Here is a 56234-nt window from a genome sequence, read left to right as displayed (position 1 = left end):
CCTGCCGAAGACATCGGACGGCGGCCGGACCGTGACCCTCACGGTGCGCCACGGCCTGACCTTCAGCGACGGCACGCACCTCGACGCGGCTGCCGTCGCCCGCTCCCTCGAACGCCACCGCACCCTGCCCGGCTCCGCCCGCGCCACCGAACTCGGCCCGCTGGTCAAGGCCGAGGCGGCCGGCCCGTACACCGTCCGCATCCGCCTCAAGGAGCCGTACGTCCCGCTCACCGGCGTGCTCGCGGACCGCGCGGGGATGGTCATGTCCCCGAAGGCGCTGAAGAAGTACGGCAAGAACTTCACCAACCACCCGTCCTGCGTCGGCCCGTTCAAGTACGTCGAACGCGTCGCGGGTGACCGCATCGTCCTCGCCAAGGACCCGCGCTACTACGACGCGGACAAGGTCCGACTGGACCGCGTCGTCTACAAGACGATCACCGACGGCAACGTCCGGCTGGCCAACCTCCGCTCCGGTGACGTCCAGGTCGGCGACCAGATGGGCCCGGTGGAGGTGCGCAGCTCGCTCACCGAGTCCAAGCTCCAGCTCTTCAACTCGCCCTCGCTCGGCTACCAGGGCCTCGGCTTCAACACCGGCAACGTGCACGGCACAGGGCAGAAGCCCGGCAGGCTGAACACCGTGATCGCCCGCGAACCCCGCGTCCGCGAGGCCTTCGCGCTCTCCCTGGACCGCGAAGTGATCAACAAGGTCGTCTTCCAGGGCATGTACGACCCGGCCTGCGGCCCCGTCTCGCCCGAGTCGGCCATCGCGCCGGGCAGGGCCGACTGCCCGCCGCGCGATCTGCCGCGCGCCAAGCGGCTGTTGAAGAAGGCCGGCGTCAAGCTCCCCGTCCCGCTCGAACTGAAGGTCTCCACCTCGCCCGAGGACAGCCGGCTCGGCCAGGTGATCCAGGCGATGGCCCGCGAGGCCGGCTTCGACGTACGGCTGCGGCCCGTGGAGTACGCCACGCTCCTGGAGGAGACCGACGCCGGGAACTTCGAGGCGTACGTCAGCGGCTGGTCCGGGCGGCTCGACCCGGACGGCAACATCGCCTCCTTCGTCGGCACCGCCGGCGCCATGAACACCTACGGCATCTCCGACCCGGCCCTCGACCGGCTGATCGCCGAGGGCCGCACCACCCAGGACACGGCGGACCGCGCCCGCATCTACGGGCAGCTCACCGACCGCATCCGGGACCAGCACGCCCTGATCTACCTCTACCGGCAGAAGAACTACGTCGTGGCACGGAAGGACGTGGCCGGCGTGCGCGTCTACGGCGACGGCCTGGTGCGCGTCAAGGATGCGGGGTACGTCCGATGAACTGCTCCACGGCTGCGGGGTGCGCCCGATGAGCCGCTACCTCCTCACCCGGCTGCGCCAGTCCCTGATCACCCTCTTCCTCGTCAGCGTCGTCGTCTTCGCCGGCATCCGTGCCCTGCCCGGCGACCCGGCCCTCGCGCTGGCCGGCGAGGAGCGCAGCCCGCAGGCGCTCGCCGCGATCCGCGAGGCGTACGGCCTCAACGACAACATCGTGGTCCAGTACGGCCGGTTCGTCGGGCACGCCCTCACCGGCGACCTCGGTACCTCGGCCCGCACCGGCCTGCCCGTCCTGGACTCCATCCTCAGCGCTCTCCCGGTCACGCTCGAACTGGCCGCGCTCTCCCTCCTCCTGGCCGTCGTCCTCGGTATCGGCGCGGGCGTGCTCGCGGCCGTCCGGCGCGGCAGTACGACCGAGTGGCTGGCCAACGCCGTCGCCCTGCTGGGGCTCTCCGTCCCCACCTTCTGGCTCGGCATCGTCCTCGTGCTGGCCTTCGCCATCGCCGTACCGGTCTTCGCGGCCTCCGGCTACGTGCCCTTCGGCACCGACCCGCTGGACAACCTGCGGCGCATGGTCCTGCCCGCCGTCGTCCTCGGCTCCGGGCTCGCGGCCGTCGTGATGCGGCAGACCCGCGGCGCGATGCTCGACAACCTCTCGGCGGACTACGTGCGCACAGCGCGCGCCAAGGGCCTCTCGCGCCGCCAGGTCGTCGGCGGGCACGCGCTGCGCAACAGCCTGGTGACGGTGGTGACCGTGCTCGGTCTCCAGCTCGGCCACCTGATCTCCGGCGCCGTCGTCACCGAGCAGATCTTCGTCCTGCCCGGCTTCGGCAAGCTCACCATCGACGCGGTCTTCACCCGCGACTACACGATGCTCCAGGGCGTGGTGCTGTGCACCTCCGCCGCCTACATCCTCGTCAACCTCGCGGTCGATGTGCTCTATTCGGTCATCGACCCGCGGATCCGGCTCGGAGGCGCACGATGACAGCCACCCCGGACACCACCACCGCCTCCGGCGCCACGGACACCCCGGCCGCTCCGGACGGGCCCGCCGCCGCGCCCCGCCCCGGCACCCTGCGCACCCGGCTGCGCGCCCTGCGCAGGAACCGGCTCGCGCTCACCGGTGCCGTGATCGCCGCTGTCTTCGTGCTGGCCGCGCTCTGCGCCCCGCTGATCGCCCCCTACGACCCCGCGCAGCCCGACTTCGGCTCGGCCCTCGCGCCGCCCTCCTGGGCGCACTGGCTCGGCACCGACGACCTCGGCCGCGACCAGCTCTCCCGGGTGGTCCACGGCGCCCGCGCGTCCATGCAGGTGGGCCTGCTCGCGGTACTGCTCGCCTTCCTCGTCGGCGTACCACTGGGCCTGGCCGCGGGGTTCTACGGCAAGTACGCCGACTCGGCCGTCTCCCGGCTCACCGACACCCTGCTCGCCTTTCCCTTCCTCGTCCTGGCCGTCGGCCTCGCGGCGATCCTCGGTCCTTCCCTGCTCAACGCCACCATCGCCATCGGCATCTCGCAGGTGCCGGCGGTGATCCGTATCGCCCGCGCCGAGACGCTGCGCCTGAAACACCTGGACTACGTGGGCGCCGCGCTGGTCAACGGCGGCGGTGACGGCACCGTCCTCTTCCGGCACATCCTGCCCAACGCCACCTCCGCGCTGATCGTCCAGGCCACGGTCGGCATCCCCGCCGCGATCATCAGCGAGGCGCTGCTGAGCTTTCTCGGCCTCGGCGTCCAGCCCCCGGCTCCCTCGCTCGGTGTGATGCTCTCCGGCGCCCAGCCCTTCCTCGGCCCCGCGCCCTGGCTGGCGGTCTTCCCCGGCCTCGCCATCGTCGCCGCGACGCTGGCCTTCAACCTGCTCGGCGACGGCCTGCGGGACGTCCTCGACCCCCGTGGAGCCACCCGATGAGCACCGCGCATCCCATGGACCTCGCGCCTCGCACGCCCGAAACGCCCGTACTGAGCGTCCGCGACCTGTCCGTCTCCTTCCGCTCCGACACCCGTACCGTGCACGCCGTCGACTCCCTGTCGTACGAGGTGGCGGCCGGTGAGGTGCTCGCGATCGTCGGCGAGTCCGGCTGCGGCAAGTCGGTCACCTCCATGGCCGTCATGGGCCTGCTGCCGTCCAGTGCGACCGTCACCGGGTCCGTACGGCTCGGCGGCCGGGAACTGGCCGGGGCGGGGGAGAAGGAGCTGGCGGCGGTCCGTGGCAAGGACCTCGCCATGATCTTCCAGGAGCCGATGACCTCGCTGAACCCGGTCCTCACCATCGGCCGGCAGATCGGTGAGGTGCTCCGCCGCCACCAGGGCCTCAGCCGCAAGGAGGCCGGGGAGAGGGCCGTCGAGCTGCTCGCGCTGGTCGGCATCCCCGCGCCGGAACGCCGGGTGGCGGAGTACCCGCACCAGCTCAGCGGCGGCATGCGCCAGCGCGTGATGATCGCCATCGCGGTGGCCTGCGACCCGGCCGTCCTCATCGCCGACGAACCGACCACCGCGCTGGACGTCACCGTCCAGGCCGGCATCCTCGAAGTCCTCCAGTCGCTGCGCGAACGTCTCGGTACCGCCATCGTCCTGATCACCCACGACCTGGGCGTCGTCGCCGACGCCGCGGACCGGGTGCTGGTGATGTACGCGGGCCGGGCCGTCGAACAGGCCCCGGTGGACGAGCTGTTCACCGCGCCCCGGCACCCGTACACCCGCGGCCTGCTCGGCGCCGTACTCCGGCCCGGCCAGGAGGGGAAGCGCCGGCTGCCGGAGATCCCGGGGCTGGTCCCGAGCCTGACCGTCCAGCCGGACGCCTGCACCTTCGCCGAGCGCTGCGCGCACGCGGACGAACGGTGCGGCACCGCGCGGCCCGTGCTGACGCCCGAGGCGGGTCACCGGGTCGCGTGCTGGCACCCCGACCCCGCCCCCGCACCCGAGGAGGCCGCCCGATGAGCGCCGTACAGGAGACCCCGGCACCGCGCGAGGAAGGGCCGGGCACCTCCGTACACGAAGCGGGCGCCGCGCCCGTCCTCGAAGTGCGCGACATGGAGCGCCACTTCACCACCCCCGGCGGCACCGTACGGGCCGTGGACGGCGTCAGCCTCACCATCGGGCGCGGCGAAGTCCTCGGCCTGGTGGGGGAGTCCGGCAGCGGCAAGTCCACCGTCGGCCGCTGCGTGGTCCGCCTGGACGAGCCGACCGGCGGCCGTATCGCCCTCAAGGGCACCGACATCACCCACCTGTCGCGCCGCGCCCTGCGCCCGCTCCGCACCGACATGCACCTGGTCTTCCAGGACCCGTCCTCCTCGCTCGACCCGCGCATGACCATCGGGCAGATCGTGGCCGAGCCGCTGCGGCTGCACCGCCTCGTCCCGCGCTCCGGCCTGCGGGCCCGGGTCGAGGAGCTGCTCGGCCAGGTCGGGCTGCGCCCCGAACACGCCGACCGGCACCCGCACGAGCTGTCCGGAGGCCAGCGCCAGCGCATCTCGCTCGCCCGCGCGCTCTCCGTCGGCCCGGACCTGCTGATCGCCGACGAGCCGACCTCCGCGCTGGACGTCTCCGTCCAGGCCTCGGTCCTCAACCTCCTCGCCGACCTCCAGCGGGACCGCGGCTTCGGCTGCCTGTTCATCACCCACGACCTGGCCGCCGTGGAGTTCCTGGCGGACCGCATCGCCGTGATGTACCTGGGCCGCATCGTCGAGGAGGCCCCCACGGCCGGGCTGTTCGCCGAGCCCCTGCACCCGTACACGCAGGCGCTCCTCTCCGCGGCCCCGGTACCGGACCCCGCCCTCCAGCGCACCCGCGAACGCATCGTCCTCAGCGGCGACCTCCCGAGCCCCCTCACCCCGCCCCCGGGCTGCCACTTCCACACCCGCTGCCCGGTGGCGGTGGACCGCTGCCGGACGGATTCGCCCGAACTGCGGGAGCTGCCCGGCAGCCGCAGGGTGGCCTGCCACCTGGCAAATTGAGCCCGCCCGGGGGCACCTCCCAGCGTTGGCCGGGGGAGATTGAGGACGAGCCCGCAGCGCGATCCCGGCGAGCCACAGCATCACCCGCACCGAGCCACCGACAGGAGCAAGCTTGTTCACCACTCGCCCCACCCTCAACGGAACATTCGGGATGGCCTCCTCCACCCACTGGCTGGCGTCCCAGTCCGCCATGGCGGTCCTGGAGGGCGGCGGCAACGCCTACGACGCCGCGGTCGCCGCCGGCTTCGTGCTGCACGTCGTCGAGCCCCACCTGAACGGCCCGGCCGGCGAGGTCCCGATCATCCTGGCCCCGGCCGACGGCCCCGTACGGGTGCTGTGCGGCCAGGGCCCGGCCCCGGCCGGCGCCACCGTCGCGCATTACACCTCCCTCGGCCTCGACCTCGTCCCCGGTACGGGCCCGCTCGCCGCCGCCGTGCCGGGCGCGTTCGACGCCTGGATGGTGCTGCTCCGCGACCACGGCACGAAGACGCTCGCCGAGGTCCTGTCGTACGCCATCGGGTACGCGCGTCACGGTCACCCCGCCGTCGAACGCGTCGGCGAGACCGTGGAGACCGTCCGCGAGCTCTTCGAGAACGAGTGGACGACCTCGGCCGAGGTGTACCTGCCCGGCGGCCGTTCCGTGGCCCCCGGCGGGCTGCTGCGGAACGAGCCGCTCGCCGACACCTGGGAGCGGCTGATCCGCGAGGCCGGGGCCGCCGGCACCGGGCGCGAGGCGCAGATCGACGCGGCCCGCCGGATCTGGCGCGAGGGCTTCATCGGCGAGGCGATGGCGGCCTTCGCCGCGCGCCCGGCCATGGACACCTCCGGCGAGCGGCACGCGGGCACCCTGACCGGCGACGACCTGGCCGCCTTCCGGGCCACGTACGAGGCGCCGGTGACGTACGACCGGAACGGCTGGACCGTCGCCAAGGCCGGCGCCTGGTCCCAGGGCCCGGCCTTCCTCCAGCAGCTCGCGCTGCTCCCCGAAGAGCTGCCCGCCCACGGAAGCCCCGACTACGTCCACACCCTCATCGAGGGCACCAAGCTGGCCATGGCCGACCGCGAGGCCTGGTACGGCGACGCGGACGGCGCCGACGAGGTACCGGTGGAGACGCTGCTCTCCCCGGAGTACAACGCCGAGCGCCGGGCGCTGATCGACGGCACCGCCTCTTACGAGCTGCGTCCCGGCCGCCCCGAGGGCCGAGTCCCGCGCCTCAGCAAGCACGCGGCGGCGGTGGCCTCGGGGGCGGCCGGCTTCGATGCGCTCGGCGTGTCCGGGAGCGGCGCGGGCGAGCCCACCGTGGCGAAGGGGACGGGAGCCGGCGCCGCGGCACGGGAGGCGGGGGCCCCGCCCGCCGTCGCCCCCGAGGTGGACCGCAGCGGGGCCACCCGAGGCGACACCTGCCACATCGACGTCGTCGACCGCTGGGGCAACATGGTCTCGGCGACGCCCTCCGGCGGCTGGCTCCAGTCCAACCCGGTGATCCCCGGCCTCGGGTTCCCGCTCGGCACGCGCCTGCAGATGGCCTGGCTGGAGGAGGGACTGCCGAACTCCCTCACCCCGGGCCGCCGCCCCCGCACCACCCTGACGCCGTCCCTCGCGCTGCGCGACGGGGTGCCGGTGATGGCCTTCGGTACGCCCGGTGGCGACCAGCAGGACCAGTGGCAGCTGCACTTCTTCCTGGCCGTGGCGGAGCGGGCCCCCGTACGCGGCGGGCTGGACCTCCAGGGGGCCATCGACGCGCCGAACTGGCACACCGACTCCTTCCCGGGGTCGTTCTTCCCGCGTGCCATGCGGCCCGGCAGCGTGACCGTGGAGTCCCGGATCGGCGGCGAGGTCGTCGAGGGACTGCGGGCACGTGGTCACGACGTGACCGTGGGTGACGCCTGGTCCGAGGGGCGCCTCTGCGCGGTCGCCCGCGACCCGGAGACCGGCGTGCTCTCCGCGGGCGCGAACCCGCGCGGCATGCAGGGGTACGCCGTCGGGCGCTGAGCCCCCGGGACGGCCCGCCGCCGGCATCTCCGTGCCGCGGCGGGCCGTCGCTCATGTGTGCCGCGGCGCGGTGGCCGCCCGCCCGAGCCGCTTCACCCGCGGTTCACCTGCATTCCAGATGTCGTGTCAGTGGCCCGTGTTTCCATGGAGACATGATCGAAGCAATTCCTGCGATTCCTGCAAACAACGACGACAGGACGGACAGGGCGGACAGCACGGACATGACGGCGGCCGGGACGGCCGGCGCGACCGCCATGACGACGGCCGACGCGGTGCTCGCCGCGGTCGACCCGGACGGCGTCGAGAAGGCCGTCCGTGAGGCAGCGGCGGCGGAGATCCTGCCCCGCTTCCGGCAGCTCGCCGCCCACGAGGTGGTCGAGAAGAACGGCCCGCACGACCTGGTCACCATCGCCGACCGGCGGGCCGAGGAACACCTCACTGCCGCTCTGAAGGCGCTGCTCCCCGGCTCGGCCGTGGTGGGCGAGGAAGCGGTGCACGCCGACCCCGCGGTCCTGGAGGCGCTGCGCGGCGACGCGCCCGTGTGGATCGTCGACCCGGTCGACGGCACCCGGCAGTTCGTGCACGGCGACCCCGGCTTCGCGACCCTGGTCGCGCTCGCGTACCGCGGCGAGCTGCTGGCCTCCTGGACGTACGCGCCCGCGCTGGACGAGATGGCCGTCGCGGTCCGCGGTGCCGGCGCCCGGCTGAACGGCCGCCGGCTGCGCTCCGGTTCGCCGCACGAGGGCAAGACCCTCGAAGTCGCCATGTCGCACCACGACTTCACCACCGTCGCGGAGAAGAAGGCACTGTCCGGGCTGGCCTGCGAGGGCATCGCGCCGCGCCCCTGCGGCTCGGCGGGCCTGGAGTACCTCGCCATCGCCCGCGGCACCCTGGAGGCCATCGCCTTCACGTGGGAGAACCCCTGGGACCACGCTGCGGGCCTGCTGCTCGTCCACGAAGCGGGCGGCAGCAGCGCGACTCTCTCCGGCGCGCCGTTCCGGATATCCGGCGGTAACACCCTGCCGTTCACCGCGGCGCGGGACGCGGCCACCGCCCGGCGTATCCTCGACCTGCTGGCGGCCGCCGGCTGATCCTCGACGGCGAGGGTCGACACGAGGGGAGTGGCGCAGGTGCCGACGATGCTCGATGCCGTGGTGATCGGGGCCGGACCGAACGGCCTGACCGCGGCGGTCGAACTGGCCCGCCGGGGCATGTCCGTCGAGGTCTTCGAGGCCCGGGACACCATCGGAGGCGGCGCCCGTACGGAGGAGCTGACCCTGCCGGGCTTCCGGCACGACCCGTGCTCGGCCGTCCACCCGACCGGGATCGGCTCGCCCGCCTTCCGCGCCCTCCCCCTGGAGCGCTATGGCCTGGAGTGGCTGCACCCCGAACTCCCCATGGCCCACCCCTTCCCGGACGGCAGCGCCGCGGTGCTTGCCCGCTCCGTGGGCGAGACCGCGAGGTCCCTCGGCGTCCGCGACGCCGGCGCGTACCGCCGTCTGGTCGAACCCTTCCGCGGCAAGTGGGACACGCTCGCGCGGGACATGATGCGCGGCGTCCTGGAGGGGTTCCCCCGCGACCCGGTGACGCTGGCCCGCTTCGGCCTGGCCGGCGTCCCCCCGGTGACCGTGCTCAACAGCCGCTTCCGCGACGAGAAAGCACGCGCTGTGCTCGCCGGCTGCGCGGCCCACGTCATCCACCCCCTCTCCGGGATCGCCACCGGCGCCATCGCCCTGACCTTCGTGCTGGCCGCGCACGCCTACGGCTGGCCCATCGCGCGCGGCGGTTCGCAGGCCATCCCCGACGCGCTGGCCGGGTACCTGCGCGACCAGGGCGGCGAGATCCACACGGACTACGAGGTCAAGCGGCTGGACGACCTGCCGCCCGCCCGCGCGTACATCTTCGACACCTCGCCGACGGCGCTGGCCCGCATCGCGGGGCTCGGCAACGCCTTCAGCAGGTACCGCTACGGCCCCTCCGCCTTCAAGATCGACTACGCCCTCTCCGGCCCCGTCCCCTGGACCTCGAAGGAAGCCCGCCGGGCGGGCACGGTCCATGTGGGCCCGACCGCCGGCGACATCGGCCAGGCGCTCCGCGACGTCCACCAGGGCCGCGCCCCCGAACGCCCCTTCCTCATCACCTCGCAGCCGACCCTGACCGACCCGAGCCGCGCCCCCGAGGGCAAGCACACCTTCTGGGCGTACGGCCACGCCCCGAACGGCTGGACGGGCAACCTCACCGACGCCGTCGAGGCCCAGCTGGAACGCTTCGCCCCCGGCTTCCGCGACCTCGTCCTGGCCCGCGCGACCGCCGGCCCGCCCGAACTGGCCGCGCGCAACGCCAACTACGTCGGCGGCGACATCGGCGTCGGCTCCTTCTCCGGCCTCCAGACCCTGTTCCGCCCCAAGCCCCGCCGCATCCCGTACGCCACCTCCCACCCCGCCGTCTTCCTCTGCTCCTCCGCCACCCCACCGGGCGGCGGCGTCCACGGCATGTGCGGCCACAACGCGGCCCGGGCGGCGTGGCGCCGCATCAGGGAGACACGGCGGTAACGGGAACCCCGCAGCCTGCGGCGGGCACGTCCGCTGCGCCATGATGCCCCTATGAGTAAGACCGAAGGCACGTACGACGAGGGCGGGCGGTTGTCGCTCGTTCTGGGGGACATCACCGAGCAGAATGTGGACGTGGTGGTGAATGCCGCCAACTCCTCGCTGCTGGGCGGTGGGGGAGTGGACGGGGCGATTCACCGGAAGGGTGGGCCGCGGATCCTGGAGGAGTGCCGGGCGCTGCGGGCTTCCCGGTACGGGCGTGGGCTGCCGACCGGGCAGGCCGTCGCTACCACCGCGGGGGAGCTGCCGGCGCGGTGGGTGGTGCACACGGTGGGGCCCGTGTACTCGCGGGAGGAGGACCGGTCGGCGGTGCTCGCCTCCTGCTACCGGGAGTCGTTGGGGGTGGCGGCGGGGCTGGGTGCGCGGACGGTGGCGTTCCCCGCGATCTCGACGGGGGTGTACGGCTGGCCGCTCGACGACGGGGCACGGATTGCGGTCCGGACCGTGCGGGAAGTGCTCGCCGCCGGGGCCGCCGATGAGGGCGGGCAGGGGTTCGAGGAGGTGCGGTTCGTGGCGTTCGACGAGCGGACCAGGGAGGCGTTCGCGGCGGCGCTGGCGGGGTGACGGCACGCCGGGAGCGCCGGGGACGGTGGCGCTGGAGGGGGGACGGTACGCCGGGCGCCGCCGGGGGCGGCGGCGTCGGAAGGGCGGCACGGTGCGGCGCCGGGCGCTCACGTCCATGTCGGATTTTCGCCAGCCACCCGTCGCCGCCTGCGGAATCCTTGAGGTATGCACACCGACACCGAGCGGTGCGTACGCGCCGTGCAGTCCAAGGACGCCCGTTTCGACGGGTGGTTCTTCACCGCCGTCACCACGACGAAGATCTACTGCCGGCCCAGCTGCCCGGTGGTCCCGCCCAAGCCGGCGAACATGCGCTTCTACCCGAGCGCAGCGGCCGCGCAGCAGGCCGGGTTCCGGGCGTGCAAGCGGTGCCGGCCGGACGCGGCGCCCGGCTCACCGCAGTGGGACGAGCGCGCCGACCTGGTCGCGCGGGCGATGCGGCTGATCGGCGACGGGGTCGTGGACCGGGACGGGGTACCGGGCCTGGCCGCGCGCCTCGGGTACAGCCCGCGGCAGGTCGAGCGTCAGCTGCTGGCCGAGCTGGGCGCCGGGCCGCTCGCCCTCGCGCGGGCCCAGCGCGCCCAGACCGCGCGGCTGCTCATCGAGACCACCGCGCTGCCGATGGCGGAGATCGCGTTCGCCGCGGGGTTCGCCAGCATCCGTACCTTCAACGACACCGTGCGGGAGGTCTTCGCGCTGTCGCCGAGCGAGCTGCGGCAGCGGGTACGGCCCGCGCGCCCGGCCGCCGTGCAGGGCCCGCAGCCCGGGGCGGCGGACTCCCCGGCCCCGACCACGCTCACCCTCCGCCTCCCCTTCCGTAAGCCGCTGTGCCCGGACAACCTCTTCGGGCACCTCGCCGCCACGGCCGTACCCGGTGTGGAGGAGTGGCGGGACGGCGCCTACCGCCGCACACTGCGCCTCCCGTACGGGCACGGCATCGTGGCGCTCACCCCGCGCCCCGACCACATCGACTGCCGGCTGTCCCTGACCGACCTGCGGGACCTCGCGGGCGCCATCGCGCGCTGCCGGCGGATGCTCGACCTGGACGCCGACCCCGAAGCGGTGGACGGGCTGCTGGCGGTGGACCCGGTGCTGGCGCCGCTCGTCGCGAAGGCGCCCGGGCGGCGGGTGCCGCGCACCGTGGACGCCGACGAGTTCGCCGTACGCGCGGTGATCGGGCAGCAGGTCTCGACGGCCGCGGCCCGTACGCACGCGGGACGGCTGACCGCCGCCCACGGGGAGCGGATCGACGACCCCGAAGGCGGGCTCACCCATCTCTTTCCGAGCCCCGCAGCGCTGGCCGGGCTCGACCCGGAGACGCTCGCGATGCCCCGTACCCGGCGGGCCACGCTCACCGGCCTGATCGCCGCGCTGGCCGCCGGAGAGCTGCAACTCGGGCCCGGCGGCGACCGCGAGCAGGCCCGAGCCGCGCTCGCCGCGCTGCCCGGCTTCGGCCCCTGGACCGTCGAGTGCATCGCGATGCGGGCGCTCGGCGACCCCGACGCGTTCACCGCCACCGACCTCGGCGTGCGCCGCGCGGCGCAGGGCCTGGGGCTGCCCGGCACGCCGGCCGCCCTGCTCGCCCGGGCCGCCGCCTGGCGCCCGTGGCGCGCCTACGCGGTCCAGTACCTCTGGGCCACCGACGACCACCCGATCAACCACCTCCCCGCCGACTGAGGGAAGCACCATGTCTGTCCGCAGCACAGCCATCAGCACCACGTCCGTGACCACGCACACCGTCATGGCCGGCACGCCGGTCGGGCCGCTCACCCTGGTCGCCCGGGACGGCGCGCTCACCGGCCTGTACATGACCGACCAGCGGCACCGGCCGCCGCAGGAGTCCTTCGGGCACCCGGAGGAGCCCGGTGCCGAGCCCTTCGCCACCACGATCGCGCAGCTCCGCGCCTACTTCGCCGGTGAACTGACCGTCTTCGACCTGCCGCTCCGCCTCGACGGCACGCCGTTCCAGCAGCGCGTGTGGGCGGCGCTGTGCGAGATCCCGTACGGCGCGACCGTCTCGTACGGCGCGCTGGCCGACCGGCTCGGCAAGCCGTCGGCGGCCCGCGCCGTGGGGCTGGCCAATGGCAAGAACCCGATCGGGATCATCGTCCCCTGCCACCGCGTCGTCGGCACGGGCGGCGGCCTGACCGGCTACGGCGGCGGCCTGGAACGCAAGCGCCACCTGCTGGACTTCGAGCGGGGCGGGACCCTGGTCTGAAGTGGCGCGGGACGCCCGCCCGAAGTGGCGCGGGGCCCCCGGTCCGAAGCGGCGCGGCCGCCGTCCGGCGGCGGGCCGTCGGCCCAGGTCCCCGCGCGGCCGCACGGCCTACGCCGAGCGCTGCGGCGGTACGCCGTCCTCCAGTTCGGCCGGGCCGCGGCCGTCCGCGAGGGCCCGCAGCGCGGCGCCGAGCCGCAGCGCCATCCGTGCGTCCACGTACGAGTCCAGCTCCTCCGGGGCCACCAGGCGCCAGGAGAGCAGCTCCTCCTCCTGGAGGCGGATCGCGGCGAACTGCTCCTCGTCCAGCACTCCGCCGTCGAAGAGGTACGACACCAGCGGCGGACGCTGCGGCCCGCGCACCCAGTCGACGACCAGCAGTTGGCCGGGTTCCAGGTCCAGGCCGATCTCCTCGGCGGTCTCCCGGCGGGCCGCCTGCCGCGGCGACTCGTCCTGGTCGGACTCCACCGTCCCGCCGGGCAGGACCCAGGTGTCGCGGTAGTTGGGCTCGACGAGGAGGACGCGCCCGTCCGCGGCACGGAAGACGGTGCCCGCGCCGGCGAGGACCCGGGGCAGGCTGGCGATGTATGCGGCGTAATCCAAGGTCACTCCGCGAGCCTAACGCCACGACCGGGCGCGCCGTGGGCACCATGGGTCCCACCCGTACCAACGGACGGAGCACCCATGAGACGCCCGGCGTATGCGGCTTTCGGCCTGGCGGCGGCGTTCGCCGTGACGGGCGGTGCCGTGCCGCACGTCGTCAACGGCCCGAGCACCGGGCCGTTGGTCAGCACCGGCGACGTGGATCTGCTGGAGGACGTGCTGGAGCACATCAGCACCACCTCGGACGGCCGCACCGCCCACCAGACGTATCACCGGACCGAACCGGCGAGTTGAGGGGCGGGCAGGTCACTCCGCCGCCCCGCCGGCGGCCGCCAGCCGGTACGTCCGTGCCGCGAGTTCGCTGATCCGCGCGCCGTCGAAGCCGAAGACGGCGGTGCGCACACGGTCGTGGAGCGGTTCGGTCCACCGGTGCGGGATCGCGGCGGCGCCGCACAGCACGCCCGCCACCGAGCCGGCCGTCGCGCCGTTGGAGTCGGTGTCCAGGCCGCCGCGTACGGTCAGCGCGATCGTCGAGGTGAAGTCGCCCTCGCCGTGGAGCAGTCCGGCGGTGAGCACGGCGGCGTTCGGTACGACATGGATCCAGTGCAGATGGCCGACCTCGTGTGCCATCTCGGTGAGCGTGTCGGCCCAGCCGACTCCCGCGTCGTACAGCGCCACGGTGTGCCGGACCGTACGGGCCAGCCGGCTGCTCGCCGGGATGCGGGCCAGCGCCGCCTCGACGGCCTCGCGCGGGCCGCTCGCCTCGAACGCCGCGGCGATCAGCGCGGCCGCCCACATCGCGCCGTACACGCCGTTGCCGGTGTGCGAGAGGACCGCGTCCCTGCGGGCCAGCGCGGCGGCCCGGCGCGGCTGCCCCGGTGACACCCAGCCGTACACGTCCGCCCTGATCAGCGCGCCGATCCACTCCTGGTACGGATTGTCGGTGGTGGCGGCCAGCGGTGGCTGGACGCCGGCGGCGAGATTGCGGTACGTGGCGCGCTCGGCGGTGAAGGTCTGCAGGTACGGGAGCCGGCGCAGCCAGAGGGAGCCGAGCTGTTCGGTGGTGAAGTCCGTGCCGTGGGTCTCCAGCAGCTCCAGGACCAGGATCGAGTAGTCGATGTCGTCGTCCCGGCAGCTGCCGTCGATCCGGCCGCGTACGCACTGGCGCCACTCCGGGCGCAGGTCCCCGGCGTCCTCGGTGTCCGGCGGCGGGGGCAGGTAGTCGGTGAGGGGCAGCGCGTCGGCGCGGCGCAGGTAGTGGTCGATGCGCTCGCGGGTCCAGCGGTCGCCCTGCTCGACGGGCTTGCCGAGCATGTTCCCGGCGATCCGGCCGAGCCAGCCGCCGTGGATCCGGTCGGCGAGGCCGGGCCGCCGGGCGGTGGGAGGGGCACTGCTGTGCGACGGCGTCATGCCTTCAGTCATGCCTTCAGGTGTACCGAAGTCCGCGGGGGTGCGCCCGGACCCGAACGCGCCGAACCGGGACGCCGGGGGCACGCGCGGGGTACCGTACATCCGTACTGGAAGTGGAAAATAAAATCCGCTTCGTGGAAAACTCGCTCGGCGTCTCTGTTCTCCCCGTCCACCGCCGGATAGGGTCACAGCGGCGCGACGGCAGTTCGACGGCAAGGGGAGTCAGGGTGGCGGACGTGGACGCAGCAACGACAGGGACGCCGGCAGCACACGTGCTGATCGCCGCGGACAAGTTCAAGGGCTCGCTGACGGCCGTCCAGGTCGCCGAGCACGTCACGGCCGGTCTGCGGCGTGTCGTACCGGGGCTGTCCGTGGCGGCGGTCCCGGTCGCCGACGGCGGCGACGGCACGGTCGCGGCGGCGCTCGCGGCCGGCTTCACCCGGCACGAGGCGCGGGTCACCGGGCCGGTCGGGGAGCCGGTCACGGCCACGTTCGCGCTGGCCGCCGACGGCACGGCCGTGGTGGAGATGGCCGAGGCGTCCGGCCTTCAGCACCTCCCGGACGGCGTCTTCGCGCCGCTCACGGCCACCACGTACGGCACCGGAGAGCTGCTGCTCGCCGCGCTGGACGCGGGCGCGCGCGGTGTCGTCCTCGGCGTCGGCGGCAGCGCGACGAACGACGGTGGCGCCGGCATGCTCGCCGCGCTCGGCGCGCGCTTCCTGGACCGCTCGGGGGAGCCGGTCGCACCGGGCGGCGGCCCCCTCGCGGGCCTGGCCACCGCCGACCTCAGCGGGCTCGACCCGCGGCTGGCCACCACCAGGATCGTGCTGGCCAGCGATGTGGACAACCCGCTGACCGGCCCGAAGGGCGCGCCCGCCGTCTACGGCCCGCAGAAGGGCGCGAGCGAGGCGGACGTCGCCACGCTGGACGCGGCGCTGGCGCACTACGCGAAGGTGCTGGAGGCGGCGGTGGGGCCGAAGGCCGCCGAGTACGCGGTGGCGCCCGGTGCGGGGGCCGCGGGCGGTATCGGGTACGGCGCGCTGGTGGGGCTGGGGGCGGAGTTCCGGCCCGGCATCGACGTCATGCTCGACGTGCTCGGCTTCGACCCGGCGCTGGAGCGGGCCACGTTCGTCATCACCGGCGAGGGCTCGCTGGACGAGCAGACGCTGCACGGGAAGGCGCCTGCGGGCGTGGCCGCCGCGGCGCGCGCCCGCGGGCTCACGGTCGTCGCGGTCTGCGGCCGCCTCCTCCTTCCGCCGTCCGCGCTGCTCCAGGCCGGCATCGAGCGGGCGTACCCGCTGACTGCCCTTGAGCCGGACCCGGCGCGGTGCATGGCCCAGGCCGGGCCTCTTCTGGAGCAGGCGGCGGAGTCCCTCGCGCGGGACTTCCTGGCTTGAGCCCGCTGGGGGCGGGCCTGGGGAAGCAGGCCCCGGACCCACCCCTTCCCGAAACCGGGGCTGTGCCCCTGGCCCCCCGGAGTCGCCCTCCGGGCTCGTCCTATCGCCGGACGGACTTCATTTGCCGGCCCAGGAGCCCCGTCAGGGGCGCGGGGAACCGCGCGAGCAAGCACAGCGGCGCCGCAGCGGGCCGCAGGCGGGATCAGCCCGGCGAGGCCGGTGGCCCCGTGCGGGAGCGAGTGGGCTGGGCGCGCAGTTCCCCGCGCCCCTGGGCGCCGCTCCGCGGCCGCCCCCCGACGCCGGGGGGGGGGGGGGGGCCCCCCCGGGGGGGGGGGGCGCCCCGGGGGGGGGCCCCCCCCGGGCCCCCCCCCCCCGCCCCCCCCCCCCCCCCCCCCCCCCCCCCCCCCCCCCCCCAACCCCCCCCCCCCCCCCCCCCCCCCCCCGGCGTCGGTCATCCCGCGGCGCAGCCGCCTACGGCAGCTGTGCTGCTCGCGCCTCGCGGCGGTTGTCGCGGAAGGTGTTCACGCGGCGGGCGGTCGCGAAGAGCGGAATCATCGCGGCCGTCACGACCTGCAGCGCGCAGCCCGTCTGGAGCAGCAGCTGGCCGGCCGGCGCGTCCAGCGCCCACGCCGCGAGCATGGCCATGCTCGCCACGATCCAGGAGAGCATCGCGACCGCGAGGCGCCCCCGCGGCTTCGGGTACTCCACCCGGCTGACCATCAGCCACGCCACGCCGATGATGGCGAGGAGCGTGGGCAGGAAGGGCAGCTCCAGCAGGACGATCGCCACGACCGTCAGCGCGCCGAACGGGCTCGGCATGCCCTGGAACATGCCGTTCGGCACCGTCACGCACGAGAAGCGGGCGAGGCGGAGGATCACCGCCAGCAGCACCACCACGGCCGCGACCACCGAGACCCGCTGGTTCGCGTCCTGGGCGACCATGCCCCAGGTCACGACGAAGTACGCGGGTGCCAGGCCGAAGCTGATCAGGTCGGAGAGGTTGTCGAGCTCGGCCCCCATCGCCGAGGCCCGCAGCTTGCGTGCGACCAGTCCGTCGAACAGGTCGAAGACCGAGGCGAGCAGCATCAGGATCACGACCATGGCGGCGCTGTGCCGCGCCATGCCGCCGTCGTCCGTGCCCGTGAGGTGCGGGATGAGGACGCCGGTGGTCGTGAAGTAGACGGCCATGAAGCCGCAGATCGCGTTGCCGAGGGTGAGCGTGTCCGCTATCGACAGCCGCGTCGAAAGCGGCATGTCGTCGTCCTCCTCTTCCTCGGCCACCCAGCCCGCCTGGGTATCGGGATCAATCACGGTCAAGACGAGTCACCCCCGCTGTGGTGGCCTGGCCGACCTCGACCGCGGCCTCGACGCCCTCGGGCAGGTACACGTCCACGCGCGAGCCGAAGCGGATCAGACCGATGCGCTCACCCTGCTCGACCTTGGTGCCCTGCGGGACGTAAGGAACGATGCGGCGGGCCACCGCACCGGCGATCTGCACCATCTCCACGTCGCCGAGCTCGGTGTCGAAGTGCCAGACGACGCGCTCGTTGTTCTCGCTCTCCTTGTTGAACGCGGGAACGAAGCCGCCGGGGATGTGCTCGACGGACGTGACCGTGCCGGCCAGCGGGGCGCGGTTCACGTGGACGTTCAGCGGGCTCATGAAGATCGCGACTCGGGTGCGCCCGTCCTTCCACGGCATGATGCTCTGCACCACGCCGTCGGCCGGGGAGATGACGCGGCCCTGAGCGATGTCGCGCTCGGGGTCGCGGAAGAACCACAGCATGCCCGCCGCCAGAGCGGTGGTGGGCACGGCGACGGCGGCCCAGCGTCCCGAGCGCCGGGAGCGGGCCAGGCTGACCGCTGCCGTTGCGACGGTCGGCAGGAGCCACGGCGACGCTCCGCGCGCGAGGCGGACGCGACCGCGGTGAGCAGAGGATTGGCTGTGGGGCATGGATGACCTTCGTAGCGGAGGATGCCGCGTAGGAATGGGGGACGCGCGGCTTTCCGGGGATGCTATCGGTTGCGAGCGGCAACTGGCCAAGAGCCAACGCCAATCCGTGGCCGAAGTCCCGTGACGGGGTGTGATCTTCTTCTCGAAGAAAACACCCCGAAACGGACATTCAGCCCTGGATTCGGTACTCCTCCAGTAGCCGGCGCCCGATGATCATTTTCTGGATCTCAGCGGTACCTTCACCGATGAGCAGCATGGGCGCCTCGCGGTACAGGCGTTCGATTTCATATTCCTTGGAGAAGCCGTATCCGCCGTGGATGCGGAAGGCGTCCTCCACGACCTCCTTGCAGTACTCGGAGGCGAGGTACTTCGCCATGCCCGCTTCCAGGTCGTTCCGCTGACCCGAGTCCTTCTTGCGGGCGGCGTTGACCATCATCGCATGGGCGGCCTCGACCTTTGTGGCCATTTCGGCCAATTTGAACTGGATGGCCTGATGCTTTGCGATCGGCTTACCAAAGGTGTGCCGCTGCTGCGCGTAATCCACCCCCAGTTCGAATGCACGCTGCGCGACGCCACAGCCACGTGCCGCGACATTCACCCGGCCGACCTCGACGCCGTCCATCATGTGATAGAAACCACGTCCGGTTTCGCCGCCGAGCACGCGATTCGCGGGGATCCGGAGGTCCTGCATGATGAGCTCGGTCGTGTCGACGCCCTTGTAGCCCATCTTCTCGATCTTGCCCGGGATGGTCAGTCCGGGGCGCACCTCGCCGAAGCCGGGCTCCTTCTCCACGAGGAAGGTCGTCATCGACTTGTGCGGCGCGGTGCCCTCGGGATGCCCCTCGTCCGTCTTGCAGAGCACGGCCGCCAGCGTCGACGAGCCGCCGTTCGTCAGCCACATCTTCTGGCCGTTGAGGACGTACTCCTCGCCGTCCCGCACCCCCTTGGAGGAGATGGCGGAGACGTCCGAGCCGAGCGCCGGCTCCGACATGGAGAAGGCGCCCCGTATCTCGCCGGCCGCCATCCGGGGGAGGAAGTAGTCCTTCTGCTCCTGCGTGCCGTGCTGCTTGAGCATGTAGGCGACAATGAAATGGGTGTTGATGATGCCGGAGACGCTCATCCAGCCGCGCGCGATCTCCTCGACCGTCAGCGCGTAGGTGAGCAGCGACTCGCCGAGGCCGCCGTACTCCTCGGGGATCATCAGCCCGAAGACGCCCAGTTCCTTGAGCCCCTCGACGATCTGCGTCGGGTACTCGTCCTTGTGCTCCAGCTCGGTGGCGACCGGAATGATCTCCTTGTCCACGAAATCGCGGACGGTGGAGAGGATTTCCCGCTGGATGTCCGTCAGACCCTCGGTCTGTGCCAGGCGCGCCATGGCTACTTCTCCTTCGCCGCGGGGGTCTTCAGCTCCGGACGGCCGGGCTGCTCGCCGCCGCGCTCCTTGATGTACGTGGCCGTCGGCACCATCACCTTGCGCCGGAAGACGCAGACCAGCGTGCCGTCCTGCTTGTAGCCCCTGGTCTCGACGTGCACGATGCCGCGGTCGTTCTTCGACTTCGACGGCGTCTTGTCCAGCACGGTCGTCTCGCCGTAGATCGTGTCGCCGTGGAAGGTCGGCGCCACGTGCTTCAGCGACTCGATCTCCAGGTTGGCGATGGCCTTGCCGGAGACGTCCGGCACGGACATGCCGAGCAGCAGCGAGTAGATGTAGTTCCCGACCACCACGTTCTTGCCGAAGTCGGTCGTGGACTCGGCGTAGTTGCTGTCCATGTGCAGCGGGTGGTGGTTCATGGTGAGCAGGCAGAAGAGGTGGTCGTCGTACTCGGTGACCGTCTTGCCGGGCCAGTGCTTGTACACGTCGCCGACGGTGAACTCTTCGTAGGTACGGCCGAACTGCATGTCGTCACGCCTCCGGGGCTTCGAACTTGCTGGTGCGCTGCATGCCGGCGGCCCGGCCCTTGCCGGAGATGACCAGGGCCATCTTGCGGCTGGCCTCGTCGATCATCTCGTCGCCGAGCATCGCCGAGCCCTTCTTGCCGCCCGCCTCGGAGGTGCAGTACTCGTACGCGTCGAGGATCAGCTCGGCGTGGTCGTAGTCCTCCTGCGAGGGCGAGAAGACCTCGTTGGCCGCCTCGACCTGGCCGGGGTGCAGCACCCACTTGCCGTCGAAGCCCAGCGCGGCGGCGCGCCCGGCGACCTCGCGGAAGCCGTCCACGTTCTTGATCTGGAGGTAGGGGCCGTCGATCGCCTGGAGGTCGTTGGCGCGCGCGGCCATCAGGATCTTCATCAGGATGTAGTGGTAGGCGTCGGCGCCGTAGCCGGGCGGCTGCTCGCCGACGACCAGCGACTTCATGTTGATCGACGCCATGAAGTCGGCCGGGCCGAAGATGATCGTCTCGATGCGCGGGGACGCCTGCGCGATCTCGTTGACGTTGTTCAGGCCCTGCGCGTTCTCGATCTGCGCCTCGATGCCGATCCGGCCGATCTCGAAGCCCATCGTCTTCTCGATCTGCGTGAGCAGGAGGTCGAGGGCGACGACCTGGTCGGCGGTCTGCACCTTCGGAAGCATGATGCAGTCGAGGTTCTGGCCCGCGCCCTCGACGACGGTCACGACGTCGCGGTAGGTCCACTCGGTCGTCCAGTCGTTGACCCGCACCACGCGCGTCTTGCCCGTCCAGTCGCCCTCGTTGAGGAACTTGACGATGGTGTGCCGGGCCTCCGGCTTGGCGAGCGGCGCGCAGGCGTCCTCCAGGTCCAGGAATACCTGGTCGGCGGGGAGGCCCTGGGCCTTCTCCAGGAAGCGCGGGTTGCTGCCCGGGACCGCGAGGCAGGAACGGCGGGGACGCAGACGGTTGACCTTGGTCATGCGGGGACCTCCAGGGGGTCGAGCTTGTTCGCGGTACGGATCTCGTCGACGATACGGCCGATGATCTCCGTGATACCGAAGTCCTTAGGGGTGAAGACGGCGGCGACACCGGCCTCGCGCAGCGCTGCCGCGTCGGCCGAGGGGATGATGCCGCCGACGATGACGGGAATGTCGTCCACGCCCGTACGGTGCAGCCGGGCCAGTACGTCCGGCACCAGCTCGGCGTGCGAGCCGGAGAGGATGGACAGGCCGACGCAGTGCACGTCCTCGGCGACGGCCGCCGAGACGATCTGCTCGGGGGTCAGCCGGATGCCCTGGTAGACCACCTCGAAGCCGGCGTCGCGGGCCCGTACGGCGATCTGCTCGGCGCCGTTGCTGTGCCCGTCCAGGCCGGGCTTGCCGACCAGCAGGCGCAGCTTGCCGCTGCCGAGGTCGGCGGCGGTACGGGCGACCTTCTCGCGGACGGCGGCGAGCGGGCTGCCCGCCTCGGCGGGGACGGCCAGCGGGGCGCTGGAGACGCCCGTAGGAGCCCGGAACTCGCCGAAGACGTCCCGGAGGGCCCAGGCCCACTCCCCGGTCGTCACACCGGCCCTGGCGCACTCCAGCGTGGCCGCGAAGAGGTTGGTGTCGCCGGCCGCCGTCTTCTTCAGCGCCGACAGCGCCTCCTGGGCGCGCGCCTCGTCGCGGGCGTCCCGCCACTCGTGCAGCGCCCGCACCACCCGCGCCTCGTTGTCCGGGTCCACCGTCATGATCGCGGTGTCCAGGTCGGCGGTGAGCGGGTTGGGCTCGGTGGACTCGTAGCAGTTGACGCCGACGATCTTCTCCTCGCCGGCCTCGATCCGGCCGCGCCGCTCCGCGTGCGAGCTGACCAGCTGCGACTTGAGGTAGCCGGACTCGACGGCGGCCATCGCGCCGCCCATCTCCTGGATCCGGTCGATCTCGGCCAGCGCCTCCTCGACCAGCGCGTCCACCTTCGCCTCGATGACGTGCGACCCGGCGAAGATGTCCTCGTACTCCAGCAGGTCGCTCTCGTGCGCGAGCACCTGCTGGATGCGCAGCGACCACTGCTGGTCCCAGGGGCGGGGCAGGCCCAGCGCCTCGTTCCAGGCGGGCAGCTGCACGGCGCGCGCGCGGGCGTCCTTGGAGAGCGTCACGGCCAGCATTTCGAGGACGATGCGCTGGACGTTGTTCTCCGGCTGCGCCTCGGTGAGGCCGAGGGAGTTGACCTGGACGCCGTAGCGGAAGCGGCGCTGCTTGGGGTTCTCGATGCCGTACCGCTCGCGCGTGATCTTGTCCCAGATGCGGCCGAAGGCGCGCATCTTGCACATCTCCTCGACGAACCGGACGCCCGCGTTGACGAAGAAGGAGATCCGCGCGACCACGTCGCCGAACTTCTCCGGCGGCACCTGCCCGGAGTCCCGTACGGCGTCCAGCACCGCGACGGCGGTGGACATCGCGTACGCGACCTCCTGCACCGGCGTGGCCCCGGCCTCCTGCAGGTGGTAGCTGCAGATGTTGATGGGGTTCCACTTCGGGATGTGCGCCACCGTGTACGTGATCATGTCGGTGGTCAGCCGGAGGGAGGGCCCGGGCGGGAACACGTGCGTGCCCCGCGACAGGTACTCCTTCACGATGTCGTTCTGCGTGGTGCCGGACAGCTTGGAGATGTCCGCGCCCTGCTCCTCGGCGACCACCTCGTACAGCGCCAGCAGCCACATCGCGGTGGCGTTGATGGTCATCGAGGTGTTCATCTGCTCCAGCGGGATGTCCTGGAACAGCCGGCGCATGTCGCCGAGGTGGGAGACCGGGACCCCGACCCGCCCGACCTCGCCGCGGGCGAGCACGTGGTCGGGGTCGTAACCGGTCTGCGTCGGGAGGTCGAACGCGACCGACAGGCCGGTCTGGCCCTTGGCGAGGTTACGCCGGTACAGCTCGTTGGACGCCTCGGCGGTGGAGTGCCCGGCGTACGTCCGCATCAGCCACGGACGATCCTTCTGACGCTCAGTCATGGTGTCTGTCTCCAGGACGATTCCGTCGGTCAGACGTTCCGGAAGCGGTTGATCGCGGCGAGGTGCTTGGCGCGCTTCTCGTGGTCGCGTACGCCCATGCCCTCCTCGGGGGCCAGCGCGAGGACGCCGACCTTGCCCTGGTGGAGGTTGCGGTGCACGTCGTACGCGGCCTGGCCGGTGTCCTCCAGGGAGTACGTCTTCGACAGCGTCGGGTGGATCTTGCCCTTGGCGATCAGGCGGTTGGCCTCCCACGCCTCGCGGTAGTTGGCGAAGTGGGAGCCGATGATGCGCTTCAGGGACATCCACAGGTAGCGGTTGTCGTACTGGTGCAGGTAGCCGGAGGTCGAGGCGCAGGTGGTGATGGTGCCGCCCTTGCGGGTGACGTACACGGAGGCGCCGAAGGTCTCGCGGCCGGGGTGCTCGAAGACGATGTCGATGTCCTCGCCGCCGGTCAGTTCGCGGATGCGCTTTCCGAAGCGCTTCCACTCGCGCGGGTCCTGGTTCTCCTCGTCCTTCCAGAACTTGTAGCCCTCGGCCTTGCGGTCGATGATCGCCTCGGCGCCCATCTTCCGGCAGATCTCCGCCTTGTCCTCGCTGGAGACGACGCAGATGGGGTTGGCGCCGCCGGCCAGCGCGAACTGGGTGGCGTAGGAGCCGAGTCCGCCGGACGCGCCCCAGATGAGGACGTTGTCGCCCTGCTTCATGCCGGCGCCGTTGCGGGAGACCAGCTGGCGGTACGCGGTGGAGTTCACCAGGCCGGGGGCCGCCGCCTCCTCCCAGCTCAGGTGGTCCGGCTTGGGCATCAGCTGGTTGGACTTCACGAGCGCGATCTCGGCGAGGCCGCCGAAGTTGGTCTCGAAGCCCCAGATGCGCTGCTCGGGGTCGAGCATCGTGTCGTTGTGGCCGTCGGAGGACTCCAGCTCGACGGAGAGGCAGTGCGCGACGACCTCGTCGCCGGGGTGCCAGGAGTTCACTCCGGGGCCGGTGCGCAGCACGACGCCCGCGAGGTCGGAGCCGATGATGTGGTACGGCAGGTCGTGGCGCTTGCTGAGGTCGCTCAGGCGGCCGTAGCGCTCCAGGAAGCTGAAGGTGGACACCGGCTCGAAGATCGAGGTCCACACGGAGTTGTAGTTGACCGAGGACGCCATGACGGCGACCAGGGCCTCGCCCGGGCCCAGCTCCGGCACCGGCACGTCATCGAGGTGCAGCGACTTGCGCGGGTCCTTCTCGTTGCTGGGGAGGCCGGCAAACATGTCGGCCTCGTCCTTGTGCACGGTGACCGCGCGGTACGACTCGGGGATGGCCAGATTCGCGAAGTCCTCGCGGGTGCTGTCCGGCGCGGTGATGGCGTCAAGAATGTGGTTCACGGTGTGCCTCCGGCGAAGCCATATGAGGGACGGCTTGAGGGAACGTCGGGGGTGGTGCGAAGGCGGTGCCGTCGGTTCGGCTGTGTGGTGCTCGGCAGGCGCGGGTGTGCGCGAGGGGTTGCCTGTGACGCAGGCGTCCGGGCGCGCGGACCAGTGGTTCGCGGGGACAACCGGTACGCCGAAGATCGGGGTGTACCGGCCGCCCGGACAACATCAACGTATGACACCGCGTGCCAGTCGACAAGGCACTCGGTGCCAACAATTTCTCTCAGATGTCATCCGGGCGGCACGCATGAGCAACATGAATCATCGCGAAAGAGGATGTTCCGCCCCCGCTGGAGAGGGTGCGTGATGTTTGTTACTCGCGGGTCGCATGACAAAGCGCCGCCACGCCCATGGCGTGACGGCGCTCGGGCCGGCCGGTGTCAGCGGTGCTCGCGCAGCGCCTTCTGGATCGTGCGCATGACCTCGCTGAGCGGAGCGTCCGTACGGGCCACCGTCACCAGCACCTCGCCCTCCCGGGCCGCCGTCGCGGCGGGCGGCGGGCTCGCGGGCGTCCGGCCGGCCCCGATGCCCGTGCCGAACGTCTCGCGGACGATCGCGAAGGCGTGGTCGAGCTGCGTCTCCACATCGCCCTGCGCACCCGCCCGCAGCCAGCGCCGCAGGACGTGGTTGTGCGCGGTGACCACAGCGGAGGCGGCGACCTCGGCGAGCAGCGGGTCGTCGTTGCCCTCGCGGTGCGCGCCCTCGTCGAAGTGGCCCAGGAGGTAGCGCGTGAAGAGGCGTTCGTAACGGGCCACCGAGGCGATCTCCGCCTCGCGCAGCGTCGGCACCTCGCGGGTCAGGCGGTAGCGGGCCACCGACACCGTGGGCGAGGCCGCGTACATCCGCATGACTTCCTTGATGCCGCGGCAGACCGTGTCCAGCGGGTTCTCGTGTGCCGGTGCCGCGTCCAGCACCGCCTCGGCCCGTACGAGGGTGTCGTCGTGGTCGGGGAAGATCGCCTCTTCCTTGGAGCGGAAGTGGCGGAAGAACGTCCGCCGGGCGACGCCCGCCGCCGCGGCGATCTCGTCGACCGTCGTCGCCTCGTAGCCCTTTGTCGCGAACAGCTCCATCGCCGCCGCCGCCAATTCGCGGCGCATCTTGAGCCGCTGGGCGGCCGCGCGGCGAGAGCCGGGGGTGGTGCTGTCGTTTCCGTCGGAAGGCTGCGTACGAGCGGGCTGGGACATGTGGGGACGGTACTTCATATTCCCGCGGCCTGCGGCATTCGCCCGCGGAACGGGCGGCCGGGAGGCCGCGGGCGGGCTGCCCCCGGGGTCGAGCAGCCCGCCCCAGCCACCCCCGGCGTCAGCGCTTGGCGTACTCACGGAAGCCGCGGCCGGTCTTGCGGCCGAGGCAGCCCGCGGCGACGAGGTGCTCCAGCAGCGGTGCCGGGGCCAGGCCCGGGTCGCGGAACTCCTGGTGCAGCACCTTCTCGATGGCCAGCGAGACGTCCAGGCCCACCACGTCGAGCAGTTCGAACGGACCCATCGGGTAACCGCCGCCCAGCTTCATCGCGGCGTCGATGTCGTCCGGCGAGGCGTAGTGCTCCTGGACCATCTTCACCGCGTTGTTCAGGTACGGGAAGAGCAGCGCGTTCACGATGAAGCCCGCCCGGTCGCCGCAGTCCACGGGGTGCTTGCGGACCTTGGCGCACACCGCCCGCACCGTGGCGTGCACATCGTCGGCGGTCAGCACGGTCCGGACGACCTCGACCAGCTTCATGGCCGGCGCCGGGTTGAAGAAGTGCATCCCGATGACGTCCTGCGGGCGCGAGGTGGCCCGCGCGCACGCCACGACCGGCAGCGAGGAGGTGGTGGTGGCCAGCACCGCGCCCGGCTTGCAGACCTTGTCCAGCGTCGCGAACAGCTGCTGCTTGACCGCCAGGTCCTCGGCCACCGCCTCGACCGCGAGGTCCACGTCGGCGAAGGCGTCCAGCGAGTCCGCGGGGGTGATCGCCGCCAGCGCCGCGTCCCGGGCCTCCTCGGTCATCCGGCCCTTGGCCACCGACCGGTTCAGCGACTTCTCGACCAGTGCCTTGGCCCGGTCCGCCTTCTCCTGGCTGCGGGCCGCGAGCACGACCTCGAAGCCGGACTTCGCGAAGACCTCCGCGATGCCGCTCGCCATCGTCCCGGACCCGGCCACGCCGACGCTGCGCACCGTGCGCGAGGCGGCCTGCTCGTGCTGCTCGGCGGGGGTCCCGCCGTCCGGCACGACCGTCGCGGAACCGGGCGTCTCGTACGTGTAGAAGCCGCGGCCCGCCTTGCGGCCGGTCAGCCCCGCCTCGGCGAGGTGGCCGAGGATCGGCGCGGGCGCGTGCAGCCGGTCGTGCGAGGCCGCGTACATCGCCTGCAGCACCGTGCGCGCGGTGTCGATGCCGATCAGGTCCAGCAGCGCCAGCGGCCCCATGGGCAGGCCGCAGCCCAGCCGCATGGCCGCGTCGATGTCCTCGCGCGTGGCGTACTTCGACTCGTACATGGCGGCGGCCTGGTTCAGGTAGCCGAAGAGCAGGCCGTCGGCGACGAAGCCGGGGCGGTCGCCCACCGCGATCGGGTCCTTGCCCAGCTCGCGGGCGAGCTCGGTGACGGCGGCGACGGCGGTCGGCGCGGTCAGCACCGAGGAGGCCACCTCGACCAGCTTCATGACCGGCGCCGGGGCGAAGAAGTGCAGACCGACCACGCGCTCGGGGCGCTGGGAGTCGGCGGCCAGCCGGGTCACCGAGAGCGAGTTGGTGCCGGTGGCCAGCACGGTGTCCGGGCGGACGATGCCGTCCAGGGCGGTGAGGATCTGCCGCTTGAGCTCGTAGTCCTCCGGCACCACCTCGATCACCAGGTCGGCGTCGGCGGCGGCCTGCAGGTCGGAGAAGGTGCGGAAGCGGGCGAGCGCATCGGCCCGCTCGCGCTCGGTGAGCCGCTCGCGGCGCACGGCGCGGGCGGTGGAGGACTCCAGTGCGGTGACGGAGCGGCGCACCGCGGCGTCGTCGATGTCGATGCCGATGACCTCGCGGCCGGCGCGGGCGAGCACCTCGGCGATGCCGGTGCCCATCGTGCCCAGGCCGACGACGGCGACGGTGGCGATGCCGGACGCGGCGGTGGCGGGGGACAGGGGCGAATCAGGGGTGGACGAGAAGCCCATCACGAGACTCCAGAGGGTGTTCCCCTGCGAACAGGGGAGAAGTGACGACTGAGGGTGAGCGCACACGCGGTCGACGCGGTCGAAGGGCGCGTACGGAGGGAGCTGCGCGGCGGACCCTGTCCCGGGATCGCTGCCGGTCACTCGCTGTGTGTCGTGCGTTGCGGTGCCGAACCGACTTCACTCTTGGCGGCTGCGTCACCAGGCCGCCCGAGCAGGGGTGCTGCTCGTGCCAGCAGATTAACTCGCGGGTAACGGCAAGCGCCAGGGGGAAGAGGGGGGATTAATCTGTGGCGCGGGCCACGCCGAGGCAGTGGGGGAGGAGCCACACAAATGGAAGACCACTTCCACGAGTTGACCGACCGGGTACGGGGCGAGCTGCAGTCACCGGCCGACCTCGTCACCTATGAACGCCTGCTGGGCCTCGCCCGCAAGAACACCCCGGCCGGGCGCGAGGAGCTGGCCAGAATGCTCACGGCCGTCGAGCGCCCGCTGTGGACCCGCGAGATCGCCGCCTTCTCGCTGGGCTGCGCCGGCGACCGCCGCGCCTTCGAGACGCTCGTCCTGCTGCTGAACTACCGCGACCCCGTCCGCTGCGCCACCGCCGCGCACGCGCTGGCCCGCCTCGGCGACCCCCGTACGGCGCGTGCCGCCGCGGCCCTGGCCACCAACCCCCTCCGCACCGCCTACGCCCTGCACCCCGTGCGCCTGCTGGCGGACCTCCGCGCCCCCGAGTCCGTCCCGGCGCTGATCTCCACCCTCGAACGCCTCCTCACCCCGCACACCCCCTACTGGCGCGTCGCGCTGGCCTGCGTGGAGGGCCTGGGCGCGCTCGGTGACCGGCGCGCCGTCCCGGCCCTCACCTCGGCCCTGGACCACCCGCGGCTGGCGGCCGCGGCGGCGGCCTCCCTGGCGAGGCTGGACAGCGGACGCAACGGCCGCGGCTGACCGGCGCTACAGAGAGCGGGCGTACCGGACCTCCGGTACGAGCGCGCCGGCCAGTTCCTCGGCGTCCTCCACGCCGTCCGGGGCGAAGCCCGCGCGCTCGTAGAAGTGGCGCGCGCGGGCGTTGTGCTTGAGCACCCACAGGCGCATGCCGGAGTAACCGCGCTCCCTGGTGAGGTCGAGGGACGCGGTCATCAGCGCGCGGCCGATGCCGGTGCCCGTCTGCTCGGGCCGTACGTACAGCGCGTACAGCTCCGCGTGCGCGGGGTCCCGCCGGCCGGACGTCTCGTCGCGGTACGGCCCGAACGCGGCCCAGCCGGCCACCGAACCGGCGTGCTCCGCCACGAGGTTGACCACCTCGGCCGGTGCTTCGCTGAAGAACTCCCGCCGCCGCTGCGCCTCTTCGGCGACGTCCAGCCCGTCGAGGAAGTGCTGGGGCACCAGCCCGGCGTAGGCCCACTGCCAGCCCCGGACCCTGATCGCGCAGACCGCCCCGATGTCGTCCTCGGCCATCCGCCGTATCCGCAGCTCACCCATGGGGGCAGGCTAGGCGCGCGGGACACGGGTGTCGTGGGCATTTCGGGGGCGCGTCGCCGGGGAGTTGACCTTGACGCAGGCGGCAGGGTTCCAGACTGCCCGGCATGAGCGCAGAGAAGCAGGAGTTCGGCGGGCGGGTCGTGGTGGTCACCGGAGCCGGGACCGGCATCGGGCGAGCCACCGCACGGGCCTTCGTGGCCGCGGGGGCACGTGTGGTGGCGGTCGGGCGGCGTCCGGAGCCGCTGGCGGAGGCCGCGGCCGGCCACCCGGCGATATCGCCGTACGCCGCCGACATCACCGCCGACGGGGCCCCGGAACGGATCACGGACCATGTGATCGCCACGCACGGGCGGCTGGACGTCCTGGTCAACAACGCGGGGATCGTGGGCAGCGGGGCGCTGGGGACCTGCACGAAGGGATCCATCGCGCCGCAGCTCGCGACCAACCTGGTGGCGCCCGTGCTGCTGACCGGGGCGGCCCTGCCGCATCTGGAGTGCGCCGGCGGTGTCGTGGTCAACATCTCGACGGCCGTGGGCCGGCGCGCCTGGCCCGGCAACGCCGTCTACGCCGCGAGCAAGGCCGGACTCGACACGCTCACCCGCAGCTGGGCGGTGGAGCTGGCACCGCGCGGCATACGGGTCGTGGGCGTCGCCCCCGGCGCCGTCGAGACACCGATCGGGGAGCACCAGGGGCTGTCGGCGGAACGCATGGCAGCAGTCCGCGCCTGGCAGATCGACCACACCCCGCTGGGCCGGCTGGGCCGTCCGGAGGAGGTCGCCGCGGCGGTGCTGCGGCTGGCCTCCCCGGAGGCCGCGTTCGTCACGGGCGCGATCCTGCCGGTGGACGGGGGTGCGATGGTGGCGTGAGCGGCGCCTCGGGCGGGGCCTGCGCCGCGTCCAGCGCGCGGGCCAGCCGGTCGCGGGCCTCCGTCTGCGCGGCGATCCGCGCGTCGATCAGGGCGAGCCGGTCCCGGGCGACGCGCAGGCCTTCGGGGGACGGCGGCGCGGTCGTCATGTCGCCGTCCAGGCAGCCCGCGAAGCACCGCACGTCGGCCAGCGTGAGCCCGGCGTCGAGCAGGTGCCGGATGTTCCGGACCCGCACCGCGGCGCGCTCGTCGTAGACGCGGTAGCCGTTGGCCTCGCGTACGGAGCCGATCAGCCCCTCTTGCTCGTAGTGGCGCAGCGCCCGGGGCGTCGCCCCCGTGACCGCCGCCAGCTCCCCGATTCGCACCGGCCCAGCGTACGGGGCAGGCGCCCGCAGCGCCCAGGCGGTTTCCGACGGGCAGGTCAGGCCTTTTCGAGGATCGTCTTCAGCTCCGACAGCATCATGATCCAGCCACCGCTGACGCCCTCCAGCATCTTGGAGTCGGCCGAGGTGAAGCCGTCGTGGGTGATGGTCAGCTTCACGCCCAGCTCCGGCTCCTCGGCCGGTTCGATGTCGAAGGAGACCTTCGAGCGTTCCTTGACCGCCTCGGCGAACTCCGCGTCGCTCATGCCGAACATCTCCTGGTGCATCGGCTGCAGCGTGTGCCAGGTGTAGGCGAGCCGCCTGCCCGGCTCCGCCTCGGTGACGACCTGGCCGAGGTCCTGCGGCTCGCCGCCGTCCTCGACCGGCCACAGCACCTTGGAGCCGACCTGCCAGTCGGAGGAGGGTGCCCAGCCGCCGTGGTACTGCTTCAGGAACTCCGGGCTGGTCAGCCCCTCCCAGAGCTTCTCGGGCGTGGTGTGGATGTAGATCGTGTAGACGAACTCGGGCTTGGTCATCGCCGTTCCTTCCAGGGCGTGCTTCAGGTTGCTGAGCGCGGCCATCCGGCCTCGCTCGTACTGGCCGATCCAGCGGTCGGCGATTTCGTGGAGGGGTACGGGGTTGAGGTAGTGCAGCCTCTCCCGGCCGCGTCGGACCGTCGTGACCAAACCGGCCCCCACCAGGAGCGCCAGATGCTTGGACACCGCCTGTCTGGACATCCCCAGCCCTGCCGACAGCTCGCGCAGGCTCTGCCCATTTCGCTCGTTCAGCCGATCCAGCAGCCGCCGGCGGCTCGCGTCCGCGAGCGCCTTGAACACCTCGTCCATGTCGCTCCCTCCCCTCCCCACCAGATTGGCAACCATTTGGTTGCGCGTCAAGCCGGCGCGGCGCGTGGCTTGCCGCAGAGGGGCAGGCCCCAGCGTCGTACGGACCCGGGGGGTGGTCAGAGCAGCGTCAGCTGGGTGGCCTCGGCGGCCGCGGGGCCGGTGGGGGAGCCCAGGTCCGCGGAGCCGGCCTGGGCCGGTACCCGGGGCTCCGGGCGGGGCGCGACGCGGCGGTGCTCGGCGGCGCGTGCGGGGCCGATGCCGTACTCGGCGGCCAGCTCGTGGACCTGGCGGGTAATGCGCCGCTGGTACCACTTCGGGGCGTACGCGCCGTCCGCGTACAGGCGCTCGTACCGCCGCACCAGATGGGGGTGGTGGTGCTCCAGCCAGGCCATGAACCACTCGCGGGCGCCCGGCCGGAGGTGCAGCACCAGCGGCGTCACGGAGGACGCGCCGGCCGCCGCGACGGCCCGTACGGTGGCGCGCAGCTGGTCCGGGTGGTCGCCCAGGAACGGGATGACGGGGGCCATCAGGACGCCGCAGCCGATCCCGTGCTCGGTGAGGGTGCGGACGGCGTCCAGGCGGCGCTCCGGGGACGGCGTACCGGGCTCCACGGTGCGCCACAGTTCGCGGTCCAGGAAGCCGACCGACATCGAGATGCCGACGTCGGTGACCTCGGCGGCGGCGCGCAGCAGGTCGAGGTCGCGGAGGATCAGCGTGCCCTTGGTGAGGATCGAGAAGGGGTTCGCGTGGTCCCGGAGGGCGCTGATGATCCCGGGCATCAGGCGGTACCGGCCCTCGGCCCGCTGGTAGCAGTCGACGTTGGTGCCCATGGCGATGTGCTCGCCGCGCCAGCGTCTGCCGGACAGCTCGCGTCTCAGCAGGTCGGGCGCGTTGACCTTGACCACGATCTGGCTGTCGAAGCCGAGTCCGGTGTCCAGGTCGAGGTAGCTGTGGGTGCGCCTGGCGAAGCAGTACACGCAGGCGTGTGTGCAGCCCCTGTAGGGGTTCACCGTCCATTCGAACGGCATGCGGGAGGCGCCCGGGACCCGGTTGACGAGGGACCGGGCCCGTACCTCGTGGAACGTCACCCCGCGGAACTCCGGGGTGTCGATGGTCCGGCTGACCACGTCCGTGCCGAAGAGCGCGGGCGTGCGCGGCGGACCTGACGGGTCCGCCGAGCCCTCGCTCAAGTTCTCCCAGCGCATCGCGCCTCCTCATGGGTGCTGCGGCCCCCCGCCGTCGATAATAGAACAGACGTTCCCATCGGTGCTGTCAACCCGGATTTGGGCGCGCAGCGCCGGAGTGGTTGGCTTGCCGCACACCGCACCACCAGCAAGCGAGCACCCTGGAGGGCAGCACTCATGGGCCAGGTCGAGGCCACCACGCAGCGCGAGATCGCGGCGAACCCGGACGACGTGTTCGACGCGCTCGCGGACTACTCCGGCACCCGCCCGAAGCTGCTGCCCGAGCACTTCAGCGAGTACGAGGTCCGCGAGGGCGGCGACGGCAAGGGCACGCTGGTGCACTGGAAGCTCCAGGCGACCAGCAAGCGCGTCCGCGACTGCCTGCTGGAGGTCGACGAGCCGACCGACGGCCAGCTGGTGGAGAAGGACCGCAACTCCTCGATGGTCACCACCTGGACCGTCACCCCCGCCGGCGAGCAGCGGGCCCGGGTCGTCGTCACCACCACCTGGCAGGGCGCGGGCGGCGTCGGCGGCTTCTTCGAGCGCACCTTCGCGCCCAAGGGCCTCGGCCGGATCTACGACGCGATGCTCGCCAACCTCGCGGCGCACACGGAGAAGTGACCGCGCCCGCAGGGGAGCGGGAGCCGGGCCGCGCGCCTCACCGGATCGAGTGGTTTCCCACCGTGCCCGCATGACGCGCGCCGCCCGCGGCCGACGGGCTAAAGCCCTGATGGGGGCCGGGCCTGCCGCCTCCGTACGGCCGTTGACGGCGGAACCTGCCCCGTACGCTCCGTTTCGTCACGCTTGATCGCAGTTGTCGCCCGATGCGAGAACAGGGCGCGGCACAGGCGTGACGAGGGGAGCAGCACGTGGGAGGTACCACACTGGCGGAGCCGGACGAGAGGTCGGGACCACCGGCGTCCGGCGTGGCCACGGCCGGACCAAACGCGTCGCGGCCCGCCGAGCCCGGCCCCGTGGAGACGGAGCGGCCCGGCCCCCGCCGCGTCCGTACGGCGGCCGTGCTCGGTCTGGCCCCGGCGCTGCTCCTCGCGGCGCTGGGCCAGACCGTCGTGGCCGGCCCGCTCCCGGAGCTCGCCGGCCGGCTGTCCGGCGCCGACCGGACCGCGTGGCTGGTGCCCGCGCACCTCCTCGCCTCGGCCGTGGCCCTGCCCCTGCACGGCAGGCTCGGCGACCGCTTCGGCCGCAAGCCGGCGCTAATCCTCGCCCTCCTCGTCTTCGTGGCCGGCTCCGCGATGGCGACCCGGGCGCACACGATGGACGCACTGCTCGCCGGCCGCGCTCTTCAGGGACTCGGCGCCGGCGGCATCATGGCCGGCGTGCAGGCGCTGGCGTCGGAGACCGAGCCGCACCGGGCGCGCGTCCGCGCCACGGTCCTCACCGGCGCCGCCTACGGGCTCGCCACCGCAGCGGGCCCGCTGGTCGGCGGCCTCCTCGCCGAACACGCCTCGTGGCGCTGGTGCTTCGGCGTCAACGTGCCCCTCGGGCTCTTCGCCCTCCTCGTGGTGGCCGTCGCCCTGAAGGTGCCCCGGCCCGTCCGGCGGCCGGGGACCGACCCCGTGGGCGTCCTGCTGCTCGCCGCGTTCTCCGCGTGCGCGGTCCTGCTCGCCTGCTGGGCCGGCACGGAGCACGCCTGGGATTCGCGGGGCGTGCTCGGCCTCTCCTGCGGCGCGCTCGGCAGCGCCCTCCTCCTCGTGGCCGTCGGGTACTTCACCGCCGAACCGATCCTTCCGCCGCGCCTCCTCCGCGACCGGACGTTCCTCGCCACCGGTGCCGTCGGCGCGGCGGCCGGTGCCGCGCTCCTCGGGGCCGTCGTACACCTTCCGGCCTTCTTCCAAGGGCCCGGCGGCACTTCGGCCCTCGAAGGCGCGCTGCCGCTGCTCCCGATGGCGGGCGGCTTCGTCCTGGCGGCGGCCGTCGCCGGCCGGCTCATCGGCTGCACCGGTCACCACAAGCTGTTCCCGGTACTGGGCTGTGCCCTCGCCGCCGAAGGCATGTGGCTCCTCTCCCACCTCCGGGCGGACACCGCACACGTCACCGTGGCGCTCTGGACGGGCATCCTCGGGTTCGGCCTCGGCTTCGTCCTGCCGGTCCTCCCCGTTGCCGTGCGGCAGGCCGAGCACCCCGACGGCACCACCACCGCCCTCGCCGCCGGTGCGTACGCGCGACAGCTCGGTGCCGCCGCCGGCGTGGCCGCACTCGGTGCCGTGCTCGCCGTACAGGCGGCGGGCCCGCTCCACGACGGCGGTACCGCCGCCCACGCCGAGGCCGTGCCCGGCCTCCTGCGCCACCTCGTGCCCGTGCTCCTCCTCGGGCTGTTGCTCGCCTTCTTCCTCAAGGAGAACCCCCAGGTGTCCCACGCTGCCTACTCCCCGCACGACCCGCAGACCGCCCCGGGCGAGGGCGGCGCGGAGGCCGTCGCGACCGTCCCCGCGGCCCGCACCGCACCCGCCGCCGCTCCGTACTCGCCGGCCGGAGTGCCCGTCTGCGGCACCGTGCAGCACCACGACGGCTCCGTCGTACCGCGCGCCGCGCTCACCCTCATCGACGTCACCGGGCGGCAGATCGGGCGCGGCGCGACCGGCGAGGACGGGCGGTACGCGCTGAGCACCCCGGGCACGGGGTCGTACGTGCTGATCGCGGCGGCCGGCGGCCATCAGCCCCGCGCCGTCAGCGTCACGGTGGGGGACCGGCCGGTCGACCTGGACGTGGTCCTCGGCGGCGCGGGGCGGCTCGCGGGCACGGTCACCACGGCCGACGGCACGCCCGTGCGCGATGCCATGGTGACGCTGACGGACGTGCGGGGCGAGGTGGTGGCCACGACGCGCAGCGGGCGCGAGGGCGGGTACGTGATCGGCGAGCTGGTGGCGGGGGAGTACACGCTCGCCTCCAGCGCCCCCGCCTTCCGGCCGGCCGCGCTGCCGGTGACCGTCCAGGCGGCCCGCGAGACACGCCAGGACGTCGAACTGGCGGGCGGGGCCGTGCTGCGCGGCACCGTGCGGGCCGGTGGCGGGCGTCCCGTGGAGGACGCCCGGGTCACGCTGCTGGACGCGGGCGGCAACGTCGTGGACACCGCGACCACGGGTCCCGACGGGCTGTTCCGCTTCGTGGACATGGCCGCGGGCGAGTACACCGTGGTCGCCGCCGGCTATCCGCCGGTGGCCACGGTGCTCCAGGTGGCGGGCGGCGGCCGGACGGAGCGCGATCTTCAGCTCGGGCACGAGGACTGACCGCTGGCCCCGGACGGCACGCCGCGGGACGTCCCGGAGCGCGGCCCTCCGGAGCGCACGCGCATCCGCGGGGCGTACTCGGCGGAAATATGCACCTTCGTGCGTCCAGGGCCTCCGCGGCACGCTCCTTTCCGCTACGGTCCCGTGCTCGTGGACGGCGATCGTTCACGGGACCGGCGGGAGGTGTGCGGGCGGTGGGTGAAGCGTGTGTGCCGTGGAGTAACGCGAGGCAGGACGCCCTTCGGCCGCGGTACGGCACTTCCCGGAATGCGCCCCGTCAGGCAGCGTGTGGCCGTACCGTGGTAGCGGGACGCAGATCATGCGTACGCGTACGAAGGAGCAACCGCCCATGGAGCGTGGCCCGTCGCACGGCGACGACATGGTGAGCGCGGCGCAGGGGGTGCCCGCGCCGCGGGAACCCGAGCCCGGCCGGATCCCCCTGGCCGTCGTCGTGGTCGATGCCCGCGGGCTGGTCTCCCACTGGAGCCGCGGTGCGCGCCGGCTCTTCGGTCCTTCGCGCGAGGAGGCGGTGGGCGCGCCCGCCGTGGAGCTGATGCCCGTCTCCGGGGCGCTGGGCTCCGACGAGTGGCGCGGCCCGGACGGCGTCGAGGACCCGCACGGCCCCGACCTGGAGTCCGCGCTCGGGGGCGAGACCTCCTACCCGCGGGCCGGGCGGGCCCGTACGGCGGATCCGGAGCGCGGCCGGATCGACATCCTGTGGTGGGCCTACCCCCTGGTCGGGCCCGGCCCCGAGCGGCTGCTCGTGCTGGCCGCCGACGCGGGGCAGTTGCACGGCGAGGGTGAGGGGCGGGACCGGGAGCGGTACGCGCCGGGTTTCGCGCTGCACACGGACTTCCCCGGCTCCCAGGAGCTGGCCCGGCGGTTGCCCGAGATCCTGCCGAGCATGAGCCCGCAGGAAAGCGCCCGGATCGTCTCCCAGGTGCTCGAACTGGGCTATCCCGTGCTGGAGATCAGTCAGCAGGAGCGCTTTCCGGTCACGCCGGACTGGGGTGTGCCCCGGCGCGTGGAGCGGCGGGCCCGGCTGTTGCGCGCCGCCTCCGAGGAGGCCGCCGATCCGCAGACCGCGGCGGCGGCCGCCGCCGAACTGGAGTCGGACCTCGAATACGTCGCGGTCCGCGAGCGCCTGGAGTTCCTGAACGAGGTCAGCGGCCGCATCGGCTCCTCGCTGGACCTGGCCCGTACGATCCAGGAGGTCAGCGAGGCCGTCGTGCCCCGCTTCACCGATGTCGCGGGCACGTATCTGCGCGAGCAGGTCATCGCGGGCGAGGGCTTCCCCGACGGCCCGCCGGACACCACGACCATGTGGCACCGCGTGGCGCTGGAGCACAACGACGAGCCGGGCCGCTGGGACGACGTGGTGCCGGTCGGCGAGTCGATGCCGTTCCCGGCGCACACGCCGTTCTTCCAGTGCATGACCACCGGCGAGCCCGTGCTGATCCCGCGGATCAGCGAGGAGATGGGCAACGCCATCGCGGCGCAGTTCGAGAAGCGCGACATCAGTCCGCTGATCAACCTGCGTTCCATGCTGGTCGTCCCGCTGAAGGCGCGGAACGTCGTCCTGGGGTTCATGATCCTGCTGCGCCACCCGGAGCGCGCGGAGTTCAACGACATGGACCGGGTCACGGGAGCCGAACTGGCCGCGCGTGCGGGCCTGGTGCTCGACAACGCCCGCATGTACACGTACCAGGAGAACGTCGCGGAGACGCTCCAGGACAGCATGCTCCCGCACATCGAGCCCCGGATGGCGGGCTGCGACACCGCGACCCGCTATCTGCCGGGCACCCGCCTCGGCCGGGTCGGCGGCGACTGGTTCGACACCATCAAGCTGCCGGGCTCCCGTACTGCGCTGGTGGTCGGCGACGTGATGGGGCACGGCCTGAACTCCGCGGCGATGATGGGCCAGTTGCGGACCGCCGTACAGACCATGGCCGCCATCGACATGCCGCCGGCGCAGCTGCTGCGCAGTCTGGACGACCTCGCCCAGCGCCTCGGCGACAACTACCTCGCGACGTGTCTGTACGTCGTCTACGACCCGATCGAGTCCCGGCTGACCATCGCCAACGCCGGGCACATCCCGCCTGTCGTCGTCCGCGCGGCGGACGGCCGCAGTGAGCTGCTGGACCTGCCGACGGGCGCCCCGATCGGCGTCGGCGGTGTGCCCTTCGAGGCGGTGACCCTGCCCGTCGCGCCCGGTGACCGGCTCGTGCTGTGCACGGACGGCCTGGTGGAGGTGCGCGGCGAGGACATCGGCGTCGGGCTGGCCGCGCTCGCCGAGTCCGCTGCGCACCCGGCCGCCTCCATGGACGACGCCTGCGACATGATCATCCGGTCGCTCGCGGCGACCTTGAACGAGGGCAGGGGCGGCCGCAAGGACGACGTGGCGCTGCTGATGGCCCGGCTGAACGGCATCGAGCGCGCTGACGTGGCCGAGTGGCGGCTGCCCATAGCGGCGGGCGAGGTCTCCCGGGCCCGCCGGCTGGCCCGGGACCAGCTCGCCGTCTGGGGCCTGGAGTCCGCGTCGGACACCGCCGAGCTGCTGGTCAGCGAGGTCGTGACCAACGCCGTACGGCATGCGCACACCCAGCACGTCGTGCTGCGCCTGGTGCGGACGGACGCGCTGCTCTGCGAGGTGTCGGACGACGACCACAGCCTGCCGCAGCTGCTGAACGTGAAGGAAGACGACGAATTCGGGCGTGGGCTGCGGGTGGTGAGCCGGCTGGCCCGGGAGTGGGGCACGAGCCGTACGTCCACGGGCAAGACGGTGTGGTTCGAGCAGACGCTGCCGCGGGTGCGCCGCGGAGCGCGCTCGAACAAGAAGTGAAAGATCGACTACCACTCTTGAAAGAAGCGTTGCCACCCTTGCGGCCCGGTGGAACTCGGCAGTAGCAATTGGCCATGAGCGCATCGAGCCACGGATCAACGGCATGGGAAGACTTCTGGCGAGATGCGCCGGCGGGCGAGGGCGAGGTGTTCTGGGACGCGGCGCCCGCACAGGCGGTCGCGCTCCATCTCCCGCTTTTCGAGGAGCTCTTCGACGCGGGGCTGCCCGTCATCGATCTCGGGTGCGGAAACGGCACACAGACTCGCTTTCTGGCCGAACGGTACCCACGTGCGATCGGCGTTGACGTCTCGGCGTCCGCAATTGACCGGGCCCGGCGCGAGGACCCTGCCCACGTGGCCGAATACCGACAGGTCGATGCCGTGGACACCGGCCAGACGACGGCGCTGCACGAGGACGTGGGCGACGCCAATGTCTACATGCGCGGAGTACTGCACCAGTGCGCCCCCGAGGACCGGCCTGCCATCGTCGCGAACATCGCCCGCCTCCTCGGCACCCGCGGCCGGCTCTTCCTCGTGGAGCCCTCCGAGGACGCCAAGGACGTACTGATGTCCCTGGTACAGCGCCCGGAGGGCCCGCCGCCGAAGATACGCGCGATCTTCTCCCACGGCATCGCGCCGGCCGAGATGCCCGACGGCTCCATACCGGACCTGCTGACCGCCCACGGCCTGGAGACGGCCGGCTCCGGCCGCCTCCCCCTGATCACCACCGAGACACGCCCCGACGGCAGCACCGTCGAGGTCCCCACCAACTGGCTGGTGGCGAGACCCCGGACGGCGTGAGACCGGTACGCGGGTGACGGGCGCCGGGCTCATGCGGGGTCGGCCACGGTGGCGACGGCGTCCCGTACCCGGTCGGCGATCTCCGACACCGTGCCGTCGGCGTCGACCGTCACCAGCAGATCCGCGTACGTCGCCAGCAGCGGCGCGGTCCGCCGTCGGTACACCCCCAGCCGGTTGCGGATGACGTCCGCGGTGTCGTCGGGGCGGCCGCGGCCCAGCAGGCGGTCCACCACGACCTCCTCCGGAACGGCGAATTCGAGTACGGCGGTCAGCCCGGTGCCGTCCGCGGCCAGCAGGTCCGCGAGCACGCCGGCCTGCCGGACGGTGCGCGGATAGCCGTCGAGCAGGAAGCCGTCGCGGGCGTCGGGTTCGGCGAGCCGGGCGCGCACCATGTCATCGGTCAGCTCGTCGGGGACGAGCTCGCCGGCGTCGAGATAGCGCCGGGCGGCCCGGCCCAGCCGGGTGCCGTCCGCGAGGTGGGCCCGGAACAGGTCGCCGGTGGACAGGTGCGGGATGCCGAGCCGTTCGCTCAGGACGGCCGCCTGGGTGCCTTTGCCCGCGCCGGGCGGGCCGATGAGCACGAAGCGCATGGGTGAGGGTGCCTTTCGGGGGAGGGAGAGGGGCGACACGTGCGCGGGCGCGTCAGCCGTCGGCGAGGCCCTGCTGGATCGAGGCCATGACGGAGGCGTCGGCCAGCGTGGTGACGTCCCCGATCTCGCGGTTCTCCGCCACGTCCCGCAGCAGCCGCCGCATGATCTTGCCCGAGCGGGTCTTCGGCAGCTCCGGCACGGCCATGATCTGCCGGGGCTTGGCGATCGGCCCGATCTCCGCGGCGACGTGGGCACGGAGCGGGCCCACGACGTCCGTGCCGTCGTCCGGCGCGCTGCCGCGCAGCACGACGAACGCGACGATGGCCTGCCCGGTGGTCGCGTCCGTCGCGCCGACCACCGCCGCCTCGGCCACGCTCGGGTGCGCGACCAGCGCCGACTCGACCTCGGCGGTGGAGATCCGGTGCCCGGAGACGTTCATGACGTCGTCCACCCGGCCCAGCAGCCAGATGTCGCCGTCCTCGTCGTAGCGCGCGCCGTCGCCGGCGAAGTAGTACCCCTGGCGGGCGAAGCGCGACCAGTACGTCTCCCGGAACCGCTCCTCGTCGCCCCAGATGCCGCGGAGCATCGCGGGCCAGGGCCGGTCCAGTACGAGGTAGCCGCTCTCGCCGCGGCCGACCGGCTCCCCCCGGTCGTTGACGACGGCGGCCGAGATGCCGGGCAGCGGGGCCTGTGCCGAGCCGGGCTTGGGCGGCTTCGCGTCCGCCTCGGCCGGCAGCGGGGAGAGCATGACGGCGCCGGTCTCGGTCTGCCACCAGGTGTCCACGACGGGCGTCCGGCCGGCACCCAGATGCTTGCGGTACCACCGCCACGCCTCGGGGTTGATCGGTTCGCCGACGCTGCCCAGCACCCGCAGCGTGGACAGGTCGTACCGCGCCGGCAGTTCCTCGCCCCACTTCATGAAGGAGCGAATCAAGGTGGGCGCGGTGTAGTAGAGCGAGACGCCGTACTTCTGGATGATCTCGAAGTGCCGCCCCTCGTGCGGGGTGTTGGGTGTGCCCTCGTAGAGGACGGAGGTCGCGCGGTTGGCCAGCGGTCCGTACACGATGTAGGTGTGTCCGGTGATCCAGCCGATGTCGGCGGTGCACCAGTAGACGTCGTCGCCGGGGCGGTGGTCGAAGACGGTGCGGTGGGTGTAGGCGGCCTGGGTGAGGTAGCCGCCGGAGGTGTGCAGGATGCCCTTGGGGCTGCCCGTCGTGCCCGAGGTGTAGAGGATGAACAGCGGGTGCTCGGCGTCGAACGCCACCGCCTCGTGCACGTCGGACTGCGCGTCCACCAGCTCGTGCCACCACAGGTCGCGCCCCTCGGTCCACGCGACCTCGCCGCCGGTACGCCGGACGACGAGGACGTGCTCGATGCTCGGGGTGTGTGCCGTGGCCTCGTCCGTGCCGTCCTTCATCGGTACGGCGGTGCCCCTGCGGTACTGCCCGTCCGCCGTGATCAGCAGCCGCGCCCCGGCGTCCGTGATGCGGGACCGCAGCGCCGCCGGCGAGAATCCGCCGAACACGACGCTGTGCGGCAGCCCGAGCCGCGCGCAGGCCAGCATCGCGAAGACCGCTTCGGGGATCATCGGCAGCTGGATGGCCACCCGGTCGCCGGCCGTCAGGCCCAGCGAGAGCAGGGCGTTGGCGGTACGGCACACCTCGCGCTGAAGGTCGGCGTAGGTGATCGTGCGGGTGTCGCCCGGCTCGCCCTCCCAGTGGAAGGCGACCTGCTCGCCGTGGCCGTCCGCGACGTGGCGGTCGACGCAGTTGTACGCGACGTTCAGCCGGCCGCCGGAGAACCACTGGGCGAACGGTGCGTCGGACCAGTCCAGCACCTCGGCCCATGGCCGTTCCCAGTGCAGCCGCCGGGCCTGTCCGGCCCAGAAGGCCGTCAGCGCCGTGTCGGGCTGGGCGAGCGGTTCGCCGGCCGGGCCGGACTGGGCGGTGCCGGCGGTCTGTTCGGTGGGCGGCGGGACGGACATCAGGGGGCCTCCGGGCGGGGCGTCGAACAGCGGGCCGAGGTGTGATCGCTCAAGCGAGCGAAGGTGTACTCAATGTGGCGCGGGGAGGTTGGCGGAAGGTTGGTGCGCGGGGCGCGGCGTACGAGAGGGCGGGGTTGCGGCGGGCGGCCGGGCGGGCGCGGCGGTCCGTACGATCCGCGGCACCAGCGGGCCCGCGGTCCGGCGGCGGAGCGCACCGCGCCACACGCCCCAGCCGTACGCGAGGTCGTCCAGGCGGCGGACCGCCACGTGCGTCAGGGGACCGAGGCCGGAGGCGGCGCGCCGGTGGTCGAGCAACCCCTCGGCGAGGGCGGCGGCGAGCAGCACCCGGCGGGCCCGGCGGCTCGCCGCGCCCGCCGCCAGCGCCAGCGGCCAGTGGTGCCGGGTCGCGCAGCGCAGCAACTGCTCGGCGGTGCCGCGCAGTCCGGCGAGGGTCAGCAGCGCGGCGGCGCGTACCGGCGTGTCGGCGTCCGGCATCCGGCGGGCCAGCCGTACCGCGGTCACCCCGGCCAGTGCGACCGCGGCGGCCGCCGGCAGCGGCCGCCCGCGCAGCAGCAGGGCGCAGGCGGCCACCGACCAGGGCGCGGCGTGCATCGGCGGTACCTGCCCGGGGTGACGCAGCGCCAGTTCGGCGGCGCCGGTGCCGTACCCGGCCCGCTGCCCGAGCCAGCCCCGCAGTCCGGTGCGGTGGTGGTGGCCCATGGTGACGGCGGGTACGTACCGCAGTCGCCAGCCCGCCTCGTGCAGCCGCATGCAGAGGTCCACGTCCTCGGCCACCCGGAGCCGTGGGTCGAAGCCCGCGCCCAGCGCTGCCCGCCGGACGACGAGTGTCGCGCTCGGCACGTACGCGAGCGCCGACAGCGGCACGACGGGCCCCTCCCGTGCGCCCATGTCCAGCGGCGACCGCACGCCCTCGTAGCGGTCCAGGACGCGGCGCCGATCGCCGGGAACCGGCGCCGCGACGATCCGGGGCGCGACGAGCGCCACCGCGGGGTCGGCGAACTGCGCCAGCAGCGGCGCCAGCCAGCCCGGTCCGGGCGCCACGTCGGAGTCGAGGAACGCGACGTACGGGGTGGCCGCGTGCCGCAGGCCGGTGTTGCGCGCCGCGGCGGGGCCGAGGTTGCGGGGATGGCGGAACAGGGTGGCGCCGTGCCGGTCGGCGGCCCGCGCCAGCGCCGGTGCCGCGGACTCGTGGGACCCGTCGTCGACGACGAGCACCGGCAGCCGGGCGGTGAGCGGGTCGGCCCGCAGCCGGCCCAGCAACCGGTCCACGAGGTCGGCCCGGTCGCGGACGGGCACGACGACGGTTGTCCGCGGGCCCTCCGTACCGCGCTCCGGCCGGCCGGCCGCGGCTCCGGCGGGCGGCCGGGGATGTACCGCCCCGATGTCCAGCAGCCGCCGGGCGAGCGCCGCCGAGGTCCGGCCGGTGACGGTGAACCGGCCTCCGTCCAGCAGCCGTGCGGCCGTCGGCCCGAGGCGGAGCAGCCGGGGCGGCGCGCCGGCGAGCAGCAGCCGCCCGTCGCGCGAGCGGTGCGCGTCGGCGGCGAGTTCGACGGCGAAGCCGATGGGGAGCCGGGTGTCCCAGGGCTCGGGCAGAGGCGGGGGGAGGGGCGTGGCGGTCATCCGGTGAAGCCTCCGTCCGCGTGCAGGACCGATCCGGTGACGGCGGCGGCCTCGCGGGCGCAGGCCCACGCGACCACGGTGGCCACCTCCTCCGGGGCCAGCACCCGCCCCACCAGCTGGCTCGCGGCGAGTCCGGCGGTGTCGTCGAGGCCGTAGAGGGCGGCGGTGGCGCGCAGCATGGCGGTGTCGGTGGAGCCGGGCGAGACCGCGACCGCGTTGACGCCGGTGTCCCGGAGGTCGTAGGCGAGGCCGCGTACCAGGCCCAGTACGGCGTGCTTGGCCGCGCAGTAGCCGCCCAGGCCCCACAGGCCGCGGTGGGCCGCGGCCGAGGCGAGGGCGACGAACCGGCCGTGCCGGGGCGCCGGCCTGCGGAGCAGCGCGGGTACGGCGGCGCGCGCCAGGTTCAGTACGCCGGTGACGTCCACGTCGAAGAGGGTCCGCCAGTCCGCTTCGGGCTGTTCCCAGACCGGGCCGCCGCCCAGGATCACCGCGGCGGCGGCCACGGCCGCGTCCAGCCCGCCGAACTCCCGCTCGGCCAGCTCCACGGCACGCCGCACGGCGGCGGCGTCGCGGACGTCGGCCCGTACGGTACGGACATCGGTGAACTCCTCGCCCAGCGCCGCCAACTGCTCCGGCGCGGCCAGCGCGTAGGGGACGCCGGGGTCGTCCGTGCAGGCATCGACCGCGACCACCGCCCAGCCCTCGCCGGCCAGTCGTCGTACGACCGCGGCGCCGATGCCCCGCGCGGCTCCGGTGACCAGGGCCACCCGCTGCTCCGGCCGCGTCATCGTGTTGCCTCCCGCACCGCTCGTGCCGGCTGGGCGGCCCGCCCGCCCAGCCGGCCGTCCTCGCCCACGTGCCAGCCGTCGGCGTCCGCCGCCAGCCGCTCGGCCATTCCGGCCAGCAGCCGTTCGCCCTCCGCCGCGTGGGCACCGGCCGGGTCGCCGAGGACGCCCGACGGGCTGACCGCGCGGACCGAACTCGCCCGCAGCCGGGGGAGCAGCCGTTCGATGGGGTCGGTGGGCCCGGCTGCCGCGCGCCCGGTGCGTACCGCCGCCGGGCGCAGCCGCAGCATCATCGACGTCTCGGCGCGCCCGGCGTGCGCGTCGGAACCGGACGGTACGCACGGCCACCAGGCGGCGTCCCGGCCCTCGTACCGCAGCAGGGCCACCGCCCGGGACAGCGCCTCGACGTTGCCGCCGTGCCCGTTCACCACCAGCAGCCGCCCCGCCCAGCGCAGCAGCGAGCGCCCCAGCTCCACGACGAGCAGTTCCAGCGCGGCCTGCCCGAGAGAGACCGTGCCGGCGAAGCCTTCGTGCTCGCCGCTCGCGCCGTACGGCTGGACCGGCGCGACCAGTACGTCCGGCGTATCGTCCGCGTCGGCGAGCCGGGCGGCGGACCGTTCGGCGACCGCTCCCGCCACCGCCGCGTCGGTGTCCAGCGGCAGGTGCGGGCCGTGCTGCTCGCAGGAGCCGAGCGGCAGGAGCACCAAGGGGCGGCGATCCGTCAGTTCGGGCCAGGTGGCCCCGGCCAGCGGGGCGGGCTCGGGCGGCATCTCAGGCCGCGCCCAGGGTGCGGGTGAAGCCGGGCGGGACCACCACGTCGTCGCGGGTCAGCTCGTGGACGGAGGAGCGGCCGAGGCCCAGCAGCGCCGAGTCGATGCCGCCACGCAGGATGTCGAGTACGTTCTCCACCCCCGCCTGCCCGTTCGCGGCCAGGCCCCACAGGTAGGCGCGGCCGATCATCACGGCCCTGGCGCCGAGGGCCAGCGCCTTGACCACGTCGCTGCCCCGGCGGACACCGCTGTCCAGCAGCACCTCCACCTGGTCGCCCACCGCGTCCGCGACGGCCGGCAGCACGCGGATCGGGGCCGGGGTGCCGTCGAGGTTGTTGCCGCCGTGATTGGTCACCGAGATCGCGGTGACACCGGCGTCCACCGCGCGCCGCGCGTCGTCCACCCGGCAGACGCCCTTGAGCAGGAACGGCCCGTCCCACTGCTCGCGCAGCCAGCGCACGTCCTCCCACGAGGGCGGCGGGGTCTGCATCCACTCGCCGTAGGCCCCGAAGAACGTGGGCGCGCCGCGCCCCGGCTCGGCGAGGTTGGGCGTCGTCAGGTCGGGCAGGCCGCGGTACCTGACGAAGTCCGCCAGCCAGCGCGGTCGCGCGAGCGCCTCCGGGGCGAACCGCACCATCGCCTTGAGGTCCAGCCGTTCGGGGATCTTCGGGCTGCCCCAGTCCCGGCCGTGCGAGAAGGACCAGTCGAGAGTGGCGATCAGCGCCTTGGCCCCGGCCTCACGGGCGCGTTCGATCCGCCGTCGGATGTCGTCCCGGGTCCCCATCCAGTACATCTGGAAGAACGTCTGCGGGTTGGCGGCGACGACGTCCGCCAGCGGCTTGCTGGCGAAGGAGCTGAGGCCCATCGCCGTGCCGCGGGCCGCGGCCGCGCGGGCGACGGCCACCTCCCCGTCGGGGTGCACCGCCTGCACCCCGGTCGGGGAGATGATCACCGGCAGCGCTATCTGCTCGCCCAGGACCGTCGTCGCCAGCTCACGCTTGGCCGACAGCCCGGCGACGTGCGGGGCGAACCCCAGCTGTGCGAAGGCCGCGGTGTTGTCGTCGTAGGAGACGCCCTTCTCCGAACCGGCGAGCAGCGCGCTGTAGACGGACTTCGGCAGCCGTTTCCGGGCCCTGCGCTGCGCCTCCGTCACCGTCTCGAACCAACCGCTCATGATCTTCCTCTCTCGTCGTCTCTGTCCGTTCGCGTGGCGTGGCGGCTGCTCACCGCGGGTCCAGGCCGGCCAGCGGGCTCTCGTCGCAGACGCGGTCGGGGCGGCGGGTCCGCAGCGCCGGCATGCCCAGGGACACCGGGCGCGGCGCCGGGCTCGTACGGTGCGAGTGGTCCTTGCCCTGCGGCGGCAGCTGCCGGTCGGCGGCGGCCAGCGCGGCGGCGCCGTGGCCCTTGACGCATTCGGGGTCCGGGCCGTCCAGCGGCAGCCCGGTGAAGAACTTCGCGGCCATGCAGCCGCCCTGGCAGACGTCGAACGCGGAGCAGGACGTGCATGCGCCCGAGGACTGCTCACCGCGCAGCTCGGCGAAGAGCGCCGAGGAGCGCCACACCTCGTCGAAGCCGCCGGGCGAGCGGACGTTGCCCGCCTTGAAGGCGTCGTGGATCGCGAACGGGCAGGCGTACACGTCGCCCACCGGGTCGATCAGACAGACCACCCGCCCCGCGCCGCACAGGTTCAGGCCCGGAATCGGCGTCGAGCCGAGCGCGTTGAGATGGAAGAAGGAGTCGCCGGTCAGCACCTTCTCGCCGTTGGCGACCAGCCACCGGTACAGCTCGCGCTGCTGGGCGTCCGTGGGGTGCAGCTCGTCCCACACATCCGCGCCGCGGCCCGAGGGACGCAGCCGGGTGAGGCGCAGCTGTGCCCCGAACCGGTCGGCGATGGCGGCGAGATCGTCGAGCTGCGGGATGTTCTGCCGGGTCATCACCACCGAGATCTTGAAGTCGGCGAAGCCGGCAGCGGCCAGGTTCTCCATCGCGCGCAGCGCCATGTCGTACGAACCGGGCCCGCGCACCGCGTCGTTGACCTCGCGGGTCGCGCCGTCCAGCGAGATCTGGATGTCGACGTAGTCGGTGGCGGCCAGCCGCTCGGCGCGCTCCGGGGTGAGCCGCAGCCCGTTGGTGGAGAACTTCACGCCCACCTGGTGCGCGATCGCGTAGTCCAGCAGCTCCCAGAAGTCGGGGCGTACGGTCGGCTCGCCGCCGCCGACGTTGACGTAGAACACCTGCATCCGCTGCAGCTCCCGGATCACCGACTTGATCTCGTCGGTGGACAGCTCCATCGGGTCCCGCCGGCCCGAGGAGGACAGGCAGTGGGCGCAGGACAGGTTGCACGCGTAGGTCCACTCCCAGGTCAGGCAGATCGGGGCGTGCAGGCCGCCCTTGAACTGCTCGACCAGGGCCGGTACCGGCTCGGCGGGCGGGGCTTCGTAGAGGGTGGTCATCACCGGACTCCTCTTCCGCTTCTCGTCCGCATCACTGCGGGATGATCATGTCGGCGGCGGCCAGCGAGGCGAGGGCGCGCAGGAAGGCGGCGCGGCGCCGGCCGGGTACGCGGGCCAGCGCCTCGGTCACGCTGGGGTGCCGGTCGAGCCCGGTGACGAGCTCGACCAGCTCGGGTGCCTTCAGGAAGGACAGCCGGCGGTTGCCGAAGTGGTACGCCAGCGCCCCGAACGGCTCGGGGCGCAGCGCGACACTCGGGTTCAGCCGGTACGGCCGTCCGGCGTCAAAGGGGGAGTTCATGGCGGTGGCCTAGTAGACGCCGCACATGCCGTCGATGGAGACCTCCTCGACGAGCACCTCTTCGACAAGCACCGCCTCGACGATGCCGTCCTCCGGCGCGGCGGTGGGGCCGGTGACGGTGGCGGGCTCGGTGGTACGGGCGTCCTCGTACATGACATGTCCTTCCGGGACGGATGGAGGGGAGGGAGGGGCCGTCGGGCTCGTGAGGGCGAGCCGTCGGGCCCTTGGAACGAAGCTAGGACCGCGGCCCGCGTCGTCTCGCCGTGCCTTCGGCCGCCGTCGCCCCCTCCGTTCGGAGGGGGCCCGCACCCTGCGTCCGTGCCGTCCCCCCGGCCGGCCGGCCGGGATCGCCGCCGCACCGCTTCCACGGCGGGAAGCGGGCCGCCTACGTTCGGCCCGTCCGAGCTCCCCACCGCGGAGAGGAAACGTGTTCCGATGCAGGTAGACGAACTTCTCAAGCCGTTCCCGATCAAGGAGTTCCATCCGTTCCCGCGGGCCCTGATGGGTCCCGGAGCGCACGAGATGATCGGTCCCGAGGCCAAGAAGCTGGGCTTCAAGAAGACGCTGGTGATGACCACCGGCCTGCGCGGCAGCGACACCGTGCACAAGATCGTTGAGTCGATGAAGTACCACGGCCTGGAGGTCGTGCTCTACGACAAGGTCGAGTCCAACCCCAAGGACTACAACGTCATGGACGCCGTGGCGCTGTACCAGCAGAACAAGTGCGACTCCTTCGTCTCGATCGGCGGCGGCTCCTCGCACGACGCCTGCAAGGGCGCGCGGATCTCGGTGGCCCACGACGGCCGCAGCGTCAACGAGTTCGAGGGCTTCAACAAGTCCGAGAACCCCAAGAACCCGCCGCACATCGCGGTCTCCACCACGGCCGGCACCGGCTCGGAGACCTCCTGGGCGTACGTCATCACCGACACCACGACCGACCCGGAGAACCCGCACAAGTACGTGGCGTTCGACGACGCCTCCGTCACCAGCCTCGCGATCGACGACCCCACGCTGTACTACGACTGCCCGGTGGACTACACCGCCCAGTGCGGCTTCGACGTCCTCGCGCACGCCTCCGAGCCGTACGTATCCCGGCTCAACTTCCAGCCCTCGCTGGGCAACGCGCTGCATGCGATCAAGCTGACCGCGCAGAGCCTGCGGCAGGCGGTCTGGAACGGCCAGGACCTGGCCGGCCGCGAGGGCATGATGTACGCGCAGTACATCGCGGCGCAGGCCTTCAACTCCGGTGGCCTGGGCATCATCCACTCCATCTCGCACGCGGTCAGCGCCTTCTACGACACCCACCACGGGCTCAACAACGCCATCGCGCTGCCCCGGGTGTGGGCGTTCAACATGCCGGCGCAGTACGAGCGGTTCGCCGACATCGCCGAGGCGATGGGCGTGGACACGCACGGCATGACCAAGGTGCGGGCCGCCGAGGCGGCGCTGGCGGCCGGGATCCGGCTGCTGCGCGACGTCGGCATCCCCGAGCGGTTCGTGGACGTCAAGCAGGATTCGTATTCCAAGAACCGGCTCGGCACGGGCCCGACCGCGTACTACGAGAAGGCCTCCGTGATCAGCGGCGACGCCGCCGACGTCGACCGCATCACGCACCACGTCCTCGGCGACGCCTGCACCCCGGGCAACGCCAAGGAGTGCACCTTCGACACCGTCCGCCCGGTCGTCGAGCACTGCATGACCGGTGACCTGGACGATCTGCTCGGCTGAGCCGCAGCGGAGCCTGACCCCCACCCCGCGTCTGACCCACAGCCGCGCCGGGCGGGGCCGGCCGCACACCGGTCCCGCCCGCCCCCGGACGGACGGAGGAGCCGTGCCCGCAACACCCGCCCTGACCGATGACACCGCCACCGAGACCGCCACCGACACCGCTTTCGCCTCGGTCGAGGACGTGACCGAGCGGTTCGCCGCGCACGGTTACATCGCCGACCGCCGCCTGGCCACCACCGTCTTCCTGCAGTCCCGGCTGGACAAGCCGGTCCTGCTGGAGGGCCCGGCCGGCGTCGGCAAGACCGAACTGGCCAAGACCCTCGCGGCGGCCACCGGCCGCCGCCTGCTCCGCCTGCAGTGCTACGAAGGCCAGGACGAGAGCAAGGCGCTGTACGAGTGGGACTACGGCAAGCAGCTGCTCTACACCCAGATGCTGCGCGACAAGATCAGTGACATCACCGCCGACGCGCCCGACCTGGCCAGTGCCGTCGAGCGCATCGGCGGGCAGGACAGCGTCTTCTTCTCCGACCGCTTCCTCGCCCCGCGCCCGCTGCTGGACGCGATCCGCGGCGAGCAGCCCGCCGTGCTGCTGATCGACGAGGTGGACCGCGCCGACGAGGCGCTGGAAGCGGTGCTGCTGGAGTGCCTCGCGGAGTTCCAGGTCTCGGTGCCGGAGATCGGTACGTACACCGCGAAGGTCCCGCCGTACGTCGTGCTCACCTCCAACAACACCCGCGACCTGTCCGCCGCGCTCAAGCGCCGCTGCCTGCACCTCTTCCTGGACTACCCGGACGCCGAGCGGGAGCTGGCCATCCTGCGGTCCAAGGAGACCGGGCTGCCGGCGGCCGCGGTGCGGCGGCTGGTGGACGTGGTGCGCGGACTGCGTGAGCTGGACCTGCGCAAGAGCCCCAGCATCTCCGAGACCGTCGACTGGGCCCGCACCCTCGCCGTGCTCGGTGTCGAGGAGCTGGACCCGCAGGTGCTCGCCGAGACCGCGAACGTGGTCCTGAAGTACGAGCGCGACATGGACCGTGCGCTGGAGGTGCTGCCGCGGCTCGTCGACCCGAACGCGGAGCTGCCGGTGCCGCACGGCCACCACCACGGTCACGGGCACCACCACGGCCATGACCACGGGCACCACCACGACGCGCCGGCGACGGACGGCCCGGCCCCCGCGGCGCCCGCGCCCGCCCCCACCACCGGCCGCGGCCAGGGTGCCCGCGCGTTCTCCGCGATCACCCGCCGCAAGGCGTGAGGAGGCGGCGACGTGGAGAGCGGCCTGCACCGGTTCGTACGCATCCTGCGCCTGTTCGGCCTGCGGGTGTCGGTGTCGGAGGCGTTGGACGCGATGCGCTGCGCGGCCCAGCCGGGCGTGCTCGCCGACCGGGAGACGCTGCGTGAGGCGCTGCGGCTGGCGCTGGTGAAGGACCGGCGGGACGACGCGGTGTTCGACGAGCTGTTCACCGCGTTCTTCTCGCTGCGCCCGGTGGGGGAGCGGGACGACGGGCACGGCCACACCCATGAGCACGACGACCTCACCGACACCGGCGCGCTGGACTCCTTCACCGTCTCCGAAGAGCCCTCGGAGACCCCGCAGCAGGGACACAGCCACGGCAAGCCGTCCGACATCCGGGACTACTTCGACCAGCAGGACCTGGCCGAGCAGTACAACCTCCACCAGGAGGCCAACAAGATCGACCTGGCGTCGATGACCGACGAGATCGTGCTGTCCAAGGACGGCGCGCAGGCGGGCGGCGGCGACGTGCCCTCCGTGCAGCTGGAGACCGAGCGGCTGCACGGCGCGGGCATACCGGGCCAGTTGTCCGCCGCGACCGGCCACCGGATCGACACCGAACTGTCCGTCGCCCAGCAGGACGCGCTCCTCGGGTGGCTCGCGAACGGCGACGACGCGGACGAGGCGGACCGGGCTGCCCTGGAGGCGCTGCGCCGCCGCCTGGCCGGCACCCTCGACAACCTCCCCGAACTCCTCAAACGCCACCTGGACCGGCTCGCCGCACTGGAATCGGTCGCCGTGGAGACCCGGCTCGCCGAACAGGTACGGTCCGAGCACGTCGACGAGGACGAGCGGGCCGACCTGGAGGACGCGCTGCGCCGGGTGGCGCGTTCCCTGCACGGCGCGCTGACCAGCCGTAAGCGCAACACCCCGCGCGGGCGGGTGCATCCGGGCCGCACGATGCGCCGGAACATGCGGTACGACGGTGTGCCCTTTCGCCCGGTCACCGTCACCCGCGCCGAGGACAAGCCCCGCCTGGTCGTCCTCACCGACGTCTCGCTGTCCGTCCGGTCCACGGCACGCTTCACCCTGCACCTGGTGCACGGTCTGCAGTCGCTCTTCGCACAGGTGCGGACCTTCGCCTTCGTCGACGAACCGACCGAGATCACCGAGCTGTTCGCCGAGCATCCGCTGGAGCGCGCGCTCGGCCTGGTCTTCGACGGGCTGCCGGCCGGCGGCCTGCTCGACACCGACGCCAATTCCGACTACGGCCGGGCCTTCGAAGCGCTGCTGCGGGACCACGGCGGCGCCTTCAACCGCCGCACCACGTTCCTCGTCCTCGGCGACGGCCGCGGCAACGGCAACGACCCGGGCATCGACGCCTTCGCCGAGCTGACCCGCCGGGTCCGGCAGACCCTGTGGCTCACGCCCGAACCCCGCTACTCCTGGGGGCTGGGCGCCTGCGACCTGCCGCGGTACGCGGAGTACTGCGACCGCGTCCAGGTCGTCGGCGACCTCGCCGGGCTGCGGCGCACGGCGGACCGCATGACGGCGGAGGTGACGGGCCGGTGACCGTGCCCGACCGGCTGCGGCTCGCCGCCACCGCCATCGACCCGCTCGCCCCCCACCGGCCGGGCCACTACGCCGACCACCTCGTCAGCGTCGTCCGGGACGGCGCGCGCGGCACCACCCGCACCCCGGCGGCGCAGGAGCCGCCGGTGGTGCGGACGGACCACTTCTGTCTGCGCCGCCGAGCCCACCGCATCGAGGTGGCCCACCGGATCACCCCCGAAGCGCTCGACAACGACCTGGCCGGGCTGCTCGCGGGCGAGCTGTTCGCGCCCGGCTGGCTGTCCGGACCCGACGTCTTCGAGCGGGTCTTCACCGGCGTGGTGCGCTCCTGCGTGCCCGGCTCGATCGCCTCCTGGTCCCGCTTCTACGACAACACCCTGGCCCGCATCGGCGCCTGCTGGCAGGGCTCGGCACCCGCCGGCCACTCCTCGATCGCCGGGTTCGCGCCGGTCTACCGCCGGACCCTGGACCTGGTACCGCCGGGCAGCGTCCTGGACCTCGGCGCCTGCTTCGGCTTCCTCGCCCTGCTGCTCGCCCGGCAGCCGGACCGCACCGTCCTCGCCTCCGACGTGTCGTCCGGCACGATGCGGTTGCTCGAAGCGGTGGCCGGCGCCCGGGGGACGCCGCTGCGCACCGTCACCTGCGACGCGGCCCGGGTGCCGCTGCCGGACCGCGCCGTGGACACCGTCACCGCCATTCACCTGCTGGAACACCTCGACCCCCGGCACGGCGCCGCGGTCCTGACCGAGGCGCTGCGGCTGGCCCGGCACCGAGTGGTGGTCGCGGTGCCGTACGAGGACGAGCCGACCGCGGCATACGGGCACGTCCGCTGCTTCGACCGGGACCAGCTCACCGCGCTCGGCCGGGCCACCGGACGCCCCTGCACGGTCAACGACTTCCACGGCGGCTGGCTGGTGCTCGACGTGGAGTGAGGGCGCCGGGCCGAGGCTCAGATCACGCCCATCTTGCTCGCCTCGTACACCGCCTCGGCCCGGCTCGCCGCGTCCAGCTTCCGCATGATGTTGCGGACGTGGAACTTCACCGTGGTCTCGGAGATGTAGAGCCGACTGCCGATGTCGCGGTTGCTCAGGCCCTTGGCGAGCAGCTCCAGCACCCGCAGCTCCCGCTCGGTGAAGACCGGCCGGTCGGCCGGCGGTCGCAGGGAGCGCACCATCGCGGCCGCCGACCGGGAGTCGAAGGCGCTCTCGTTGCGGGCCACGGCCCGGATCGAACGGAGCAGTTCGGTGGTGTCCACGTCCTTGACGACGTATCCGCGCGCGCCGTGCTGGATCGCGCCCACCACCAGCGCGTCGTCGAGGAAGGTGGTCAGGACGAGGACCGCCAGGCCGGGATGGCGCCCGGTGAGCCGCGCGCACAGCTCCAGGCCCTCCGCGTCGGCTCCGGTGGACAGCTTCAGGTCCAGCAGCACGATGTCGGGGCGGGTGCGGTCGGTGACCGCGGTGGCCTCCGCCGCCGTACTCGCCTCGCCGACGATCTCCAGGTCCGGTTCGCGCTCCAGGATGGACCGCAGCCCCTGCCGCACGATCGCGTGGTCGTCGACGAGGACGACCCGTACCCGGGCGGTGGGCGAAGCGGCCGGCGCCCCGTCGGACGGCCGCTGTTCCGTGGCCATCGGCGTCTCACTCGTCATCGGCGACCTCCGGATCGGTGGGGACCGGCAGCGGAATCTGCACCCGCAGCTGGATACCGCCCAGCCGCGCCCGCCGGATGGACAGCGTGCCGCCCAGCTCCTCGGCCCTGGCCAGCATGTTGGCCAGCCCGCGGTGGCGGCCCGAGAGGTCGGCGGCCCGGCACAGCCGCAGCGCCCGCCGCAGTTGCGCCGGCTCGCCCGTACCGTTGTCCGACACGCTCAGGACGACCGTGTCCGGGTGGTACCCCAGGTGGACGACGGCCCGGCCGGCGCCGCCGTGCGCCCCCGCGTTGAACAGCGCCTCGCCCGCCAGCCGCAGCAGCGACTGCTCGGCGCGGGGCGGCAGCGGCACGGGGCTGCCCGCCACCCGTACGCGCACCTCCAGGTCCGACTGGAGGTGTACCGAGGACAGGCGTTCCAGCATCACCGGGAGCGGGCCCGGCGGCTCGTCGGCGCTGTGGTGGAGCGCGTAGATGGCGGCCCGCAGCCGCTCCACGGCCTGCCGGTTGAGGTCCTTGGCGGCCGCGAGCCGGTCGGCGATCTCGGCCACGGGGTCGCCCAGGGCCGCCAGTTCGGCCCGGCACACCTCCATGGTCATGCCCGCGCTGAGCACGTACTGCGTGACGCTGTCGTGCAGTTCGCGGGCGATGCGGTGCCGCTCGTCGTCCAGTGCCTGCCGCTGCATCGCCTCGACCAGCCGCGCCTGCGTCTCGGCCAGCTCGGCGCTGCGTGCCGCGAGGTCCCTGGCCTGCCGGGCCGCCGCCTCGGAGAGCTGTTCCGTACGGCCGCGCAGCCGGGTCGCGGAGTGGAAGAGGTAGGAGTTGTGCAGCGCGACGGCCGCCTGGTTCGCGAGGACGCGCAGGACAGCGAGGTCCGTGTCGGCGACTTCGAGGCCGGTGCCGGGCTGTGCCGCGATCCCGCCCACCGGCTCGTCGTCCAGCGTCATGGGCGCCCGCACCCAGCCGTCGCCGCCGTCCGCCGACTCCGCCTCCCACGGCCGGGTCCGCAACACCGCGAGGTGCGCGCGCACATCGGCGGGGAGCATCGTCTCGTCGTCGATCAGCACGTCGTCGGCGAGCACCAGGAAGCGCGGGCGGGCCGCGCGGAGCGCGCCGTCCGCCACGGCCAGCAGCAGCCGGCGCGCCCGCAGGTGCTCGGCGGCGGCCCGCACCACCGCCTCGACCAGCGCCCGGGGCCCCTCGGCCGTGCGGACCAGGGCGCGCGAGATGCCGTCCAGCGCCTCCACGGTCCGCTCCAGGCGCTCGGTGGAGCGCACGTACGCCGGGTAGAAGGACCGCTTGCCCGAGCGCAGCCCGGTGAGCGCGCCCAGGTCCGCCCCAGGGCCGCGCTCTTGACCTGCGAAGTTCATCGTGACCACCTCACAGCGCGGCCCGGAAGAGGGCTTCGATGTCCCCTGCTCCGGCGTCCCGCGGATTGGTGGCCAGGCAGGCGTCCTTGAGGGTCGTCCTGGCCAGCCGGGGCAGGTCGGTCTCGGCGACACCGAGGCTGGCCAGCCCCTTCGGCACGCCCACGTCGTCCGCGAGCGTCCTGACCCGCTCGGCCAGCGCCAGCGCCGCCTCCTCGGGCGGTACGCCGTCGGTGGGCAGCCCGGCGGCCGACGCGAGCGCGACGAAGCGGTCGGGGCGGGCCGCCGCGTTGAAGCGGATCACGTGCGGCAGCAGCACTCCGTTGACCACGCCGTGCGGTGCGTCCAGCAGCCCGCCCACCTGGTGGCTCATGGCGTGCGTCGCGCCCAGGATCGCGTTGGTGAAGGCCATGCCGGCCTCCAGCGAGCCCTGCGCCATCGCCAGCCGCGGGCTGACCTCCTTGGGCCGGGTCTGGGTGCCCCGCAGATGGCCGGTGATCAGCTGTACGGCGTGCAGCGCGAGGTTGTCGGTGAGCGGGTTGTGGGCACGGGAGACGAAGGACTCGATGGCGTGCGTGAGGGCGTCCAGGCCGGTCGCGGCGTTCAGCCAGTCCGGCATCGTGGTCAGCAGCCGCGGGTCGATCAGCGAGATCTCCGGTACCAGCGTCCGGCTGATGATGGTGATCTTGACCTGCTCCGCGGTGTCGGTGATCACCGCGAACTGTGAGACGTCCGCGCCCGTACCGGACGTGGACGGCACCATCACGGTAGGCGGGATCGGCAGTCCCACCAGGTCCACGCCCTCGAAGTCCAGGATCCGGCCACCGTTGCTGGCCAGGATCGCCACGCCCTTCGCCGCGTCGATGCACGACCCGCCGCCGAGCGCGACGATCACATCGCTGCCGCTCTCCGCGTACCGCTGGAAACCGGCCTCCACCTCGTGGTCCTTGGGGTTCGGCGTCAGCTCGTGCCAGACGACGGGCCGCAGTCCGACCTGCCGCAGATGGCCGACCGCCTCGTCCACCCAGCCCGCCTCGATCAGGCCCGGGTCCGTGACGAGGAACGGGCGGCGGCCGCCGACGCGCAGCGCGCAGTGGCCCAGCTCGGCCAGCGAG

50 protein-coding genes (2 of these 50 cut by a window edge) are annotated in these 56234 nt (G+C 73.1%); 23 read left to right on the top strand and 27 right to left on the bottom strand.

Going from position 1 to position 56234, the window contains the following annotated elements:
• From ACIGQF_RS23465 to ACIGQF_RS23415, 11 genes are all read left to right on the top strand, one after another.
• Nucleotides 1-1318, top strand: partial view of an ABC transporter substrate-binding protein gene (locus ACIGQF_RS23465; protein WP_399713404.1) — the 3' portion only. Its footprint begins 284 nt before the window's first position; the window shows 1318 of its 1602 coding nt (coding positions 285-1602); the start codon falls outside the window, past its left edge; its stop codon occupies nucleotides 1316-1318.
• Nucleotides 1319-1346: 28 nt separating this feature from the next.
• Nucleotides 1347-2300: an ABC transporter permease gene (locus ACIGQF_RS23460; protein WP_399713402.1), complete on the top strand. Its 954-nt coding sequence runs from the start codon at nucleotides 1347-1349 to the stop codon at nucleotides 2298-2300.
• The gene (locus ACIGQF_RS23455; RefSeq protein ID WP_399713398.1) at nucleotides 2297-3223 is read left to right on the top strand and encodes an ABC transporter permease; all 927 of its coding nucleotides are present in this window, start codon (nucleotides 2297-2299) and stop codon (nucleotides 3221-3223) included. The genes ACIGQF_RS23460 and ACIGQF_RS23455 overlap by 4 nt, the downstream gene beginning before the upstream one ends.
• Entirely contained in the window at nucleotides 3220-4251 is a 1032-nt protein-coding gene (locus ACIGQF_RS23450; RefSeq protein ID WP_399713395.1) for an ABC transporter ATP-binding protein, read from the top strand. Before ACIGQF_RS23455 ends, ACIGQF_RS23450 begins: the two co-directional genes overlap by 4 nt.
• Before the next feature lie 92 nt (nucleotides 4252-4343).
• Entirely contained in the window at nucleotides 4344-5267 is a 924-nt protein-coding gene (locus ACIGQF_RS23445) for an ABC transporter ATP-binding protein (protein ID WP_399713621.1), read from the top strand.
• A gap of 112 nt (nucleotides 5268-5379) precedes the next feature.
• Nucleotides 5380-7260 carry a gamma-glutamyltransferase family protein gene (locus tag ACIGQF_RS23440; protein WP_399713392.1) on the top strand — a complete coding sequence of 627 codons (1881 nt, stop codon included), beginning with the start codon at nucleotides 5380-5382 and terminating at the stop codon, nucleotides 7258-7260.
• Nucleotides 7261-7514: 254 nt separating this feature from the next.
• Nucleotides 7515-8351 carry an inositol monophosphatase family protein gene (locus ACIGQF_RS23435; protein WP_399713619.1) on the top strand — a complete coding sequence of 279 codons (837 nt, stop codon included), beginning with the start codon at nucleotides 7515-7517 and terminating at the stop codon, nucleotides 8349-8351.
• A 48-nt stretch (nucleotides 8352-8399) separates the two neighbouring features.
• The gene (locus tag ACIGQF_RS23430) at nucleotides 8400-9812 is read left to right on the top strand and encodes a phytoene desaturase family protein (protein WP_399713616.1); all 1413 of its coding nucleotides are present in this window, start codon (nucleotides 8400-8402) and stop codon (nucleotides 9810-9812) included.
• A 51-nt stretch (nucleotides 9813-9863) separates the two neighbouring features.
• Nucleotides 9864-10433 (top strand): O-acetyl-ADP-ribose deacetylase, encoded by a 570-nt coding sequence (locus ACIGQF_RS23425; protein WP_399713389.1) that lies wholly within the window; start codon nucleotides 9864-9866, stop codon nucleotides 10431-10433.
• A 165-nt stretch (nucleotides 10434-10598) separates the two neighbouring features.
• Nucleotides 10599-12107, top strand: coding sequence for an AlkA N-terminal domain-containing protein (locus ACIGQF_RS23420; protein WP_399713386.1), 1509 nt, complete (start codon nucleotides 10599-10601; stop codon nucleotides 12105-12107).
• Nucleotides 12108-12117: 10 nt separating this feature from the next.
• A complete protein-coding gene (locus tag ACIGQF_RS23415) occupies nucleotides 12118-12648 on the top strand; it encodes a methylated-DNA--[protein]-cysteine S-methyltransferase (RefSeq protein ID WP_399713383.1) in 531 nt (176 codons plus the stop codon).
• A gap of 108 nt (nucleotides 12649-12756) precedes the next feature.
• Here the strand turns inward: ACIGQF_RS23415 and ACIGQF_RS23410 are convergent, their stop codons facing one another.
• The gene (locus ACIGQF_RS23410) at nucleotides 12757-13254 is read right to left on the bottom strand and encodes an NUDIX domain-containing protein (RefSeq protein WP_399713381.1); all 498 of its coding nucleotides are present in this window, start codon (nucleotides 13252-13254) and stop codon (nucleotides 12757-12759) included.
• A gap of 75 nt (nucleotides 13255-13329) precedes the next feature.
• On the opposite strand from ACIGQF_RS23410, the gene ACIGQF_RS23405 reads away from it, so the two are divergent.
• Nucleotides 13330-13542 carry a hypothetical protein gene (locus ACIGQF_RS23405; RefSeq protein ID WP_399713379.1) on the top strand — a complete coding sequence of 71 codons (213 nt, stop codon included), beginning with the start codon at nucleotides 13330-13332 and terminating at the stop codon, nucleotides 13540-13542.
• Nucleotides 13543-13554: 12 nt separating this feature from the next.
• Here ACIGQF_RS23405 and ACIGQF_RS23400 read toward each other — a convergent pair whose 3' ends face one another.
• On the bottom strand, nucleotides 13555-14658 hold the full coding sequence (locus ACIGQF_RS23400; protein ID WP_399713614.1) for an ADP-ribosylglycohydrolase family protein: 1104 nt from the start codon (nucleotides 14656-14658) through the stop codon (nucleotides 13555-13557).
• Nucleotides 14659-14930: 272 nt separating this feature from the next.
• Between ACIGQF_RS23400 and ACIGQF_RS23395 the strand changes: the two genes are divergently transcribed.
• Nucleotides 14931-16055, top strand: coding sequence for a glycerate kinase (locus ACIGQF_RS23395; protein ID WP_399713611.1), 1125 nt, complete (start codon nucleotides 14931-14933; stop codon nucleotides 16053-16055).
• Nucleotides 16056-16526: 471 nt separating this feature from the next.
• Here ACIGQF_RS23395 and pssA read toward each other — a convergent pair whose 3' ends face one another.
• From pssA to ACIGQF_RS23350, 9 genes are all read right to left on the bottom strand, one after another.
• Nucleotides 16527-17372, bottom strand: a complete 846-nt coding sequence (gene pssA, locus ACIGQF_RS23390) for a CDP-diacylglycerol--serine O-phosphatidyltransferase (protein ID WP_361567063.1) — start codon at nucleotides 17370-17372, stop codon at nucleotides 16527-16529.
• A complete protein-coding gene (locus ACIGQF_RS23385; protein WP_030612964.1) occupies nucleotides 17359-18006 on the bottom strand; it encodes a phosphatidylserine decarboxylase in 648 nt (215 codons plus the stop codon). Before ACIGQF_RS23385 ends, pssA begins: the two co-directional genes overlap by 14 nt.
• A gap of 169 nt (nucleotides 18007-18175) precedes the next feature.
• On the bottom strand, nucleotides 18176-19381 hold the full coding sequence (locus tag ACIGQF_RS23380) for an acyl-CoA dehydrogenase family protein (RefSeq protein WP_399713374.1): 1206 nt from the start codon (nucleotides 19379-19381) through the stop codon (nucleotides 18176-18178).
• Nucleotides 19382-19383: 2 nt separating this feature from the next.
• Nucleotides 19384-19905: a MaoC family dehydratase gene (locus ACIGQF_RS23375; protein ID WP_361567070.1), complete on the bottom strand. Its 522-nt coding sequence runs from the start codon at nucleotides 19903-19905 to the stop codon at nucleotides 19384-19386.
• A 4-nt stretch (nucleotides 19906-19909) separates the two neighbouring features.
• Complete coding sequence (locus ACIGQF_RS23370) at nucleotides 19910-20872, bottom strand: HpcH/HpaI aldolase/citrate lyase family protein (RefSeq protein WP_399713370.1); 963 nt, start codon at nucleotides 20870-20872, stop codon at nucleotides 19910-19912.
• On the bottom strand, nucleotides 20869-22881 hold the full coding sequence (locus ACIGQF_RS23365; protein ID WP_399713367.1) for a protein meaA: 2013 nt from the start codon (nucleotides 22879-22881) through the stop codon (nucleotides 20869-20871). The genes ACIGQF_RS23370 and ACIGQF_RS23365 overlap by 4 nt, the downstream gene beginning before the upstream one ends.
• A 29-nt stretch (nucleotides 22882-22910) precedes the next feature.
• Entirely contained in the window at nucleotides 22911-24248 is a 1338-nt protein-coding gene (gene ccrA / locus ACIGQF_RS23360) for a crotonyl-CoA carboxylase/reductase (protein ID WP_399713364.1), read from the bottom strand.
• Nucleotides 24249-24673: 425 nt separating this feature from the next.
• Nucleotides 24674-25477, bottom strand: coding sequence for a TetR family transcriptional regulator (locus tag ACIGQF_RS23355; protein WP_361567082.1), 804 nt, complete (start codon nucleotides 25475-25477; stop codon nucleotides 24674-24676).
• A gap of 118 nt (nucleotides 25478-25595) precedes the next feature.
• Nucleotides 25596-27422 carry a 3-hydroxyacyl-CoA dehydrogenase family protein gene (locus ACIGQF_RS23350; RefSeq protein WP_399713360.1) on the bottom strand — a complete coding sequence of 609 codons (1827 nt, stop codon included), beginning with the start codon at nucleotides 27420-27422 and terminating at the stop codon, nucleotides 25596-25598.
• Between the two features lie 330 nt (nucleotides 27423-27752).
• Here ACIGQF_RS23350 and ACIGQF_RS23345 point away from each other — a divergent pair, with 330 nt between their 5' ends.
• Nucleotides 27753-28367: a HEAT repeat domain-containing protein gene (locus ACIGQF_RS23345; RefSeq protein WP_399713357.1), complete on the top strand. Its 615-nt coding sequence runs from the start codon at nucleotides 27753-27755 to the stop codon at nucleotides 28365-28367.
• Nucleotides 28368-28373: 6 nt separating this feature from the next.
• On the opposite strand, the gene ACIGQF_RS23340 is transcribed toward ACIGQF_RS23345, so the two are convergent.
• Complete coding sequence (locus ACIGQF_RS23340; protein WP_399713354.1) at nucleotides 28374-28901, bottom strand: GNAT family N-acetyltransferase; 528 nt, start codon at nucleotides 28899-28901, stop codon at nucleotides 28374-28376.
• 104 nt (nucleotides 28902-29005) lie between these two features.
• Between ACIGQF_RS23340 and ACIGQF_RS23335 the strand changes: the two genes are divergently transcribed.
• Nucleotides 29006-29767, top strand: a complete 762-nt coding sequence (locus ACIGQF_RS23335; protein WP_399713352.1) for an SDR family NAD(P)-dependent oxidoreductase — start codon at nucleotides 29006-29008, stop codon at nucleotides 29765-29767.
• Here ACIGQF_RS23335 and ACIGQF_RS23330 read toward each other — a convergent pair.
• The 3 genes from ACIGQF_RS23330 to ACIGQF_RS23320 form a co-directional block, all read right to left on the bottom strand.
• The gene (locus ACIGQF_RS23330; RefSeq protein ID WP_399713349.1) at nucleotides 29721-30131 is read right to left on the bottom strand and encodes a MerR family transcriptional regulator; all 411 of its coding nucleotides are present in this window, start codon (nucleotides 30129-30131) and stop codon (nucleotides 29721-29723) included. The two genes, ACIGQF_RS23335 and ACIGQF_RS23330, sit on opposite strands and share 47 nt — an antisense overlap.
• 56 nt (nucleotides 30132-30187) lie before the next feature.
• Nucleotides 30188-30973, bottom strand: coding sequence for an ArsR/SmtB family transcription factor (locus ACIGQF_RS23325; protein WP_399713346.1), 786 nt, complete (start codon nucleotides 30971-30973; stop codon nucleotides 30188-30190).
• 116 nt (nucleotides 30974-31089) lie between these two features.
• Entirely contained in the window at nucleotides 31090-32178 is a 1089-nt protein-coding gene (locus ACIGQF_RS23320; RefSeq protein WP_399713343.1) for an Rv2578c family radical SAM protein, read from the bottom strand.
• A 156-nt stretch (nucleotides 32179-32334) separates the two neighbouring features.
• Here ACIGQF_RS23320 and ACIGQF_RS23315 point away from each other — a divergent pair, with 156 nt between their 5' ends.
• The 4 genes from ACIGQF_RS23315 to ACIGQF_RS23300 all read left to right on the top strand — a co-directional run bounded on the left by ACIGQF_RS23315 (nucleotide 32335) and on the right by ACIGQF_RS23300 (nucleotide 39047).
• Nucleotides 32335-32778 (top strand): SRPBCC family protein, encoded by a 444-nt coding sequence (locus ACIGQF_RS23315; protein ID WP_399713341.1) that lies wholly within the window; start codon nucleotides 32335-32337, stop codon nucleotides 32776-32778.
• 248 nt (nucleotides 32779-33026) lie between these two features.
• The gene (locus ACIGQF_RS23310) at nucleotides 33027-35405 is read left to right on the top strand and encodes an MFS transporter (RefSeq protein WP_399713338.1); all 2379 of its coding nucleotides are present in this window, start codon (nucleotides 33027-33029) and stop codon (nucleotides 35403-35405) included.
• Nucleotides 35406-35784: 379 nt separating this feature from the next.
• Nucleotides 35785-38247, top strand: a complete 2463-nt coding sequence (locus tag ACIGQF_RS23305) for a SpoIIE family protein phosphatase (RefSeq protein WP_399713608.1) — start codon at nucleotides 35785-35787, stop codon at nucleotides 38245-38247.
• Nucleotides 38248-38321: 74 nt separating this feature from the next.
• Complete coding sequence (locus ACIGQF_RS23300) at nucleotides 38322-39047, top strand: class I SAM-dependent methyltransferase (protein ID WP_399713335.1); 726 nt, start codon at nucleotides 38322-38324, stop codon at nucleotides 39045-39047.
• A gap of 29 nt (nucleotides 39048-39076) precedes the next feature.
• Here ACIGQF_RS23300 and ACIGQF_RS23295 read toward each other — a convergent pair whose 3' ends face one another.
• The 9 genes from ACIGQF_RS23295 to mftA form a co-directional block, all read right to left on the bottom strand.
• Nucleotides 39077-39637 (bottom strand): adenylate kinase, encoded by a 561-nt coding sequence (locus ACIGQF_RS23295; protein WP_399713332.1) that lies wholly within the window; start codon nucleotides 39635-39637, stop codon nucleotides 39077-39079.
• 52 nt (nucleotides 39638-39689) lie between these two features.
• Nucleotides 39690-41621, bottom strand: a complete 1932-nt coding sequence (acs, locus tag ACIGQF_RS23290; protein ID WP_399713330.1) for an acetate--CoA ligase — start codon at nucleotides 41619-41621, stop codon at nucleotides 39690-39692.
• Nucleotides 41622-41690: 69 nt separating this feature from the next.
• Nucleotides 41691-43262, bottom strand: coding sequence for a mycofactocin biosynthesis glycosyltransferase MftF (mftF, locus tag ACIGQF_RS23285; protein WP_399713326.1), 1572 nt, complete (start codon nucleotides 43260-43262; stop codon nucleotides 41691-41693).
• Nucleotides 43259-44050, bottom strand: coding sequence for a mycofactocin-coupled SDR family oxidoreductase (locus ACIGQF_RS23280; protein ID WP_399713324.1), 792 nt, complete (start codon nucleotides 44048-44050; stop codon nucleotides 43259-43261). Before ACIGQF_RS23280 ends, mftF begins: the two co-directional genes overlap by 4 nt.
• On the bottom strand, nucleotides 44047-44817 hold the full coding sequence (mftE, locus tag ACIGQF_RS23275; protein WP_399713321.1) for a mycofactocin biosynthesis peptidyl-dipeptidase MftE: 771 nt from the start codon (nucleotides 44815-44817) through the stop codon (nucleotides 44047-44049). Before mftE ends, ACIGQF_RS23280 begins: the two co-directional genes overlap by 4 nt.
• Nucleotide 44818: 1 nt before the next feature.
• A complete protein-coding gene (gene mftD / locus ACIGQF_RS23270) occupies nucleotides 44819-45991 on the bottom strand; it encodes a pre-mycofactocin synthase MftD (protein ID WP_399713318.1) in 1173 nt (390 codons plus the stop codon).
• Nucleotides 45992-46040: 49 nt separating this feature from the next.
• Nucleotides 46041-47270, bottom strand: coding sequence for a mycofactocin radical SAM maturase (mftC, locus tag ACIGQF_RS23265; protein ID WP_399713315.1), 1230 nt, complete (start codon nucleotides 47268-47270; stop codon nucleotides 46041-46043).
• A gap of 31 nt (nucleotides 47271-47301) precedes the next feature.
• Nucleotides 47302-47568: a mycofactocin biosynthesis chaperone MftB gene (mftB, locus tag ACIGQF_RS23260; RefSeq protein WP_399713313.1), complete on the bottom strand. Its 267-nt coding sequence runs from the start codon at nucleotides 47566-47568 to the stop codon at nucleotides 47302-47304.
• 9 nt (nucleotides 47569-47577) lie between these two features.
• Nucleotides 47578-47721: a mycofactocin precursor MftA gene (mftA, locus tag ACIGQF_RS23255; RefSeq protein ID WP_399713310.1), complete on the bottom strand. Its 144-nt coding sequence runs from the start codon at nucleotides 47719-47721 to the stop codon at nucleotides 47578-47580.
• A gap of 282 nt (nucleotides 47722-48003) precedes the next feature.
• Between mftA and mdo the strand changes: the two genes are divergently transcribed.
• From mdo to mftM, 4 genes are all read left to right on the top strand, one after another.
• Entirely contained in the window at nucleotides 48004-49296 is a 1293-nt protein-coding gene (mdo, locus tag ACIGQF_RS23250) for an NDMA-dependent methanol dehydrogenase (RefSeq protein ID WP_399713308.1), read from the top strand.
• Nucleotides 49297-49399: 103 nt separating this feature from the next.
• Nucleotides 49400-50551, top strand: coding sequence for an AAA family ATPase (locus tag ACIGQF_RS23245; protein ID WP_399713305.1), 1152 nt, complete (start codon nucleotides 49400-49402; stop codon nucleotides 50549-50551).
• Between the two features lie 12 nt (nucleotides 50552-50563).
• The gene (locus ACIGQF_RS23240; RefSeq protein ID WP_399713303.1) at nucleotides 50564-52102 is read left to right on the top strand and encodes a VWA domain-containing protein; all 1539 of its coding nucleotides are present in this window, start codon (nucleotides 50564-50566) and stop codon (nucleotides 52100-52102) included.
• Complete coding sequence (mftM, locus tag ACIGQF_RS23235; RefSeq protein ID WP_399713300.1) at nucleotides 52099-53034, top strand: mycofactocin oligosaccharide methyltransferase MftM; 936 nt, start codon at nucleotides 52099-52101, stop codon at nucleotides 53032-53034. The genes ACIGQF_RS23240 and mftM overlap by 4 nt, the downstream gene beginning before the upstream one ends.
• 17 nt (nucleotides 53035-53051) lie before the next feature.
• Here mftM and ACIGQF_RS23230 read toward each other — a convergent pair whose 3' ends face one another.
• The 3 genes in view from ACIGQF_RS23230 to ACIGQF_RS23220 are tightly spaced (at most 10 nt apart) and all read right to left on the bottom strand, a layout consistent with a single transcriptional unit that may run on beyond the window.
• Nucleotides 53052-53753, bottom strand: a complete 702-nt coding sequence (locus ACIGQF_RS23230; RefSeq protein ID WP_399713297.1) for a response regulator — start codon at nucleotides 53751-53753, stop codon at nucleotides 53052-53054.
• A complete protein-coding gene (locus ACIGQF_RS23225) occupies nucleotides 53743-55122 on the bottom strand; it encodes a histidine kinase (protein WP_399713294.1) in 1380 nt (459 codons plus the stop codon). Before ACIGQF_RS23225 ends, ACIGQF_RS23230 begins: the two co-directional genes overlap by 11 nt.
• A 10-nt stretch (nucleotides 55123-55132) precedes the next feature.
• On the bottom strand, nucleotides 55133-56234 hold the 3' portion of the coding sequence (locus ACIGQF_RS23220; RefSeq protein ID WP_399713291.1) for an iron-containing alcohol dehydrogenase. It continues 95 nt past the right edge of the window; 1102 of the gene's 1197 nt are visible here — the last part of the coding sequence; its start codon lies beyond the right edge, outside the window; its stop codon occupies nucleotides 55133-55135.

Source organism: Streptomyces sp. NPDC053560, from assembly GCF_044544605.1.
Lineage (GTDB): Bacteria > Actinomycetota > Actinomycetes > Streptomycetales > Streptomycetaceae > Streptomyces.
This window is presented reverse-complemented; position numbering and strand designations above follow the sequence as displayed.

Excerpts from the sequence above, each read along its gene's own strand:
- ACIGQF_RS23295 (WP_399713332.1), bottom strand. The coding sequence starts at position 39,637 with ATGCGCTTCGTGCTCATCGGCCCGCCCGGCGCGGGCAAAGGCACCCAG.
- ACIGQF_RS23435 (WP_399713619.1), top strand. The coding sequence starts at position 7,515 with ATGACGACGGCCGACGCGGTGCTCGCCGCGGTCGACCCGGACGGCGTC.
- ACIGQF_RS23445 (WP_399713621.1), top strand. The coding sequence starts at position 4,344 with ATGGAGCGCCACTTCACCACCCCCGGCGGCACCGTACGGGCCGTGGAC.
- ACIGQF_RS23430 (WP_399713616.1), top strand. The coding sequence starts at position 8,400 with ATGCTCGATGCCGTGGTGATCGGGGCCGGACCGAACGGCCTGACCGCG.
- ACIGQF_RS23345 (WP_399713357.1), top strand. The coding sequence starts at position 27,753 with ATGGAAGACCACTTCCACGAGTTGACCGACCGGGTACGGGGCGAGCTG.
- ACIGQF_RS23425 (WP_399713389.1), top strand. The coding sequence starts at position 9,864 with ATGAGTAAGACCGAAGGCACGTACGACGAGGGCGGGCGGTTGTCGCTC.
- mftA (WP_399713310.1), bottom strand. The coding sequence starts at position 47,721 with ATGTACGAGGACGCCCGTACCACCGAGCCCGCCACCGTCACCGGCCCC.
- ACIGQF_RS23450 (WP_399713395.1), top strand. The coding sequence starts at position 3,220 with ATGAGCACCGCGCATCCCATGGACCTCGCGCCTCGCACGCCCGAAACG.
- acs (WP_399713330.1), bottom strand. The coding sequence starts at position 41,621 with ATGTCCGTCCCGCCGCCCACCGAACAGACCGCCGGCACCGCCCAGTCC.
- ACIGQF_RS23305 (WP_399713608.1), top strand. The coding sequence starts at position 35,785 with ATGGTGAGCGCGGCGCAGGGGGTGCCCGCGCCGCGGGAACCCGAGCCC.
- mftD (WP_399713318.1), bottom strand. The coding sequence starts at position 45,991 with ATGAGCGGTTGGTTCGAGACGGTGACGGAGGCGCAGCGCAGGGCCCGG.
- ACIGQF_RS23415 (WP_399713383.1), top strand. The coding sequence starts at position 12,118 with ATGTCTGTCCGCAGCACAGCCATCAGCACCACGTCCGTGACCACGCAC.
- mftE (WP_399713321.1), bottom strand. The coding sequence starts at position 44,817 with ATGCCGCCCGAGCCCGCCCCGCTGGCCGGGGCCACCTGGCCCGAACTG.
- mftB (WP_399713313.1), bottom strand. The coding sequence starts at position 47,568 with ATGAACTCCCCCTTTGACGCCGGACGGCCGTACCGGCTGAACCCGAGT.
- ACIGQF_RS23355 (WP_361567082.1), bottom strand. The coding sequence starts at position 25,477 with ATGTCCCAGCCCGCTCGTACGCAGCCTTCCGACGGAAACGACAGCACC.
- ACIGQF_RS23335 (WP_399713352.1), top strand. The coding sequence starts at position 29,006 with ATGAGCGCAGAGAAGCAGGAGTTCGGCGGGCGGGTCGTGGTGGTCACC.
- mftC (WP_399713315.1), bottom strand. The coding sequence starts at position 47,270 with ATGACCACCCTCTACGAAGCCCCGCCCGCCGAGCCGGTACCGGCCCTG.
- ACIGQF_RS23300 (WP_399713335.1), top strand. The coding sequence starts at position 38,322 with ATGAGCGCATCGAGCCACGGATCAACGGCATGGGAAGACTTCTGGCGA.
- ACIGQF_RS23280 (WP_399713324.1), bottom strand. The coding sequence starts at position 44,050 with ATGACGCGGCCGGAGCAGCGGGTGGCCCTGGTCACCGGAGCCGCGCGG.
- ACIGQF_RS23375 (WP_361567070.1), bottom strand. The coding sequence starts at position 19,905 with ATGCAGTTCGGCCGTACCTACGAAGAGTTCACCGTCGGCGACGTGTAC.
- ACIGQF_RS23370 (WP_399713370.1), bottom strand. The coding sequence starts at position 20,872 with ATGACCAAGGTCAACCGTCTGCGTCCCCGCCGTTCCTGCCTCGCGGTC.
- ACIGQF_RS23460 (WP_399713402.1), top strand. The coding sequence starts at position 1,347 with ATGAGCCGCTACCTCCTCACCCGGCTGCGCCAGTCCCTGATCACCCTC.
- ACIGQF_RS23350 (WP_399713360.1), bottom strand. The coding sequence starts at position 27,422 with ATGGGCTTCTCGTCCACCCCTGATTCGCCCCTGTCCCCCGCCACCGCC.
- mftF (WP_399713326.1), bottom strand. The coding sequence starts at position 43,262 with ATGACCGCCACGCCCCTCCCCCCGCCTCTGCCCGAGCCCTGGGACACC.
- ACIGQF_RS23325 (WP_399713346.1), bottom strand. The coding sequence starts at position 30,973 with ATGGACGAGGTGTTCAAGGCGCTCGCGGACGCGAGCCGCCGGCGGCTG.
- ACIGQF_RS23320 (WP_399713343.1), bottom strand. The coding sequence starts at position 32,178 with ATGCGCTGGGAGAACTTGAGCGAGGGCTCGGCGGACCCGTCAGGTCCG.
- ACIGQF_RS23420 (WP_399713386.1), top strand. The coding sequence starts at position 10,599 with ATGCACACCGACACCGAGCGGTGCGTACGCGCCGTGCAGTCCAAGGAC.
- ACIGQF_RS23400 (WP_399713614.1), bottom strand. The coding sequence starts at position 14,658 with ATGACGCCGTCGCACAGCAGTGCCCCTCCCACCGCCCGGCGGCCCGGC.
- ACIGQF_RS23380 (WP_399713374.1), bottom strand. The coding sequence starts at position 19,381 with ATGGCGCGCCTGGCACAGACCGAGGGTCTGACGGACATCCAGCGGGAA.
- ACIGQF_RS23405 (WP_399713379.1), top strand. The coding sequence starts at position 13,330 with ATGAGACGCCCGGCGTATGCGGCTTTCGGCCTGGCGGCGGCGTTCGCC.
- ACIGQF_RS23385 (WP_030612964.1), bottom strand. The coding sequence starts at position 18,006 with ATGCCCCACAGCCAATCCTCTGCTCACCGCGGTCGCGTCCGCCTCGCG.
- ACIGQF_RS23230 (WP_399713297.1), bottom strand. The coding sequence starts at position 53,753 with ATGACGAGTGAGACGCCGATGGCCACGGAACAGCGGCCGTCCGACGGG.
- ACIGQF_RS23455 (WP_399713398.1), top strand. The coding sequence starts at position 2,297 with ATGACAGCCACCCCGGACACCACCACCGCCTCCGGCGCCACGGACACC.
- mdo (WP_399713308.1), top strand. The coding sequence starts at position 48,004 with ATGCAGGTAGACGAACTTCTCAAGCCGTTCCCGATCAAGGAGTTCCAT.
- ACIGQF_RS23315 (WP_399713341.1), top strand. The coding sequence starts at position 32,335 with ATGGGCCAGGTCGAGGCCACCACGCAGCGCGAGATCGCGGCGAACCCG.
- ACIGQF_RS23340 (WP_399713354.1), bottom strand. The coding sequence starts at position 28,901 with ATGGGTGAGCTGCGGATACGGCGGATGGCCGAGGACGACATCGGGGCG.
- ACIGQF_RS23365 (WP_399713367.1), bottom strand. The coding sequence starts at position 22,881 with ATGACTGAGCGTCAGAAGGATCGTCCGTGGCTGATGCGGACGTACGCC.
- ACIGQF_RS23225 (WP_399713294.1), bottom strand. The coding sequence starts at position 55,122 with ATGAACTTCGCAGGTCAAGAGCGCGGCCCTGGGGCGGACCTGGGCGCG.